This is a genomic window from Stomatohabitans albus, assembly GCF_036336025.1.
Lineage (GTDB): Bacteria > Actinomycetota > Nitriliruptoria > Euzebyales > Euzebyaceae > Stomatohabitans > Stomatohabitans albus.
This window is the reverse complement of sequence record NZ_JAYKKE010000002.1, coordinates 461,373-519,043: the sequence shown is the minus strand read 5'-3', so window position 1 is coordinate 519,043 and position 57,671 is coordinate 461,373. Positions and strand designations below refer to the sequence as shown.

47 protein-coding genes, 1 tRNA gene and 1 pseudogene (2 of these 49 cut by a window edge) are annotated in these 57,671 nt (G+C 50.6%); 34 read left to right on the top strand and 15 right to left on the bottom strand.

Annotated elements, in window-relative coordinates; all coding sequences use genetic code 11:
• Positions 1 to 66, bottom strand: the beginning of a protein-coding gene (locus VCU37_RS07310) for an FAD-dependent oxidoreductase (protein WP_336249976.1). It extends 1,161 nt beyond the left edge of the window; 66 of the gene's 1,227 nt are visible here — the first part of the coding sequence; the start codon lies at positions 64 to 66; the stop codon falls past the left edge of the window.
• 116 nt (positions 67 to 182) lie between these two features.
• Here VCU37_RS07310 and VCU37_RS07305 point away from each other — a divergent pair.
• The 6 genes from VCU37_RS07305 (at position 183) to lgt (ending at position 5,095) form a co-directional block, all read left to right on the top strand.
• Positions 183 to 256 (top strand) — tRNA-Leu (locus VCU37_RS07305).
• A gap of 719 nt (positions 257 to 975) precedes the next feature.
• Positions 976 to 1,572, top strand: a complete 597-nt coding sequence (locus VCU37_RS07300; protein ID WP_336249975.1) for an ANTAR domain-containing response regulator — start codon at positions 976 to 978, stop codon at positions 1,570 to 1,572.
• A gap of 3 nt (positions 1,573 to 1,575) precedes the next feature.
• Positions 1,576 to 2,439: a basic amino acid ABC transporter substrate-binding protein gene (locus VCU37_RS07295; protein ID WP_336249974.1), complete on the top strand. Its 864-nt coding sequence runs from the start codon at positions 1,576 to 1,578 to the stop codon at positions 2,437 to 2,439.
• A gap of 20 nt (positions 2,440 to 2,459) precedes the next feature.
• Positions 2,460 to 3,236 (top strand): amino acid ABC transporter permease, encoded by a 777-nt coding sequence (locus tag VCU37_RS07290; RefSeq protein ID WP_336249973.1) that lies wholly within the window; start codon positions 2,460 to 2,462, stop codon positions 3,234 to 3,236.
• Entirely contained in the window at positions 3,236 to 4,021 is a 786-nt protein-coding gene (locus VCU37_RS07285; RefSeq protein WP_336249972.1) for an amino acid ABC transporter ATP-binding protein, read from the top strand. Before VCU37_RS07290 ends, VCU37_RS07285 begins: the two co-directional genes overlap by 1 nt.
• Before the next feature lie 21 nt (positions 4,022 to 4,042).
• Positions 4,043 to 5,095 carry a prolipoprotein diacylglyceryl transferase gene (gene lgt, locus VCU37_RS07280; RefSeq protein WP_336249971.1) on the top strand — a complete coding sequence of 351 codons (1,053 nt, stop codon included), beginning with the start codon at positions 4,043 to 4,045 and terminating at the stop codon, positions 5,093 to 5,095.
• 98 nt (positions 5,096 to 5,193) lie between these two features.
• Here lgt and VCU37_RS07275 read toward each other — a convergent pair whose 3' ends face one another.
• Together VCU37_RS07275 and VCU37_RS09350 are read right to left on the bottom strand one after the other, a co-directional pair.
• Positions 5,194 to 5,955 carry a TlpA family protein disulfide reductase gene (locus VCU37_RS07275; RefSeq protein ID WP_336249970.1) on the bottom strand — a complete coding sequence of 254 codons (762 nt, stop codon included), beginning with the start codon at positions 5,953 to 5,955 and terminating at the stop codon, positions 5,194 to 5,196.
• A complete protein-coding gene (locus VCU37_RS09350; RefSeq protein ID WP_418896427.1) occupies positions 5,948 to 6,472 on the bottom strand; it encodes a disulfide bond formation protein B in 525 nt (174 codons plus the stop codon). Before VCU37_RS09350 ends, VCU37_RS07275 begins: the two co-directional genes overlap by 8 nt.
• Positions 6,473 to 6,615: 143 nt before the next feature.
• Here VCU37_RS09350 and hemB point away from each other — a divergent pair, with 143 nt between their 5' ends.
• Complete coding sequence (gene hemB / locus VCU37_RS07270; RefSeq protein ID WP_336249969.1) at positions 6,616 to 7,605, top strand: porphobilinogen synthase; 990 nt, start codon at positions 6,616 to 6,618, stop codon at positions 7,603 to 7,605.
• Positions 7,606 to 7,652: 47 nt separating this feature from the next.
• Here hemB and VCU37_RS07265 read toward each other — a convergent pair whose 3' ends face one another.
• Entirely contained in the window at positions 7,653 to 7,958 is a 306-nt protein-coding gene (locus tag VCU37_RS07265; protein ID WP_336249968.1) for a S26 family signal peptidase, read from the bottom strand.
• Positions 7,959 to 8,040: 82 nt separating this feature from the next.
• On the opposite strand from VCU37_RS07265, the gene sodN reads away from it, so the two are divergent.
• Together sodN and VCU37_RS07255 are read left to right on the top strand one after the other, a co-directional pair.
• Complete coding sequence (gene sodN / locus VCU37_RS07260) at positions 8,041 to 8,451, top strand: superoxide dismutase, Ni (RefSeq protein ID WP_336249967.1); 411 nt, start codon at positions 8,041 to 8,043, stop codon at positions 8,449 to 8,451.
• Between the two features lie 30 nt (positions 8,452 to 8,481).
• Positions 8,482 to 9,312: a MaoC/PaaZ C-terminal domain-containing protein gene (locus VCU37_RS07255; protein WP_336249966.1), complete on the top strand. Its 831-nt coding sequence runs from the start codon at positions 8,482 to 8,484 to the stop codon at positions 9,310 to 9,312.
• A gap of 9 nt (positions 9,313 to 9,321) precedes the next feature.
• Here VCU37_RS07255 and VCU37_RS07250 read toward each other — a convergent pair whose 3' ends face one another.
• The 4 genes from VCU37_RS07250 to VCU37_RS07235 all read right to left on the bottom strand — a co-directional run bounded on the left by VCU37_RS07250 (position 9,322) and on the right by VCU37_RS07235 (position 14,620).
• Complete coding sequence (locus tag VCU37_RS07250; protein ID WP_336249965.1) at positions 9,322 to 10,563, bottom strand: hypothetical protein; 1,242 nt, start codon at positions 10,561 to 10,563, stop codon at positions 9,322 to 9,324.
• Between the two features lie 14 nt (positions 10,564 to 10,577).
• Positions 10,578 to 11,354 carry a hypothetical protein gene (locus VCU37_RS07245; protein WP_336249964.1) on the bottom strand — a complete coding sequence of 259 codons (777 nt, stop codon included), beginning with the start codon at positions 11,352 to 11,354 and terminating at the stop codon, positions 10,578 to 10,580.
• 701 nt (positions 11,355 to 12,055) lie between these two features.
• Positions 12,056 to 12,610 (bottom strand): YqgE/AlgH family protein, encoded by a 555-nt coding sequence (locus tag VCU37_RS07240; protein ID WP_336250070.1) that lies wholly within the window; start codon positions 12,608 to 12,610, stop codon positions 12,056 to 12,058.
• An 84-nt stretch (positions 12,611 to 12,694) separates the two neighbouring features.
• Positions 12,695 to 14,620, bottom strand: a complete 1,926-nt coding sequence (locus VCU37_RS07235) for a cell wall-binding repeat-containing protein (RefSeq protein WP_336249963.1) — start codon at positions 14,618 to 14,620, stop codon at positions 12,695 to 12,697.
• Positions 14,621 to 14,883: 263 nt separating this feature from the next.
• On the opposite strand from VCU37_RS07235, the gene polA reads away from it, so the two are divergent.
• The 5 genes and pseudogenes from polA to coaE all read left to right on the top strand — a co-directional run bounded on the left by polA (position 14,884) and on the right by coaE (position 21,322).
• Positions 14,884 to 17,589, top strand: coding sequence for a DNA polymerase I (gene polA / locus VCU37_RS07230; protein WP_336249962.1), 2,706 nt, complete (start codon positions 14,884 to 14,886; stop codon positions 17,587 to 17,589).
• Positions 17,589 to 18,008, top strand: a complete 420-nt coding sequence (locus tag VCU37_RS07225; RefSeq protein ID WP_336249961.1) for a rhodanese-like domain-containing protein — start codon at positions 17,589 to 17,591, stop codon at positions 18,006 to 18,008. Before polA ends, VCU37_RS07225 begins: the two co-directional genes overlap by 1 nt.
• 18 nt (positions 18,009 to 18,026) lie before the next feature.
• Positions 18,027 to 19,226 carry a trans-sulfuration enzyme family protein gene (locus VCU37_RS07220; protein WP_336249960.1) on the top strand — a complete coding sequence of 400 codons (1,200 nt, stop codon included), beginning with the start codon at positions 18,027 to 18,029 and terminating at the stop codon, positions 19,224 to 19,226.
• Between the two features lie 220 nt (positions 19,227 to 19,446).
• Positions 19,447 to 20,505, top strand: a pseudogene (gene rpsA, locus VCU37_RS07215) (30S ribosomal protein S1); the annotation flags it as partial.
• 226 nt (positions 20,506 to 20,731) lie between these two features.
• Entirely contained in the window at positions 20,732 to 21,322 is a 591-nt protein-coding gene (gene coaE / locus VCU37_RS07210) for a dephospho-CoA kinase (protein WP_336249959.1), read from the top strand.
• 20 nt (positions 21,323 to 21,342) lie between these two features.
• Here coaE and VCU37_RS07205 read toward each other — a convergent pair whose 3' ends face one another.
• The 5 genes from VCU37_RS07205 to VCU37_RS07185 form a co-directional block, all read right to left on the bottom strand.
• Complete coding sequence (locus tag VCU37_RS07205; RefSeq protein ID WP_336249958.1) at positions 21,343 to 22,395, bottom strand: hypothetical protein; 1,053 nt, start codon at positions 22,393 to 22,395, stop codon at positions 21,343 to 21,345.
• A 68-nt stretch (positions 22,396 to 22,463) separates the two neighbouring features.
• Complete coding sequence (locus VCU37_RS07200) at positions 22,464 to 24,551, bottom strand: methyl-accepting chemotaxis protein (protein WP_336249957.1); 2,088 nt, start codon at positions 24,549 to 24,551, stop codon at positions 22,464 to 22,466.
• A gap of 78 nt (positions 24,552 to 24,629) precedes the next feature.
• Positions 24,630 to 27,236, bottom strand: a complete 2,607-nt coding sequence (locus VCU37_RS07195) for a GAF domain-containing protein (RefSeq protein WP_336249956.1) — start codon at positions 27,234 to 27,236, stop codon at positions 24,630 to 24,632.
• Between the two features lie 42 nt (positions 27,237 to 27,278).
• Positions 27,279 to 27,731: a chemotaxis protein CheW gene (locus tag VCU37_RS07190; protein WP_336249955.1), complete on the bottom strand. Its 453-nt coding sequence runs from the start codon at positions 27,729 to 27,731 to the stop codon at positions 27,279 to 27,281.
• 8 nt (positions 27,732 to 27,739) lie between these two features.
• Complete coding sequence (locus VCU37_RS07185) at positions 27,740 to 30,124, bottom strand: chemotaxis protein CheW (RefSeq protein ID WP_336250069.1); 2,385 nt, start codon at positions 30,122 to 30,124, stop codon at positions 27,740 to 27,742.
• A gap of 120 nt (positions 30,125 to 30,244) precedes the next feature.
• On the opposite strand from VCU37_RS07185, the gene uvrB reads away from it, so the two are divergent.
• The 10 genes from uvrB (at position 30,245) to VCU37_RS07135 (ending at position 39,908) form a co-directional block, all read left to right on the top strand.
• Positions 30,245 to 32,281: an excinuclease ABC subunit UvrB gene (gene uvrB / locus VCU37_RS07180; RefSeq protein ID WP_336249954.1), complete on the top strand. Its 2,037-nt coding sequence runs from the start codon at positions 30,245 to 30,247 to the stop codon at positions 32,279 to 32,281.
• Positions 32,278 to 33,309: a hypothetical protein gene (locus VCU37_RS07175; RefSeq protein WP_336249953.1), complete on the top strand. Its 1,032-nt coding sequence runs from the start codon at positions 32,278 to 32,280 to the stop codon at positions 33,307 to 33,309. The genes uvrB and VCU37_RS07175 overlap by 4 nt, the downstream gene beginning before the upstream one ends.
• A gap of 268 nt (positions 33,310 to 33,577) precedes the next feature.
• Positions 33,578 to 34,624 (top strand): metal ABC transporter solute-binding protein, Zn/Mn family, encoded by a 1,047-nt coding sequence (locus tag VCU37_RS07170; RefSeq protein WP_336249952.1) that lies wholly within the window; start codon positions 33,578 to 33,580, stop codon positions 34,622 to 34,624.
• 2 nt (positions 34,625 to 34,626) lie between these two features.
• Entirely contained in the window at positions 34,627 to 35,394 is a 768-nt protein-coding gene (locus VCU37_RS07165; protein ID WP_336249951.1) for a metal ABC transporter ATP-binding protein, read from the top strand.
• Complete coding sequence (locus VCU37_RS07160; protein WP_336249950.1) at positions 35,394 to 36,380, top strand: metal ABC transporter permease; 987 nt, start codon at positions 35,394 to 35,396, stop codon at positions 36,378 to 36,380. The genes VCU37_RS07165 and VCU37_RS07160 overlap by 1 nt, the downstream gene beginning before the upstream one ends.
• A 2-nt stretch (positions 36,381 to 36,382) precedes the next feature.
• Positions 36,383 to 37,285 carry a metal ABC transporter permease gene (locus VCU37_RS07155; protein WP_336249949.1) on the top strand — a complete coding sequence of 301 codons (903 nt, stop codon included), beginning with the start codon at positions 36,383 to 36,385 and terminating at the stop codon, positions 37,283 to 37,285.
• Positions 37,286 to 37,364: 79 nt separating this feature from the next.
• Complete coding sequence (locus tag VCU37_RS07150) at positions 37,365 to 37,955, top strand: MptD family putative ECF transporter S component (RefSeq protein WP_336249948.1); 591 nt, start codon at positions 37,365 to 37,367, stop codon at positions 37,953 to 37,955.
• Positions 37,952 to 38,674 carry an energy-coupling factor transporter transmembrane component T gene (locus VCU37_RS07145; protein WP_336249947.1) on the top strand — a complete coding sequence of 241 codons (723 nt, stop codon included), beginning with the start codon at positions 37,952 to 37,954 and terminating at the stop codon, positions 38,672 to 38,674. The genes VCU37_RS07150 and VCU37_RS07145 overlap by 4 nt, the downstream gene beginning before the upstream one ends.
• 14 nt (positions 38,675 to 38,688) lie before the next feature.
• Entirely contained in the window at positions 38,689 to 39,276 is a 588-nt protein-coding gene (locus tag VCU37_RS07140; protein ID WP_336249946.1) for an MptD family putative ECF transporter S component, read from the top strand.
• A 35-nt stretch (positions 39,277 to 39,311) separates the two neighbouring features.
• Positions 39,312 to 39,908: an MptD family putative ECF transporter S component gene (locus tag VCU37_RS07135; RefSeq protein WP_336249945.1), complete on the top strand. Its 597-nt coding sequence runs from the start codon at positions 39,312 to 39,314 to the stop codon at positions 39,906 to 39,908.
• A 38-nt stretch (positions 39,909 to 39,946) separates the two neighbouring features.
• On the opposite strand, the gene VCU37_RS07130 is transcribed toward VCU37_RS07135, so the two are convergent.
• Positions 39,947 to 40,555, bottom strand: a complete 609-nt coding sequence (locus tag VCU37_RS07130) for a TetR/AcrR family transcriptional regulator (RefSeq protein WP_336249944.1) — start codon at positions 40,553 to 40,555, stop codon at positions 39,947 to 39,949.
• A gap of 112 nt (positions 40,556 to 40,667) precedes the next feature.
• Between VCU37_RS07130 and VCU37_RS07125 the strand changes: the two genes are divergently transcribed.
• From VCU37_RS07125 to VCU37_RS07110, 4 genes are all read left to right on the top strand, one after another.
• Positions 40,668 to 42,938, top strand: coding sequence for an NAD(P)-binding protein (locus VCU37_RS07125; protein ID WP_336249943.1), 2,271 nt, complete (start codon positions 40,668 to 40,670; stop codon positions 42,936 to 42,938).
• Between the two features lie 175 nt (positions 42,939 to 43,113).
• The gene (locus VCU37_RS07120) at positions 43,114 to 44,634 is read left to right on the top strand and encodes an ABC transporter ATP-binding protein (RefSeq protein ID WP_336249942.1); all 1,521 of its coding nucleotides are present in this window, start codon (positions 43,114 to 43,116) and stop codon (positions 44,632 to 44,634) included.
• A gap of 17 nt (positions 44,635 to 44,651) precedes the next feature.
• Positions 44,652 to 46,496, top strand: a complete 1,845-nt coding sequence (locus VCU37_RS07115; protein ID WP_336249941.1) for an ABC transporter ATP-binding protein — start codon at positions 44,652 to 44,654, stop codon at positions 46,494 to 46,496.
• A 12-nt stretch (positions 46,497 to 46,508) separates the two neighbouring features.
• On the top strand, positions 46,509 to 48,272 hold the full coding sequence (locus tag VCU37_RS07110) for an ABC transporter ATP-binding protein (protein WP_336249940.1): 1,764 nt from the start codon (positions 46,509 to 46,511) through the stop codon (positions 48,270 to 48,272).
• 67 nt (positions 48,273 to 48,339) lie between these two features.
• On the opposite strand, the gene VCU37_RS07105 is transcribed toward VCU37_RS07110, so the two are convergent.
• Entirely contained in the window at positions 48,340 to 48,828 is a 489-nt protein-coding gene (locus VCU37_RS07105) for a flavodoxin family protein (protein ID WP_336249939.1), read from the bottom strand.
• A 140-nt stretch (positions 48,829 to 48,968) separates the two neighbouring features.
• Here VCU37_RS07105 and dnaE point away from each other — a divergent pair, with 140 nt between their 5' ends.
• The 6 genes from dnaE to VCU37_RS07075 all read left to right on the top strand — a co-directional run.
• Positions 48,969 to 52,505: a DNA polymerase III subunit alpha gene (dnaE, locus tag VCU37_RS07100; RefSeq protein ID WP_336249938.1), complete on the top strand. Its 3,537-nt coding sequence runs from the start codon at positions 48,969 to 48,971 to the stop codon at positions 52,503 to 52,505.
• 90 nt (positions 52,506 to 52,595) lie between these two features.
• Entirely contained in the window at positions 52,596 to 53,183 is a 588-nt protein-coding gene (locus tag VCU37_RS07095) for a 2-oxoacid:acceptor oxidoreductase family protein (protein ID WP_336249937.1), read from the top strand.
• Entirely contained in the window at positions 53,167 to 54,447 is a 1,281-nt protein-coding gene (porA, locus tag VCU37_RS07090; RefSeq protein ID WP_336249936.1) for a pyruvate ferredoxin oxidoreductase, read from the top strand. The genes VCU37_RS07095 and porA overlap by 17 nt, the downstream gene beginning before the upstream one ends.
• A 9-nt stretch (positions 54,448 to 54,456) precedes the next feature.
• Positions 54,457 to 55,620 carry a thiamine pyrophosphate-dependent enzyme gene (locus VCU37_RS07085; protein WP_336249935.1) on the top strand — a complete coding sequence of 388 codons (1,164 nt, stop codon included), beginning with the start codon at positions 54,457 to 54,459 and terminating at the stop codon, positions 55,618 to 55,620.
• A gap of 11 nt (positions 55,621 to 55,631) precedes the next feature.
• Positions 55,632 to 57,275 carry an NAD(P)-binding protein gene (locus VCU37_RS07080; protein ID WP_336249934.1) on the top strand — a complete coding sequence of 548 codons (1,644 nt, stop codon included), beginning with the start codon at positions 55,632 to 55,634 and terminating at the stop codon, positions 57,273 to 57,275.
• A gap of 201 nt (positions 57,276 to 57,476) precedes the next feature.
• On the top strand, positions 57,477 to 57,671 hold the start of the coding sequence (locus VCU37_RS07075; RefSeq protein ID WP_336249933.1) for a DUF6882 domain-containing protein. The gene runs 471 nt beyond the window's last position; the window shows 195 of its 666 coding nt (coding positions 1-195); the start codon lies at positions 57,477 to 57,479; the stop codon falls past the right edge of the window.

Here is a 57,671-nt window from a genome sequence, read left to right as displayed (position 1 = left end):
CGTCAACGTTGCAGCGCATGAAAGACCGGCTGCGCCAGCACCAATGATTGCGATTCGATTACTCATCTGCGCTCCTAAGCCGAAGGTATTGTGCTACCGAGCTTAAAGTACCTGGCGAGGCGAGGATGAGGAGAAGAAAACGCTGCCCATTCTGTATTCCTGCGCTACAATCTGACGACCTCGCCCCTGTAGCCCAATTGGTAGAGGCATACGACTCAAACTCGTACCAGTGTGGGTTCGAGTCCCACCGGGGGTACTACCAAAAATGACTTGCATCCAACCCTGGGAGCAAGTCATTTTTTTGTTATCCCCATACCCTTCTGTTTTCCCGTTGTCCTTGCCTTCAGATAGGCATCTATGTCAAGCGGAGTAATTTGGCCCACCTGTTTACGAACATTAAAACAATTTGTAAGAGATGGTCGATTGGTAGGTTATTGTAAGATTTATAACTTAGTTTTATAGGTAATGGGTGAGTGTCTATTTAATATAATAGTTATCGACTAATCTAGTTTAAAGTATTCCTGTATTTTTGGATATGGCCATCAATTCGGTGTGACTGAATTATAAGCCAGTGTCATATGAAGCCCAGCCGCAGCGTGCAGTGTCGGTAGATTTGGCGGCTCAGGGCTAGATTCTTGTATAGCGACGGATGATTGTGTCGTTGCATTCAAGCATCATGGCTGGATCGAGGTGAGGGTGTTCTGAGTCTCAGTGACTGAGGCGCTGATCTAGATCGTATGAGTCTCATTCATAAAATAGGGGTGTAGACGTATCCTACAAATGTATTTGGGATATACGGAGTGGGTAATAACACTATGTATGTATCTCCCATAGTGATTATCTCAAAAATTAGTAACCATATTATTCTTAATGTATGTTGAATATACAAGCATTGTGTTCTCACATGCTTAGACGTATGCCGGTTGGAGGATAGAGTAGACGCTGTTCAGTACTGTCACGATCGGAGCTAAACCTATGGATGCCCCGGAATCTGCCCCATCAATCCGGGTGTTGATTGCAGAGGATGAAGCCCTAATCCGTATGGACCTTGAGGAAATGCTCACCGAGGAAGGCTTTGATGTTATTGCCACGGTGAGTAATGGTGAAGAAGCGGTGCAGTCTGCGCGCGCACTTCATCCCGATGTGTGCATGTTAGACATCAAAATGCCCGTTAAGGACGGGCTCACCGCGGCAGAGGAATTGATGGATGAGGTCGCGATCGTTTTTCTGACCGCATTCAGCCAGCGAGAATTGATTGAGCGAGCCGGTAAGGCAGGAGCCCAAGCGTATCTTGTTAAACCCTTTAATCGTTCGGATTTACTTCCCGCATTGGAGATAGCTGTTCAGCGTTTTAGGGATATGCAGGGACTCAACGCGCAAGTCCAAGATCTGGAGAACAAACTCACCGCACGAAAGCTCATCGAACGGGCCAAAGGGCATCTCATGCAAATGACTGATATGGGTGAAGAAGAGGCCTTTGCATTTATTCGAACACAAGCGATGAATAAACGTTGCACCATGCAAGACATTGCTGAGAACATTTTAACGATACACCCAAACGGCGATAGGTAGGACATGATGATAAAGGCAACAACGTACCTGGTGGCATTCACAACACTGGCACTGGTTGCAAGTGCATGCAGTGGAGGTTCCAATGGAGCATCAGAAGGTACTGCAACTCCTTCAGGGTCGAGTTCGGGAGATACCACCGCTTGTTTAGACGGTGCACCCTCACTTGAAGAAATGAAGATTAAAGACGGTCTGTTTGTGGCCAGTTCACTTGACTTTGAACCATTTGAGTTTGTCGAAGATGGTAAACCAAGTGGGTTTGATATTGACTTGGTGAACGCCATTGCTAAAAAGCTCTGTGCACCAGAACCACAGATCACGAATATTGGTTTTGACACGGTTATTCCGCAAGTTCAAAGTGGCCAACAAACCTTGGGTGTAAGTGCCATTACCATTACTGATGAGCGTAAAGAAACGGTTGCCTTCTCTAAACCGTATTTTAATGCCGACCAAAGCCTCTTAGTCGCGAGTGACTCAACATTGAAGGGAGTCAATGATTTGACCGCCGATCTCCGGGTGGGCGTAGCGGCAGGCACGACGGGTGAACTGTGGGCAAAAGAACATGTCACCGATGCTTCTATCCAATCATTCCCAACAACAGGTGCCGCATTTCAAGCATTAACCGCGGGTCAGATCGATGCGGTTATCAATGATAAGACCGTGACCGCTGAACAAGAAGCCTTGGGCAACGGCAAGATTGTCGAAACGATTGATACGGGTGAATCCTACGGTATCGCCGTTCAAAAGGGCAATGACGCCCTCGTCACCGGAATCGATATGGCTATTGACGCGCTTAAAGAGTCGGGGGAGTACGACACGATTTACTCTACGTATTTCAAAGGCGCTGCCTCTGAGTCACCGTCTGAATAACCCCACCGACTAGAGGACCTATGGCCGATCTATCACCGTTACTTGCCCAAGGTGGCAACGAACCAAGCCTTATCAATAGTTTTTTTAACCCGACCGAGTTCGCCAATGTCATTGGTCCGCTCTTGACTGAAGGGATGCGGATTACCCTTATCGTGTCATTCGGCGCGTTCTGTCTGGGCATACTGGGTGGCTTGGTGCTCGGGCTTTTGGGGATAAGCCGCCATTGGTTTTTCCGTTGGCCGGCCCGTTTGTATGTTGACTTATTTCGTGGATTGCCCGCGGTTGTAACGATCAGCCTGGTCGGTCTTGGGGTACCGCTCGCGCTCTCTCCCATCGGGGGTGCCCCGTGGGGACGTAACCAAATGATTGCTGCGATCATTGCGTTGGGATTGGTGTGTATGGCGTATTGTGCGGAGATTTTTCGGGCTGGTATCCAGGCCGTTGATGCTGGCCAGAGTGAGGCTGCGCGGTCACTTGGCATGAGTGCTGGGCAGACGATGCGCCTGATTGTTATTCCCCAAGCGTTCCGCAAGATTATTCCGCCACTCACCAATGAGTTCATCGCAATCACGAAAGATTCAAGTTTGATTTTCGTGCTTGGACTTGCGATTGGTGGACGAGATTTGTACCGAGTGGGGAGCGAGTTCGCCCAACAGTCCGGGAACTACTCAGCGGTGGTCGCTGCCGGGCTGTGCTACCTGCTCATCACCATCCCGATGACCCGTATTGCAAACTGGCTCGAAGTACGAATGAATCCCGATATGACCCCGCTGGAAAAGCATAAAAGGGCAGCTTAATGGACTCTGAATCTCCTCAATCACCTGATCAGCCCTTAACCGTGGCAGACAACGCGGTACCTCGTGTAAACCTAAAAGATCTGCATAAAACCTACGGGCATAACGAAGTCCTAAAGGGCGTTGACTTAGCTGTTCATCCCGGTCAAGTGGTGTGCATTATCGGGCCATCAGGGAGTGGTAAATCAACGCTACTGCGCTGTTGCAACCTGCTTGAACATCCCACCAAGGGCAGTGTAGAGATTGATGGTATTGACTTGACTGATCCATCGGTGGATGTTGATGCCTTGCGCACCCGAGTAGGAATGGTGTTTCAACACTTCAACTTATTTGAGCATATGACGGTGTTGGATAATGTGACTATCGCACCTCGGACGGTTCGAAAAACCGATAGAACAACAGCTGAAGCAAACGCTCAACAGATTTTGGGACGGGTGGGACTGGCTGACCATGCCCATAAATATCCCCGTGCACTATCTGGCGGCCAAAAACAGCGTGTGGCGATAGCTCGCGCCTTGGCGATGGACCCAGAAGTCATGCTCTTTGATGAAGTAACGAGTGCGTTGGACCCCGAGCTGGTCAAAGAAGTACTTGATGTGATCACCGACCTCGCCAAAGAGGGGATGACGATGATCCTGGTCACCCACGAAATGGGATTTGCGCGTGAAGTTGCCGACCGGTTGGTGTTTATGGATGGCGGGGTTGTTGTCGAAGACGGTGACCCTGAGGCACTGATGAATAACCCTTCATCTGACCGTCTTCAAGAATTTCTGTCCAAAGTGCTCTAACAAACAGGCAGACTGGCGGGCATGACTATTGCCCAGTTAGCACAGATTCCGGCCCCACCTATTTCTGAATTCCACTTAGGGCCGCTCACCGTGCATATGTACGGATTGATTATTGCGACCGGTGTCATCATTGCTGCCACATGGATGCGTAAACGGTATGTTGCAGCCGGTGGTGACGGCGAGTTCGCCGACAATATCGCCTTTTGGGGTATCTTGGCCGGCTTCCTCGGTGGCCGCATTGGCTATGTCATCGTGCGTATGACTGCCTTAAATGCCCAGGGTGAGATTGTAAAGGGGTATTACCTTGAACACCCTGAGAAGATTCTCGCCGTCTGGGAAGGTGGTCTGGCCATCTTTGGCGGATTGATTCTCGGTGGCCTCACCGTGTATTACCTCATTAAACGGGCCAATAAAAGTCCTGGATTGTTGTTTGATGCGTTGGCCCCAGCCTTACCGGTTGCGCAAGCCATGGGACGGTGGGGAAACTATTTCAATCAAGAGTTATATGGCGGCCCTACCGATCTACCATGGAAACTCTTTATTGAACCACCCTTCCGTCGCCCTGGGTACGAACAGTTTGAGTATTTCCATCCCACGTTCTTATATGAAAGCCTCGGAAACATCATCATCAGCTTGACCCTGCTTCGCCTCGAAAAAACAGGGAAAGTACCGCGCGGTGGACTGATCTGGTGCTATGGCATCGGCTATGGGATATTGCGGTTTTGCATGGAACTGCTTCGCACCGATACGTCCTTCCGTATCCTCGGGTTGAGTAGAAACGCCTGGGTCGCGATGATCACGGCAGCGGTCAGTATTGCCGTCTTGGTTTGGTTACAACGTCGTCGCAGCGCCCAAGACGAACGTTCTACCTCCGATGTGACTCAGCCAGCACACGATGAGAACAATGTGTCTGATGATCGTGAAGAGCCTGCGCTATCGGATCACGGTGAATCAGTATCACCAGGTGAACCCCATGCGGAAACATCGCCGGCATCTTCGCCTAAAGGAGATGACGTGCACGTGGGTACAACCGATCAAGAAGCTGAACAACCGCCTACGCCACAAGACGGTTAAGGGCGGAATCCAAGAAAACGCCGACAAAACAATGCTGCCTCACCGATTGTGCTCGGTGAGGCAGCATTGTTACGCAGTGCTATCGAAGCACGGTAGGGCTACTTAGCTGCAGCCAAGGTCTTATCGGCAAACTCCTTAAAGATGTCGCCACCAATTGCACCAGCAACACGACCAACGACCTTTCCATCGGCATCAGTGAAGATCCAAGTGGGGAAGCTCGCAATACCGACTGCTTTACCACCGGGGTGCGTATTGTCGGTCAGCGGGGCGTCATAGACCGCTAACCCCGGCCACTGCTCATTTTTAAGCCAGTCAGTTGGCGGCCAGTTTGGACGCCGAGGATTATTCTCGGTCACTAATGCAATGAGTTCAATACCCTCGGGGATTTGCCCATTCTTCACCCAGTCCTTGGCTTCCTTCACTTCTCTTTGGCAATGAGGGCACCAGTGGGCGATGACCGCAATGGCCTGCGGCTTGCCTGAACCCTTGCCAATGATGTGTTCTTGGCCGTCAAAATCCGTACCTTTGATGGTGGGGACGGTTTTTCCTACGGCGTTATCATTTGTAAAGAGCGAATTGGCGTCGTCATTTTCTGAAGGTGGATCGGGCATGGGGAGTTCTTCCCCCTCAACCGAAACCGGTAACATCCCAAGGGTGACATCACTACTCTTGGTCATCAAGTAGTAAGCGCCAGCCAGCACGACGGCAACCGCCGCGATAATCGCAATAACAACCAGTGTTGTTTTCTTCTGCTCGGCTTTCTTCGCTTCTGCCTGTGCTGCTTGAGCTGCAGCTTTTCGTGCGCGTTGCCGCTCACGTTTAGACTGAGCTGACTCAGTCTCCTTCAGGTCTTCACTCATGTGTGGTCTCCATTCGATCAACTGGGGTCCTTGCTGCCCATGCGCAGGCAAGGAAAAATAGGAAGGCTATTGCTGACATCATGGGTAGTGTCAGGAAATTAAGTGCGATAACGTCGATTGCGGAGCATGGATTATTCGGATCGCAAACGATTAATGTGCTTGCCTCAGGGACAGATTGCACATAAATATTGATTAAAGAAAAACACAGGCCAATCACACTTAGTGTCGTAACATTCGTAAAGAGATTGGATGTGTTTTTCTTATACAGAGCTACCGCTGAAAGCGGAACAAGAGGGTAGATAAAAATACGCTGCCACCAACACAATTCGCATGGAAGTAGCTTAAGGACGTTGCTCATGTACAGTGAGCCCACGAGACAACCGAAGCTGACAGCGAATATTAATAGGTTCAGGTGGAACCGCGATAGGGGAATTGTTTTCGTTGCTACTACAACTCCCGCGATAGCGGTAAGGAGTGTCGCAATCCCCGTAAAATCCACAATGATTGTGTCCAACATATGACCACCTTAGCCTGCTCGTCGCCCTCGCTTATTCATTCTGTGCAGATCGGCGGCCCTTTATCTCGCATAAGACGAGAAAACGTCAAGCAAATGCATATTTATTACCAAGGCTGTGATATTTCCCCCTAAGGTTGAGCGGTATGAACGACGCATTACATCTTCCTCAACGCCCCCGTCGTAACCGTGTGAGTGCCGCTATTCGTTCGATGGCGCGAGAGACGATATTGCACCCAGGGGACTTTATTCAACCAGTTTTTGTTCATGATGGAACAACAGATGAACCTGTCGATTCGATGCCTGGACAACAGCGATGGTCTCTGGATGGCCTAGTAACCTTTGCGCGAACCTTGGCGGATGCCGGGGTGAGTGGCATTGATCTTTTTGGGCGTATTCCGTCCCATTTGAAAACGCCCATGGGCGAAGAAGCAACGAATCCAGATGGATTAATTCCCCAGGCCATTGCTGCGGTAAAGGCTGCCGTTCCAGAACTGGCCGTGATGACGGACGTCGCCTTGGACCCTTACACGACTACAGGCCAAGATGGGCTTGTCATTGGTGGGGAAGTGGTGAATGACCCAACGGTTGCGGTGCTGGTTCAACAAGCCCTCACCCATGCCCGAGCAGGAGCTGACCTTATCGGGCCAAGTGACATGATGGATGGGCGTGTAGGGGAGATTCGTTCAGCCCTGGATGCCGAAGGATTTACCAATGTTGGCATCATGAGTTACACCGCAAAGTATGCAAGTGCCTATTACGGCCCATTCCGTGGTGCGCTTGATAGTGCGCCAGCAGGTGGTATGGGCAAAGAGACGTACCAGATGGACCCAGCTAATAGTCGTGAAGCCCTCCGAGAACTGGACCTAGACGTGGCCGAAGGTGCCGACATGGTGATGGTAAAACCAGCCGGACCATGCCTGGACATTATTGCTCGCCTAGCTGACTATTCACCCGTGCCGGTGACGGCGTATCAGGTTAGTGGCGAATACCTGATGATTGAGGCTGCCGCACAGTCTGGGTGGATTGACCGCGACGCGGTAATGATGGAGAGTCTGCTGGGTATCAAACGGGCCGGGGCATCAGCCATTCTCACCTATTACGCCCTCGACGCGGCTCGACGATTGCAAGGGTAATGGCTGTAACAAACGAGAGGTAGTCCAGTCTGGTCGCATGGGATTTGCTAGGCGGAGAAAAGCCAGCGTTCTCGGTCCGGTGGTGCGTAGCGGTAAATGACTCGCCCACAGAGTTGGGAACGCGGAATCCACCCCAGTTCCCGACTGTCGGTTGATCGGCTCCGGTTATCACCAACAAGCCAAAACCCACGGCCACTCATTCGTTCGATGCGTTTAACTGATACACCATGCTCAAATCGTGCAACGACGATATGGCCAACACGATATAGCCACCACGGTAGACATAATACCCGGTCACCGGCCTGAAGGGTCGGTTCCATAGAGCTACCTCGGATTACATAACGGAGTTGCATCGTGTTCGCATTTGCCCAAAAGCGGTGACGAAAAAGTCCTGAGCAAGTAGGGATAGAAGTACTTACGTTAAAGGAGAGTACCGTGTTAAGTCGTCTACTAACTGCGATTGATTCAATCAACACACCAGAAACCGCCGATGCTCATTGTGATTTGTTCTGTGGTGTGTATGACCCTGCTCAGGCCCGTATCGAAGCCGAAGCCGTTCGTAACTGTGCCGTGAAATACCACGAAAGTGACGACGAGGTTTTCCGCACCCGTTGCATCATGATCAAGGAAGAACGTGCCGAATTGGTCAAGCACCACTTGTGGGTGTTGTGGACTGACTACTTCAAGCCGCCACACCTTGAACAGTTCCCCCAGCTGCACGACCTTATTTGGCGAGCCACCAAGAAAGCTGGTGATGCGAAGAAGAGCATGGACCCCAAGGTAGGCGAAGAACTCCTTGAACTGATCGAAGAAGTTTCCAAGATCTTTTGGGAAACTAAGAAGTAAAACGCTTCAATGATTGGCTAAGGTCGGGGCATGTTTGAACCTGACGTGTTGATGGACGCTCAGATTGAGCGTCCATTTGCTTATGATGATCATGCCGTACGGCTCTATCACCTTGGGATAGGCGCAAAAGCTACTGACTTGCACTGGGTATGGGAAGAACGCCTGCGCGTATTGCCTACCTTTGCAGTCGTTCCTGGTTTTGTACCCATCGAGGACTGTGTGCAGCTGCCGGGGTTTGGGATTGATTTGGCGGCGTTGGTACATGAACGCCAGGCCATTTGGGTTCACGGTTCGTTGCCTACCCGAGCCGCCGGGGTGGCTCGCATGAGGGTGCGTGCGATTGAAGATCGTCGTGTGGGGGCATCAGTTACGTTTGCCAATACGCTCACTACAGATGATGGGCGTACCCTTGCGACCACCGAAATGACGACCTTTATTAACGGGGTCGGGGGATGCGGTAACCACGGAGATGTGCAAAAAGCCCGCCCGGCGCGGATGCGTGGCGATGCTGACTTGCGAGTAGAGGTACCCACGAGTCCGGACATGGCGGCGCTCTACCGTTTGAACGGGGATACGAACCCGTTACATATCGATCCCGACCTGGCTCACCGGGCTGGTTTCGAGCGCCCTATTTTGCACGGACTCGCCAGCTTGGGGTTGGTTACCCGAACGGTTGTTGATGGCCTTCTCGACGGCGACCCTGCACCCGTTTCAGGGGTGCAATGCCGGTTTGCTAATCCGGTGTTGCCTGGACAGACTGTGACGGTTGAAGCCCAACACGCTGATGATAACCAAATCTTGATGCGGGCACTGGTTGATGGGCAAACGGTGTTGAAAGAAGCGGTGCTTACCCTGGTGTAGTTCGAAGCGTTAGCTGGGGATAGGGGGTTGGCTGTTGATCCAGTCGATGACGGCGTTGGTGTCGCCGATGACGAAGTCAAAGAGCGGGATTTTTGATCCGTATTCTTTGGTGGGAATTTCGAGGGTGGCGGATGCGATTTCGCTCCAGTCGGTGGGGTCGAGGACGATGCCGATGATTTTGTCGGGGTCGTGTTTACTTTGGCCGACGGCGAAGAATGTATCGTCTTTGAATTGGCCGTAGAAACTGAGGGCGTTTTCGTGTGGTCGATGAAAGTAGCGTGAAAGCTCCAGCTCAGTGGTTACCTCGTCTCCTTCTTTGGGGAAGTTGAATATACGACCATCAAAATTCACAGCAAGAAGATCATTACCGCGCATAAAAGACTGGTTTGGTGAAAGGTAAACCACAAACTTATCAAAGTATGGATAAGATTTTATATCATTTTCGAAAGTGTCAGTAGCTAAATTAATTCTAGACCGAATAAATTTATCATTCTCATTGCTTCTATATACTAAATCTATATAATCCTTTCCACATACATGGAATTTTACCGCATTGAAATTAGATAACTGTATCTTTTTATATTCCTCAAATTGATAGTCGTCCCAATTGTATTTATAGAATTTATTTTCATATATATTATTTTTTGATGGAAGGTATTCGATGAAATAAATATTATCGTTGCAAGTAAAAGTGTATCCTTGTAATAGTGTTGCATTTTCGATAGTTTTATCGGGTGTGATAGCTATATTGGAGTAATAGAAGCCTGAGCCTGGATTGTCTTCCTTTGAACCCATATTTGCGGTGCCATAGAATCTTTGATTGGATAGCATGGTTGAATAAATAGAGTACGGGGCACTAAATTTAGATTTAGAAAGTTTATATTTCTTATTAAAGTATGTATAGTAGGTGTCATTGTCGTATATGATAAAATCTCCAGAATTGTTTAGCGCAGTTGATGCATTTCCAACACCAGATGTTTTAATTTTTATGGTTTTGTTGTTTTTGTCGATGAAGGTTGTGTTCTCGCGGCAGTCTTTGACACTGCAGTAAAGAATGGCAGGTGAGAACCAATCATGGAATCCTGAATCTTTGGTTTGAGGAATAAAACCAATTATTGCATTATCGAAATCTGATTCTATAGTAACATCATTATTATTACTAACTATATTATAGGATACTATTCCTATAGTGAGTAGTGTGAGTGCTCCTATAGTAATGGAAAATGCTTTGATGTTTGATTTGAATTCCATGATTGGATTGATTTCTAGTAGGATGTTGTTCTACGGTTGTGAACAATCTCTTGCGGCATGATCCTTCTATCTGTTTTTACTGCTGGATTGCCTGGATCTCGGTCAAGGTCAAGATAGTTGATAAAAGCAGACCATACCAGTTGGGAACAATTGAAACTGTACCTTCGATTTAAATACGAAGTCCCGTCGACGTGTTTGTTGTCCCAGAATTTGAAGTTGTACGGCCGTTTATTCCGCTGCCAAATATCAGCTCTGGCAAGGGCGTCATTAATAGGTGCGGTCCAACATTGCCGGGGATTCCCCATATTAATATACAGTCGATTCATACCCGCTATATCCCAACTGGGAACCCGAATTGATTGTTGATAGACCCCATCTCTCTGCTTGTTATATGCAGCCTCAACAACCTGGTTATTTCTAACATACAAACCAACATGGCCAATATTTTTCATGTTGGCAATGCCAAATCTAGTGTAGTAAATATCCCCTGGTGATCCTGGGAGAAGGGAGTTATTGCCACCACCGTTCTTTGCACCATCTAGATTGTCAGGTGTGAGACTGCGAACGAACTGCTCATAGGGAATACCTTCTTCTTGACTGAGTTCAACAAATGCTTGTCGGACTTCATCTTCGCCTGATCCAGTTGCACGAGCGTATGCAGTCACGATCGTATCTGGGCTGCTTGAAGAATCGAGATTTTCAATGGCATTGTCTTCAGCAAATGACCAGGTAGGCAACATACTAAGCAAACTCAAAGTAGTGACAATACTGAATTTCTTCCATGTGTTCATATTGCTCTCCTTGATAGTAAAGCTACGTCCAGCTGAACTGCTCGGTTCTACATAAAGAGGCTCACGTGAGTGATGCAAATGATAGGCATGGTAAAAAAAAATGAATCAACTAGGTATTCCTGACCATTTGGCCAATCGAAGTACCAGTTTAACTATGAACAAACCACTATGAGTGAAATAAATACCTGGTCAGACTGGGCTCGTGCGGAACCTTCAAGAGTTCCCTACGGTTCCTGTATTCTGTATTAATTCACACATAGTATTCTTGGAAATACGGGTAGTTAGATGAGGTAGGGTGACGCAACCTTGTTCTAACGTAAATCTCGCATTCATCGTTAAACATATGCATTGGTCAGTCGCAGGAATGTATCCGAAATTACTCGTGCGATGGTTTGTCAACTGAACGTCGCTTGGATAAATGGTTCCAGTTAAAGCTCAGCTTGCCGAAGATGGGCAGGTATTGCTGGGTGCGTTGGTTTAGAGACAAACCGTATTACCAGAAGCGGTGCTCGCCCTCGCTTCACAAAAGCCGTTATCAAAGAGATGTGGTTGCCTTTGCTCGGGTAATAGTCGGACTACTGAGTCGGTAAGAGTGGCTAGCCAGATATTGTGGTTCAACCCAAGGCACTGCACATGAATAGTGCGGAGCATCGGCATGGTTGTGTAGTAATTGGTTCCGGTTCCCGGTTGTTGATATGCGCCTAATTGAATTGGGGCGTTGTAGTCGCTGAACGTAACATGCCGCCTTGGCGAGAAAGCACACGACGCCACAATCCGTCTGGGTCGCCGGTGAACGGGTCATCGGGGAGTGAATCCACCACAATCCATGATCCTTCACTTAATTCGCCCTCAAGCTGCCCAGGTTCCCAACCAGCGTGCCCAAAGAATAACCGTCGTCGTACGTACTCTTCGCTATTGAGTGCATCCAGGTTTGTCGTCACGTTTAAATGCCAGTTCTCACCATCAGGTTTACCGATTAACACGATGGGATATTCAGGGGCAACTGGGCCACCTATAAAGGGAACTGACGGTGCTGCAACTCCTAGCCCCTGGTCAACCTCGTAATCGGCCCACGCTAGGAACGCTTCCTCTTCGTTGGCTGCCGCATGATTTAACACGACACCCATCGCGCCTTCATTGTCATGCTCAATTAAGAACACGACGGTTTCAGCAAAATTGGGGTCCACCAGATGTGGGGAGGCCACCAAAAGCTGGCCCCGTGTTGCTGGGCCTATTGGGAACGGCTGATCAAACATGTCCACTAAGGCACCAACTTAAACGTAACAAAGGGAACCCGCTTATCTCATCACGGGTTCCCTGGTGCCACGTACGATGTGGAATTACAAGCCAAGCTCTTTCGCGGCTGCTTTGCAAGCGCCCTCTTGGGCAACACACACGAGTGCTGGGCCTTCTTTAGTCGCTTTCACGGTTGCGAGATAGGCCTTTGTATCGGCAGGTAAGGAGTCGCCATCGGCAAGGAGTACCGGAGCGTTAAGGTCTGCCGCAATACCGGCCACCTGGAAAGCACCTTTCCACGATTCAGCATTCTTCGCATCGACTACAACCACTCGAGTGGGGTCCTTCACCCGATTAGCGAGTGCAAGAGCGGTCTTGACGCGATCGACACCGGCGATTCGATTCACCGACATGCCAACGCGAGTTTTGAGCGTTGTTTCAACATCGGGGCTCACAGCTTGAGGACCGCCGATGATGATGCCTTGTTTATAGCCGCTATTAAATTGCAACCAGTCCAGATAGTTAGCCGGTAGTGACGCGGTTGGACTGAGTAATGTGGGACGATGTTCACGAGCTGCGGCGGCCCCCAACGCCAAGGCATCAGCCGTCTCTGAACCAGAAACCCCCTCGGTGCCATATGCCCGAGAAATAAACGCTTCAGTCACATCTGGGTGGCTTGGTACTCGGCTATGCGCAATGAGCCCAGCGGTTTCTATACGTGATGGACCGGCAATACGTTGCACATCAAAGCCCGAAGAGATGAGCTGAGCCTGCAACAACGTAGACATCACCTTTTCACCACCGAGCAGGGTTACGCGATGCGGACGCAGACGCTGGAGCTCAGCAAGGGTGCGCTGTTCGAGTTCCTTGCCGTTGGTCAGCATCATGATCTGGTTATCTTGTAAGACACCACCGGCTAAGGCATCAGCGGCTGAATCTTTGCTGGCAAGCACAACACCGGAAATCTGACGTTCGTGTTCAGGACGCAGCGATGAACGTAAACGCGACAAATGGATGCCGAGATCCGTTGGGTCAAACGAACCAGAGGGAATAGGCAACGATACGACGGAGGATTGCGCACTCACCCCAGACTCTTTAATGCCTTGTGCAAGGGGGACACGTTTGCCAATGGTTTGTTGAATCCACGGTTGGAGTACCGAGACGGCAGCGTAATTCGTGGGTGCGTGACCACAATCCTTCCCCTGTAACTTGTCAAGCCAGCTCACATCTGCCGTGTGACTGACAATGCCATACTGCACCTTTGTGCCATCTGGCTTTACCACCACTAGGGGCCCACCAGAGTCACCATAACAAGAGGCTGGGTTGGTTTTGTTTAAATCTTGAGACGGCTCCTCTGCGCAAATCATTGAGTCGGTGTTGTCACACACATCAATGGCATTAAATGGAATCTCAGCCTGACGAATTTCACGCTTAGGGTCTTGCTCATATTTTTTAGTTTCAGGATTCCACTTCACGCTCCCTGAGCCAGCGACAATGCCCTTCCCATTGCGAGGAAGGGAATCGGCAACACCGGCGAGAGTCATCGGTACCACATTCTTGGCTGGGGCTTCGAGACGCAGTAACGCCACATCCCACGTCGCTGGACTCAACCCATTAACGGTGCCAGTCGATCCTAAAGGACCGTCATCATGAACCAATGCATACCGTGGGTGTGAAAGCATCTGTACAACCTTGTGATTCGTTTCCCCACGTTTTGAGTTACCAGGAAGACGAATACGAATCCAGTCCGCTTCGACGATTGATTCAGTGCAGTGTGCGGCGGTCATCACCCAATTGTCAGCAATGAGGGTGCCACCGCAATTATGTTCAAACGGCAGCTCATTATTAAGTGCCTTTCGAACACTCTCTTGCATTTTTTTGATTTCTTCTTTTAGCTCAGGAGACTCTTCCATTCCTTCTTCAATGACAAATCCTTTAGCATATTCATAGTCATTAGCAAATCGATTGGCATCTTGAACACCAAGATCTTTAATCTCCCAAAGAACTGCTTTGTTAACATCAATATCCATTGTTACGAATGGAGACCACTCATCTGCATTTGTAACAGTACCATTTACAACAGAAAAATTACCAGTACTATTTGATGGTATCGATGGGGAAGCGAACGCAATTGTAGGTAAGGCCATAATGGCAAGACCAAGTAGTAAGGATCGCACGTTCCTAACTCCTTTTTTATATAGTGACGGGGGAAATAGGGCGATAATAGCAAGCATCCCTGACGTTCATCGGCCAGATTTCAGTCCTTCCCCTGACGGTTGACTATCCTGGCTCTATGCACACTTCCCGCCACATCATCCTGATCGACTCATATTCATTGATATTTCGGGCATTCTACGCAACCGACCCTGCTCGATTCTCGAGTCCGGATGGTATGCCGACGAATGCAATCTTTGGTTACACACGTATGCTCTTGAACCTTTTTCGGGATAGAAACCCCGATCTGATCGTTGCGGTCTTTGATGAGGGCATTCCCAAGATTCGGCTTGAGCAGATTCCTGAATATAAAGCTAACCGTGATGAAACACCTGATGATTTAAAGGTTCAAATACCTTGGGTTAAAAAAGTTATTGAAGCGTTTGGTATTCCGATTGTTAGTTCACCTGGTTTTGAAGCCGATGATGTTATTGGTACGTATTCAACATTAGCGTCGGCACAAGGTGATCGAGTTGAAGTAATCACTGGAGACAGGGATTTATTTCAGTTAGCAGATGATAACGTTACGATTTGCTATACGCGAAAAGGGCTTTCTGACATGCCAGAAATGACCCCTAAAAAAATTGAAGAAGAGTATGGAGTTTCACCGGCACTTTATCCTCTATTAGCTGCAATTCGTGGAGATGCATCTGATAACATTAAAGGTGTCCCACTCATTGGTCCAAAGATTGCCGCTCAGTACATTAATTCTTTTGGTGATTTAGATGGGATTCGAGCCAATCTCGATACGTTGACTGGTAAACGTGGCGAGAATATGCGCGCGCATATCGACGATATTGAACGCGGGTTAGCGGTCACGACGATTATCCGAGATGTCCCGATCACGCAAACAATTGATGACTTGAAGATGGGTGAAGTAAGCCCTGACGATGTCAATACCGTGTTTGATGCATTGGCATTTCGGACCCTCAAAACGGATGCCACAACGATTTTCGGACTAGATGGCGAACAGACGAACCCAGAGGTGGAAGCACCGCCCATCCTGACGATGGATCCTCAGATCTGCGCCCCTGGTGATATCGCACGATACCTTGAGGCGCTCACCCCGAGCGATAGCGTCAGTTTGTATGGCCGTATCGCAGGTGTACTGCCAGACCTTCGGGTAGATGTCATCGGGATCGCAATCGGCGGGCACAACCCGGTTGCGATTGCAGTCAGTCAACTCAATGACGAGGACCGCATCAGTATCCAACAGGTGTTTTCACATCCTCATCTCATCACTCATAACCATAAAACCGTATGTCACACCTTCCGTGCCATGGGATGGGTGGTGCCAGATTTTCCTTGGGTCGACACTCTCATTTGCGGGCACACCCTTCGTCCAGACGACAAACCAGACGAAAAAACGGTACCGGGGTTAGCTCACCAATGGCTTGACTTGGAATTAGAAAAAGAAGTACCTGGTCAGATTGTTGGAGAGGCCCAACTGAACCTTGATGATGCCATTGAGGAAGATGAGATTCGTTGTGCTGGTGTCTATGCCGCTGTGCTCGCTGGACTAGCGCCACTCATGCGAGCTGATATTGATGCTCAAGCACTCAACAATGTATTGGATGAATTGGAGTATCCACTTATTGCTCCTCTGGTCAGGATGGAACAAACAGGTATCACGGTCGATCGTGATGTGCTCAACGCCTTGAGTGTCAGTCTCAACACGCAGGTGGAAGCAGCAAAAACGACGGCCCATGACATCGTTGGTGAACCGATCAATTTGGATAGTCCGAAAGCACTATCTGAATTACTCTTTGACCGACTTGGCCTTCCGAAAACAAAGAAAACGGCACGCGGCTATTCAACGAATGCCGGTGCCCTTGAAAAGCTCATTGATGCCCACCCCATCATTCCAGCCATTTTGGAGTATCGCGCCGTCGCAAAATTACGCTCGACCTATGTTGACCCTCTCCCACTGGCCATTCAATCGGATGGGCGGATTCACTCAGAGTTTGACCAAACGACGGCTGCGACGGGGCGGTTAGCGAGTCGAAATCCCAACTTGCAGAATATCCCAATCCGCTCCGAGGTTGGTCGCATGATTCGTCGTGCCTTTATCCCAGGGAAAGGGTATGACCACATTCTGGTTGCTGACTATTCACAGCTTGAATTGCGTTTAATTGCCCATCTCTCAGGTGATGAAGGACTCATTTCTGCATTTCGTGCCGGCCACGATATCCACGCGGCAACTGCTGCAACGGTCTTCAGCATTCCCATCGATACGGTCTCCAATGCTCAGCGTTCAAAAATCAAGGGAATGGTCTACGGGCTCGCCTACGGGCTCAGTGCCTGGGGGTTAGCAGGACAACTCAATATTCCCCAAACAGAAGCCAAAGAGCTACAAGATGCATTCTTTGAAGCCTTCCCGAAGGTGAAGGTGTTTCTACGTCAGGGCGTCGACGAGGCACGAGAAACCGGATGGACTGAAACCATGTGTGGGCGGCGGCGCTACCTACCTGACCTGTCCAGCAATAACCGTATGGCAAGAGAAAATGCCGAACGTATGGCGTTAAACGCCCCTATCCAAGGGTCTGCCGCTGACCTTATGAAACTCGCCATGATCAAGGCCTACGCCCTCCTAGATACGGCGCAACTTGATGCGCAGATTCTCTTACAAGTACATGATGAGCTTGTCGTTGAGGTTACTGATGCTCACCTGACACCCATGCGTGAACTATTGGTGGAAGCGATGACTACAGTGATGACCCTTGATGTGCCATTGACTGTCGACACGGCACATGGCCCCAACTGGGCAGACGCGGAGAAACATTGATGACGACCTCTGTAACGTATATTGCGCCTTCTGAAGCCCTTCAAATGATGCATGACGACCCAGATGCATTGATGGTCGACGTCCGTACCTTTGCAGAGTCTGTCTGGGTTGGTGTGCCTGATTTAAGCTCAGTGACCAGCCGCGATATTCCACTCATTCCGTGGGAACTTGTGCCAGGACGATCGAACCCGCAGTTTTTTGACCATATTGAGGCAGAAGCGCCCAACCGAGACCATGCTCTCATCGTATTCAGCCGGTCGGGGAAACGAAGTGGTCAGGCCGCAGCCGCACTGGTTGCTCACGGCTACACGAATGTGTATGACATGGCTGATGGTTTTGATGGAGAACGTAATGGTGACGGTCGCCGCTCCACAATTAATGGGTGGCGGGCGTCAGGATTACCGTGGTTTCAACAATAACCGAATCTGGGAGTAACTATGGCGCATGACATCGGCCGAACAGACCTTGGTGATCATTCTGGTTTTACAACCCGGGCTGTTCGGGCTGGACAACAGCGATCACAATTCCACGAAACAAGCGAATACCTGGCGCTTACAAGTGGATACACCTTTGCCACTGCTGCAGAAAACGCAGGGACCTTCGCCGGTGAGGTGGAACACTACAACTATTCACGGGTGGACAACCCAACCACTACGATGTTATGTGATCGGTTGGCTGCACTGGATGGGGCGGAAGCGGCATGGCCGGTTGCTAGCGGGATGGCCGCCATCTTTTATACGGTGCTTGCCCTAACGCGGTCTGGGTCTCGTATTGTGAGCAGTCGAGAGTTATTCGGATCAACGGTTGGGCTATTCACCTTGATGGAAGAGCGCTTTGGTGTACACGTGGACTATGTGGCTGCCACGGATATGCGCGAGTGGGAACGTGCACTCTCGACACCAGCGGCACTTGTGTTTTGTGAAACCCCCTCAAACCCAGTGATGCGCCTTGTTGACCTTGCTGGTGTGAGTGCCCTTGCCCATCAGGCAGGTGCATTGATGGTAGTGGATAACACCTTCGCAACTCCGGTACTCCAGCAGCCATTACGATTTGGTGCTGACGTCATCACCTATTCGACGACGAAGCTCATGGATGGCCAGGGCCGGACCGTTGGGGGCGCCATATTGGGCACCGAGTCGTTCATCATTGACCAGGTCAAACCATGGACGCGCTGCACTGGTCCAACGATGAGTCCGTTTACGGCGTGGACCGTACTCAAAGGCCTTGAAACACTCCCGTTGCGTGTTCAAGCCCAGTCGAACAGCGCCCGCCAGATTGCTCAAGCCTTGGAGCAACATCCCAACGTAGAGCAAGTGTTGCACCCAGATTTACCGAGCCACCCGCAATACGACCTGGCGCAGCAGCAAATGGAAGGAGGCGGTCAAATGTTGTCCATTGTGGTATCCGGTGGTACACAGGGCGCACACGCCTTCTTGGATCGGCTCAGCCTCATTGATATTTCAAACAATCTTGGTGACACCAAAAGTTTGGCAGTGCACTGTGCCACTACCACACATCACAGCTTGACTCCCGAAGAACGTGAAGTGGCCGGGATACCAGATGGTTTAGTTCGGTTGTCGATTGGCCTCGAAGATGTGCATGACCTTTTGGACGATATAACCCAAGCACTGGCCTAGGAAAATGCAGGTAAACGTGCTAGGAACGGGTACATTAGACGTTCCGCTCTGTACAGGGTGGAACTTGTCCCAGGACAGGCGCCGTCTGTCCGTGATTTGTCAGATTTGACTGGAAATAAATTCAATGACCGAACAGCAGTACACCCTCGCCACCGCCGTTGACGAAGAACGAGCAAGAGGTGAGGCAATTCTTCTCGAAGAATTCGGCACGATGGCTGAATTCGAAGCTGCCCTCGATAGCACCGTAAAGAACTTCGATGATGGCGACATCGTTGAGGGCGTCGTAGTCAAGGTTGACCCCGAAGAAGTGCTGCTTGACATTGGATTCAAGTCTGAGGGTGTTATCCCAAGCCGTGAGCTGTCCATCAAACATGACATTGACCCCAATGAGGTTGTTGCCGTCGGTGACGTCATTGAGGCGCTGGTCCTTCAGAAAGAAGATAAAGAGGGCCGCCTTATCCTCTCCAAGAAGCGTGCCCAGTACGAACGCGCTTGGGGTCAGATTGAAGACATCCACAAGCGTGAATCAACGGTGTCTGGCACAGTCATTGAAGTGGTCAAGGGTGGCCTCATCCTTGACATTGGCTTGCGTGGCTTCCTTCCAGCCAGTCTCGTAGAAATGCGTCGTGTTCGTGATCTACACCCCTATGTCGGGCAAGAGCTTGAATGCAAGGTCATTGAACTGGACAAGAACCGCAACAATGTAGTCCTGAGCCGTCGTAAGTTCCTTGAAGAAACCCAGAGCGAGTTCCGTCGCGAATTCCTGGAAACCCTTCAGAGCGGGGAAATTCGCAAGGGTACGGTTTCCTCTTGCGTCAACTTCGGTGCCTTCGTGGACCTTGGCGGCGTAGACGGTCTTGTGCACGTCTCTGAACTGTCTTGGAAGCATGTTGATCACCCTTCAGAGGTCGTCGAACTTGGCCAGGAAGTTGAGGTCCAGGTGCTTGACGTGGACTTGGACCGTGAACGGGTATCCCTGTCACTCAAGGCCACCCAAGAAGATCCCTGGCAGCAGTTTGCTCGCCAGCACTACGTGGGTGAAGTTGTCGAAGGTGTTGTTACCAAGCTCGTACCGTTCGGTGCCTTTGTTAAGGTTGAGGACGGTATCGAGGGTCTCATTCACATCAGTGAATTGGCTGATGCGCACATCGAGCGCCCAGAACAAGTTGCCAAGGTTGGTGACCAGCGTCACGTGAAGATCATTGATATTGATGACGTGCGTCGTCGCATCTCCTTGAGCTTGAAGCAAGCGGTTAAGGCCGGCTTTGGTGAAGAACCAGAAATTACACCACTACCTGGCCAGGAGAACGCGGCCCCAGCGCCCCGTGAGGAAGAGTTCAAGGCTGAAACCGATAGTTCATCTGCCTTCGGTTCTGCCTTCAGCCAAGCCTTTGCCCGCGCTGGTGGTGACGATGCCGATAACAATGGTGGCCTGACCCCAGAGGAAGTTATCGCTCAGATTCAAGCTCAAGCTGCTGCTGCTAAGCATCAGGAATAACACGTAGATGTACCAGGTTGGGTTAACTGGCGGGATCGCTGCTGGAAAATCCACTGTCGTACAACGGTTGCATCGCGTCCACGGCCTACGGGTCGTGGACGCCGATCATTTAGCCCGTCAAGTGGTTGCGCCCGGCACCGATGGACTCGCCCAAGTCGTTCAAGCCTTTGGCCCTGAGGTTGTGGCTGCTGACGGCACGATGAACCGACAGGTGGTAGGGGAGAAGATCTTTAACAATCCAGAGGCACGATCAATGTTGGAGGGGATCATCCATCCTCGCATCCAAGCTGCTCGGGACAGGATTATTGCCAGCGCAAGTGAGCGGGTGTTGATTCATGACATTCCACTGTTAATCGAAACGCAGATGCAAGACCAGTTTGATGAGATCGTCGTCGTGCACTGTCCAGCGGTGATTCGTGTGCAGCGTCTCATCAATGATCGAGGGATGCGTGCCCAAGAAGCATGGCAACGGATAAACGCTCAGATCAGTGACGATGAACGGTTACAAGCGGCTGACACAGTGATTGATAACACCAAAGGCATTGCTGAACTCAATGCACAAACCGATGCACTAGCCAAACGACTATTGCAGTACTGAACGTGGTGTCTTGGGCAAACCTATGGTGTATTGGTGACGTACGCTTTAACAACGAGATAGAGGTGATCGGCCAAACTTTCCATAATGCCCAAGGTTGCGTTGTCTCGGTCATCTGGATGGAGCGGCAAGAATAGTGTGATGGCCGCAAACGGACAGCCAATGTGATCAGTCACCAAGAGGGCAACAATGCTGCGAACACCTTGTTCATAGATGTCAACCTCATTGAACCATTCATGTTCACTATCAAGATGATCAACAATCATCCGCCCTGTTTTAATAGCCATTTGTGTGGTGACGTCAGGTACTGAGGTGCCAACCCCCACAAGATCCTCAAGCAGTCCTTGTTCATGCTCCAAGCTGAATCGACCATCTTCATCAGGCATCCACAAACGATAATGAAGGGCACCGATCGTGCCGCAGTATTCATACAGTGCCTGGGCAAGAACCTGCGCTGGATTAGTATTGGGCTTGGCTTTGGTCAGAATGTCTGACAGGGCTTGGGAATAAATCGCCATATTGCGCCATCGTCCCAAGGTCTTGCGCGACGCCACGTACTGTTCAAGCAGATTGATTCCCACGGCAAGTTGATCCGTGACTGTGGGATGAAACTTTTTGCGATCTAAGAGTTCAATGGCCCCGATGTGCCGGTCATTGAACCGAATAGCACCCCAAAGTCCGTGCGTCATTCCATCTTTGACCGACTGACGAACCCAGGAGTTATGTGTTTGAAAATGCGCTAGATCAGTGGTGAATGGTGTGTCTGTAGCAATGGCCTTAAGAACGGGATTATGTTCGTCGGCGATAAAGGTTTGATCCATCGCGGCACGCATAGACGCACCGGAGCGTCCTAATGTTTGATAGGGCCGGTACACCTCGCGATATCGATCTTGGAACCAAAGTGATCCACCGGGGATATCCCAGGTATAGGTCAAGACTTCGCCGACCCAATAGGCTGCCGTTTCAATACTTTTGGCAGACATTATCGTGGCACCTAATAATCCCATATAGCGGTAGCCGTCTAACCGGGGATCGGTAATGAGTTCAAAGGTGATTGGTGAGGGTCGTGGTGACATGGGATTCCTCTCTCATCTGATGACGCCGAGGCATCCGAATGGGGTAGTCGGATGCCTCGGCACACACCCTAGACGGTGAAGGCGCTGGAGATGGATTCGAGTTCTGCGGCCATGCGGGCGAGTTCGTCTGCGGCGCTCTTGGTGTCGTTGGCGCCGCTGGTGGTTGAGCTGGCGGCGGCAGAGACGTTGGTGATGGCGGTTGCGATTTGTTCGGCGCCGGTGGAGGCGTCGTCCACGCTGTTGGTGATGCCTGCGGTGACGGCGGCTTGTTCTTCGACGCTAGCGGCGATGGATGCGCTGAGGTCGTTGATTTGGCCGATGATGAGGCTGATTTGTTCGATGGCGGCGACGGCGCCTTGGGTGTCTTCTTGGATGGTGGTGATTTTGGTTTGGATGTCCTCGGTTGCCGTAGCCGTTTCTTTGGCGAGTTCTTTGACTTCGTTGGCGACGACGGCGAAGCCTTTGCCGGCTTCTCCGGCGCGGGCGGCTTCGATGGTGGCGTTGAGGGCGAGGAGGTTGGTTTGGGCAGCGATACCGGAGATGACTTTGATGACTTGACCGATTTCGATGCTGGAGTCACCGAGTTTGCCGACTTTGATGTTGGTGTCGTTGGTGACGCGGACGGCTTCGGTGGTGACTTGGGCGGCTTGGCTGGCATTGGCGGCGATTTCTTTGATCGCGTCGTTCATTTCAGCGGCGCCGCGTGCGACGTCGGCGATGCCGTTGTTGACGCCTTCGGCAGCTTGGGCCGCGTCTTGGGCTTCGGTGGCGGTGTCTTCGGCGGTGGTGCCCATTTGGGTGGAGACGGCTTGGAGTTCTTCCGCGGCGCTGGCCAGGGCGGCGGTGTTGTTGCGTACGTGGCTCATTGAGGTACGTAAGGAGGCCAGGAAATGCCCCAAACTCTCCGCAAAGTTTGCGAGGTCGTCGTCACCATCAATATTGACTTCAACGGTAAGGTCACCTTCTGCTGCAGCATCCACAACCTTCACCAACTCAGCAAACCGCGCAGCCGTCCGTTCAGCCATTTTCTTTTCACGGCGTTCACGGACAGCCTTTTCTCGTTCTTCACGGCGATGATCCAATGCGGTATTCATTGGTTCAGCAATACGGTGAATGGCACTTGATAATAGATTGTTATGATCATCTACCGCAGGTTCGGATAGAAACTCGAGAACACCGAGGGGGCCTTCACTTGTTATCACTGGAATGGCAACAATCGTCCGGAAACCATGCTGAATGGAGACTTCGTCACGAGCTTCCTCTACCCCTTTGAAGGGACGGAAACGGGTTTTACCGTCAACAATTGTTGAATAGAACCATTTATCTTTGGCGGGTACGACGGCGTCTGCATCGAACTGGGCAAACAGATCACGCTTTTCACCCCAAATGATGGAGGAGGTGAGTTGAGTTTGATTTCCTTCAAAGCTCTGGTCATAGCTCCAGAACACCCCATAGGTATACCCCAACCCTTCGCCGATAGTGCGCTGAACATGTGAGATCAAGTCAGCTTCAGACGAAAAGCTATTTTCATACAACTCTTTACGGAGTTGAGTCGCAATGTGATTGGTCTTATTCGTTGCTTCGGCCTGGTCCTTGCGTGACTGGATATCCAAGCATTCATTCACAATCTCCATGAATGACCGCAGGTTTGCAATGTCTTGTTCCGTAACGGTGTATGACTTTGTGGTGTAGAGATCAATCACACCGTCCACAACACCATAGCGTAAGAACGGAACAGCAATGGCCTCAGACAAACCATGTGCAACGGCACTTTGGTCACAGGGGCTTAACTGTGTCTTTGCGATGTCAGAAAGATGTTGAATCTTCCCTGTTTGCCAGGCTGTACCAGACATGCCATTGCCCTTTTCATCACGTCCCGATTTAACGGTATTGACGAATTGGGTATCCACATTATTGGCACCAAAATCATCGAGAAACTCCAGCAACCGGAAGTTTTCATCACAATTCCAGATAATGCCATAATCCCAATCTAGTAATGTTATGAATTCACTTAATACAAGACGAAGGACTTCTTCGTATGATTCACAACGATTAATACCCCGAAGGAGATTGAACTTTTGTTCAATATTGAAATTGTTGAATATTTCATCGGTGGATGTTGAAGAAGGGGAGAGGGAGTCAATTGACATGGTCATGAGAGGTTCCTGGAAAATGGAGAGGTATTGGTCAAGGGCTAGCAGTGAATTGGCGGGGCCGAAACCCCGCCAGTTGAGTTAGACGGTGAAGGCGCTGGAGATGGATTCGAGTTCTGCGGCCATGCGGGCGAGTTCGTCTGCGGCGCTCTTGGTGTCGTTGGCGCCGCTGGTGGTTGAGCTGGCGGCGGCAGAGACGTTGGTGATGGCGGTTGCGATTTGTTCGGCGCCGGTGGAGGCGTCGTCCACGCTGTTGGTGATGCCTGCGGTGACGGCGGCTTGTTCTTCGACGCTAGCGGCGATGGATGCGCTGAGGTCGTTGATTTGGCCGATGATGAGGCTGATTTGTTCGATGGCGGCGACGGCGCCTTGGGTGTCTTCTTGGATGGTGGTGATTTTGGTTTGGATGTCCTCGGTTGCCGTAGCCGTTTCTTTGGCGAGTTCTTTGACTTCGTTGGCGACGACGGCGAAGCCTTTGCCGGCTTCTCCGGCGCGGGCGGCTTCGATGGTGGCGTTGAGGGCGAGGAGGTTGGTTTGGGCAGCGATACCGGAGATGACTTTGATGACTTGACCGATTTCGATGCTGGAGTCACCGAGTTTGCCGACTTTGATGTTGGTGTCGTTGGTGACGCGGACGGCTTCGGTGGTGACTTGGGCGGCTTGGCTGGCATTGGCGGCGATTTCTTTGATCGCGTCGTTCATTTCAGCGGCGCCGCGTGCGACGTCGGCGATGCCGTTGTTGACGCCTTCGGCAGCTTGGGCCGCGTCTTGGGCTTCGGTGGCGGTGTCTTCGGCGGTGGTGCCCATTTGGGTGGAGACGGCTTGGAGTTCTTCCGCGGCGCTGGCCAGGGCGGCGGTGTTGTTGCGTACGTGGCTCATTGAGGTACGTAAGGAGGCCAGGAAATGCCCCAAACTCTCCGCAAAGTGACCGAGGTCGTCGTCACCATCAATATTGACTTCAACGGTAAGGTCACCTTCTGCTGCAGCATCCACAACCTTCACCAACTCAGCAAACCGCGCAGCCGTTTCACTTGCCTTGTCTTTCGTCCGTTGAATCTCGCGGATTGCACTAACTGCCAAACTGATTGGGTTCGCTAACGAATTCAGCGCCTGCATACGAGTTTCGTTGTGATCAACAACGTATGACGAGACATAGAACTCCATAATGGCGATCGGTGCATCGTCAACAAAGATAGGCAAGTACAAGGCTGATCGTGCTCCAAGACGGTAGGCCTCGTTATGGGATGGATCTGAGGAGGTATCAAGGTGGGATCCAGCCACGGTCTTACCGCTCCGAATAGCTTCTCCCGCAAGGTGGGTCGAGGCTTGGTACACGGCACCTGCATCAAGTGAGCCTAGCTTGGGCTGATCAGCACCAAAACTGCCCAGATTTGAGATCGTGTTCTCGACCGGATCGAAACGCCACAATGTGCCATAGCCATAGCCCATGGAGGTAGTAATGATGTCTGTACACGTTTGAAGAATGGTGGTCTCATCATCACGGCTATGCCCTAAGAAGGTTTGCAACGCTGCGGATGTTTGGGCAATTGAGGCTAAGCGCTTATTCTGATTCGCATCATTGATACGATCCAACGCATCAATCATGATGGCATCAATTTTGCCAAATAATGCCTCATATTTAGGGGTCATAACAAAGGCATTCTTCGCGTAGAACTCAATACCGCCTACCACGTGATCTGAAAGAGTTGCACGTATGAATAAACCACTGTTCATTCCTGCAGCATGAGCTGATTGGGCGCGAGTATCACCTACAATGTTGGCAATAACCGGCTCAAAAATAATGTCACTTGAGCTCCATGCCCGCCCTAGCGTTCCGTCCTTTGGCCCAATGGTCGTTGACTCATTTAGCCGGTTAAAGTCAGAACTAATAAAACCAATAGATTCTTGAAGCTCTAGAACATTATGATCAGGATTGGCCAACCATAGTGCTGCATAGTCAAATCCAAAGATCTCATTAACCGTGCGAATACCCTCCATAAGCGCCTGTTCAATGGAACAAATACCTGATAGACGCTGCTGCAATATGGTGATTCGTTCTTCAGTCTCTAAGGTATTGGTGAGTTCCTGAGCTGTAATAAGGCGCGTGATGTTCTGAGAAATCAGCTCACTGATACCCGTCAAGGTCATCATGCGTTCTTCAGACAATTCGAGGACGCGTGTCGCAAAAAAGTCCATCGTTCCGATGACCTGATGGTCATGGAAAAGGGGAATCGCAACGCCACTTTTAACCCCACTTTTTTGAGCTGCAGGTACCCGTACACAGTCGGTGATTTCAGCCAAGTCAGACACAAAAACAGGTTCACTACGTGCCCAGGCTCGACCCACAAGCCCAACACCTTTAGCGAAGGTAGCACTTCGCGTCACTTCAGCGAACTCTGGAGATACCGAACCTGACTCGACGCTAAATTCGAGTGCCGTCTTATCATCATCCAATTTCCAATACGAGGCATAGTCCCACCCGAACTGTTCACGAACCGTGCTCAATGCCATCGAAATAGCTTCTTCAACACTTGCAGATTCCGCTACTTGGCTAAGGACCATGCGAAGGACCTGGGTATTTTCGATTGCTTTTTGTAATCGGATTGCTTCAGGAGAATCGTCTAATTCAGCAGCGGTTGCGGGCTGATCGGTACCAAATCGTGCAGGTTCAGAAGTCGTGGTGCTCATGTGATTCCTTTACAAAAATGAAAATCGTTGTGTATATCGGCGTCAAAGGGCGAGAGTTTCTTCAATATCCAGAACTAGTAACAATTTGTCTGGGAGTTTGTAAACACATTCGGTCAATTTGGCGGTGAGTGGGTCCAACGTTGCCGGTGGAGATTCCATGGCATCTTCTTCAACGTGGACAACATCACCGATCTGGTCAACCTGTAGGCTTACGGCAGCATCTTCTCGATGGACAACGACATTCAAAGGGTGTTCATCTGTCCATTCATCAGGATTTCGCTCTGGAAGGTTGAGGCGTTTTCTGAGGTCGATAGCGGTCACAATCTGACCACGAAGATTGATGAGGCCACTGACTGCTGCAGGTGCAAGCGGCACACGACTGAGTTGTTGATGACGAATAACTTCTTGAACCGACAACACATCGATCCCGAAATACAAGTTATCCACATAGAACGTGCAGAGTTGTCGGGTTTCTGAGGTAGTAAAAACGGCCATATCTATTCCTATGCGCTTGCTGATGACTGGAGAAGGTCAGGTGCCTCAACTGCGATGACTGCGTCAACATCAAGGACATCGGTGACAATGCCATTAATAACGGCCGAACCGCGTACTCCTAGAATGTCGCTCGGTCGTTCGATGTCCAGGACCTCATTGACGACATCACTAATGGCATCAACAATGAAACCTATTTGGTTGTCATCGCGCTCATAGACAATCACTTGTACGGTCTCGAGTTGACGGTTTGCGCCTAATCCAAGCGTTTCACCTAACCAAACAAGGGGCAAGATGTGTCCACGATATTGGACGACTGGTTTACCGGAAGCGTATTCGATTCTCGAAGCATCAATCTCTTCTAAACGAGCGACCTGTCGCAGCGGTACCGCCATCCGACCCATCAACGCATGGGGGTCGTCACCTAACCGGAAGAGTAGTAATGGTTCGGCTTCTTTATCAGTTGAAGTGGGTTCTTCAACTTCCCCTAATGCATCGCTCTTACTATTGATGCCTGCTTGCTGGGCAACACCGAGGACATCAAGAATGAGGGCAACGACACCATCACCCATCACCATTGCACCGGCATAGACCGGGATTTCCTTAAGTACTTCACCCAGTGGTTTAACTACGATTTCCGCAGTGTCGTTAACCGTTTCAACCACGAGCCCAAAGTTGGTGTTTTCGGCTTGAAGGACGACGATATTGACGCTGCCATCTTCATTCCCTGACTGTTGAGGTGCGTCGCTTGATGTACCCAAAAGCTCGTCAAGGTAGACCAGGGGGAGGAGTCGGCCGCGTAAGCGATAAACCGGAGTGCCGTTAATCATCTCAATGTCTTTAGACGCTTCTTCAAGACGTACTAATTCAACGAGAGATACTTGAGGAATGGCGTATCGTTCGCCCTGAGATTCAACCATCAGAGCGGGAATAATGGCCAGAGTCAGTGGAATCTTGATGCGCATCGTGGAGCCCTTATTGAGCTCACTGATCACTTCAATAGATCCACCAATGCTCTCAATGGAGGTACGAACCACGTCCATGCCCACACCGCGACCGGATACGTTGGTTACTTTTTCAGCGGTAGAGAACCCTGGATGGAAAATAAGGTTAATGAGTTCACGATCTGAACGTAACTGAGCCTCACTAGCACTCAGCACATTTTTTTCGATTGCAATCCGCTTGATCCGTTGAGGATCAATTCCAGCACCATCATCCTCAATCTCGATATTAACCTGGCCACCTTCATGAAAGGCGCGCAGTTTCAGTGTTCCTGAAATGGGTTTACCTAGGAATGAACGGATTTCTGGGTGTTCGATGCCATGGTCAACCGAATTGCGAACCATGTGGGTCAAGGGGTCTTTAATCGCCTCGATAATCGTTTTATCAAGTTCGGTCTCTCGACCTTCCATCACAATGTCCACTTGTTTGCCCAAGTCACGGGCGATGTCACGGACCACACGTGGGAACTTAGAAAAGACGTTACCGATTGGCTGCATACGGGTTTTCATTACCCCCTCTTGCAGCTCAGTCGTGATCAGGTTTAACCGCTGAGAAGTATCTTGAAGGGATGCGTCTTGGGTATCAAGTTGATACTGCAAAATCTGGTTACGAGCCAGCACAAGCTCGCCAACCAGGTTCATGAGATCGTCAAGTAAATCAACATCAACACGGATAGATGAATCTGCCGCAGATCGACTTATTTTTTGCTCTTGTTGAGGAGCAGGCTCTTCAACCTTCTCGCTGACCGGAGGGGTCATCATAAATAATGACGGATCAATCGCCTGTTGGTCCAATGGCTTGCGACCCGCAGCGTCTAATGTCGTCCCCGCATCAGATGATGAATCAGCAGTGCCATCAGGTGCCACGTCGGTGCCATCAGGAGATGTGGATTGGAGAGCAGACGCAGTATTATCCGTATCCACTGGTGCCGGTTCTGTGGAAGATTCAGCTGGGGGAGTAACGGGCGCAGGCGTAGGCGCTGATGGTGTCGCTGGGGCTTTCGATGGTGCGGCTTCATCATCAGTTACAGCACGGGTAAGCTCTTCGACCAAACGTTCGTAGTTACCGTTGCCTTCACCCTGTGTTTGTTCGATGGAGGTGATGATTTCACGAATGGCATCAACCATATGCAAAAGTACGGTTGTACGGTTTGCGGTTAATACGAGTTCACCATCACGGAGCTTGCTCAACAGGTTTTCACCTACGTGAGCGACTCGCTCCAGTTTATTAAAGCCTAGAAAACCGCTTGTTCCTTTAATGGTATGAACATCTCTAAAGATGTTGGCCAGAATATCCACATTGTGTGGATCGCTTTCAAGGCTTACAAAAAGGCTGTCTAGACGGTCGAGGTTTTCAACCGTTTCAACAATGAACTCATCAATAATTTCTTGCATCTCGTCCAAGGCATGTCCTTAGGAATACGCGCGTGTAGTCGTTGCGCTACTCCATCGGCCCTGGGGTTGAAAACTTGATAAAAACGATCACTAACTTGCAAGGGCGGGCATACTGAGAACATGGCATTACGACGTGAAGGCCGCTTTGAATTGGTCAGCGAGTTCGCTCCGGCAGGTGATCAACCTCAAGCTATCCAGACGGTAGTTGAAGCACTGAATCGGGGTGAGTCCGATGTCACGATGCTCGGGGTAACCGGCTCTGGAAAGACCTACACAATGGCCAACATCGTGCAAGCTGTCCAGCGACCCACCCTTGTTTTGGCGCACAATAAAACCCTTGCTGCCCAGCTTGTCAATGAGTTCCGTGAGTTCTTCCCCAATAATGCGGTTGAGTATTTTGTGTCCTATTACGATTACTATCAACCTGAAGCCTATGTGGTGAGTAGCGACACATTCATAGAAAAGGATTCTTCGGTTAATGATGAGATAGAACGTTTGCGCCATCAAGCCACAATGGGACTTATGACGCGCAACGATGTTCTAATCGTTGCCTCCGTTAGCTGTATTTATGGGTTGGGATCTCCTGAACTCTATGAGCAATACCATCTGATGGTGCATACCGGCATGCAACTGGAAATAGAAACGGCGATGCGTCGGTTAGTGGAGTTGCAATATTCCCGCAATGACATCGCCCATGTGCGTGGAACCTTCCGGGTGCGTGGAGACACGTTAGATGTCATTAGTGCTGAAGGTGAAACAACCTGGCGGCTTGAGTTTTTTGGAGATGAAGTTGAACGGATTCTTAAGGTCAACCCACTAACAGGGGAGATTCTTGGAGAGTTCGACCAGGTTAATATTTTCCCCAACACGCACTATCTCTCTGCTGGGGAGAGCCTTATCCGTGCAATACATGGGATAGAAGAAGAGCTCGAAGATCGCTTAGGGTTCTTTGAACGAGAACAAAAATTGTTAGAGGCCCAACGGTTGCGGATGCGAACCAACCATGATTTAGAGATGCTTCGTGAAATTGGGATGTGTAAAGGTATCGAGAATTATTCTCGTCATCTTGATGGACGCAAACCAGGGGAGACACCCTTTACATTACTTGACTATTTTCCAGATGATTTTCTCGTCATCATTGACGAAAGCCACGTAACTAATCCTCAAATTGGTGGGCAGCAAGCCGGTGATAGGAGCCGGAAGGATACGTTGGTCGAACACGGTTTCCGTCTTCCATCAGCAATAGATAATCGACCCTTATCGTTCGATGAGTTTAGACATAAGGTGAATCAAGTTGTCCATGTAAGCGCAACACCTGGACCCTTTGAATTAGAAGTGTCAGACACCGTTGCCGAACTTGTAATTCGCCCAACAGGTTTAGTTGATCCTGCCGTCGAGGTTCGCCCGACAACAGGACAAATTGATGACCTCATCGAAGAAATCCGCCTCCGTACAGCTGCTAATGAACGGGTTTTAGTCACGACATTGACTAAAAAAATGGCTGAAGATCTTACGGACTATCTTGCCAAAGCCGGCATCAAGGTACGGTACTTACACTCTGACATTGACACGGTTGAACGGATTGAGATATTGCGTGAATTACGTACCGGCGTCTTTGATGTGCTTGTCGGTATTAACTTATTACGTGAGGGACTTGACCTTCCAGAGGTGTCATTAGTTGCCATTTTGGATGCGGATAAGGAAGGATTTTTGCGGTCAACGACATCCCTGATCCAAACCATTGGACGTGCGGCTCGCAACGCACATGGCGCGGTCATTATGTATGCGGACAAGATAACGGATTCAATGCGGGCAGCTCTTGATGAAACTGAACGCCGTCGTACCTTGCAGATGGCCTATAACGAAGCGAATGACATCACTCCTACAACCATTCAAAAGCGGGTGGGTGACATCATTGCACAAACTCGGGCTGAACAAGCTGGGGAGGTATATGTTGCTATTGACGCCAGCAATGCCACGCCTCGTACTAGTATCGGAAATAAAGGTGCCGCTGAAATCCAGCAGATGATTGATGGATTAACTGATGAAATGAATGCTGCTGCATCTGAATTAAAGTTTGAGTTGGCTGCCAAACTGAGAGATGAAATTGGTGAGCTCAGATCAAACCTTCGCGCTGTACTGGAAGCTCAATCGTGACCCCTTTATCTAATACATGCTTAGTCGCTGCTATCGGTATGGTGGCACTTGCTGCTTGTACAGCGCCAACAACCCAACAGATTGCCCCCAAAGAAACGGGTACTCCGTTCCCCAACGATCCCCAGGCATGGCTTGCCCCGCTTGAGTATGAGCGTGCGTTATTGGAGACGTATTTTGACCAACGCTCATCCGCCTTTGACCGTGGAACGGATGATGGCGTGGCATTTCTTGTTGAACATAACTTGGCCGGTCTAGGTGCTACTCCTGAGTCTTGTAAGAACCGTTGGTTTGGCCAAAACCCAGAAGAACATGTCCGTGAGTTGATTACGCCCCAATGGGAAACCCTTCGCCGTGACCCGGCGTGGATGATGTCTGTGGGGCCGCGGGCAGGTCAGATTCTTGGTGATGACATCTTTGTGATAGTCGTGCAGCAAGAATTGACAGGAGACTATTTTTTGTCATCTTCGCACCAGACGAGAATGCATTTTCAAGTTTTAGGGAATAGCGTTCGCAACCTAGTGCTATGTGAACCTATTAAAACCGTGGATATTGTTTCACCTGGACAAGACCCCATATTGGAAGATATTCCGGATGTTCCCCAACAGGGTGTTCCCACCTACACACCCTACCCGCCTGGTGCCCTGCCACCGTACCCACAACAACCACCTCAGCTTCCGCCCCTTCAACCTCCTGTCCAACAGCCCAGTCGGCCATCGGCACCCATCGTCTTGCCGCCGATTCAAGCGACTGGACGGCCAATTGTGCGGCCGACATCGCCTCAGCAACCCAGTCAGGCTCCATCACCATCACCCTCATCGCCACCAACGCCCACGACGCGCCCCAGTACTCGTCCGTCTGAGTCATCACCAAGCAACCCGAATCCAAGTCCAACGGGAACCGGAGTACCCAGTCCGAGGCCAACGACGCCATCTACGAATCCAACTACAAAGCCGAGTAGTGACCCCAAGCCGCTTCCTGAAGCTCCTAGCCCTGGCAGCGGAGGTGGAGCCGATACCGATGGTACGTAGGGTGTGTGAATGCCTAGTTTCTATCGTTAACTGGTCGGGCGACCCTGTGCGTGAAACACGGCAATAGGTTGCGCTGAGTAGCCGGATTCCAAAAAAATCTTATTTTTTTAATATGCGCAAAATCGCATGCAATTAGGCCTTTTGGCCTCAATTCGTCAGTTTTATATGCCTGAACAGCCAAGGTGCTAACGGGGTCCTTCGAAGATTTGCTTGTATTCTCCTGGGGGGTAAGGTTTACTTAACCGCGGTTGTCCGCGTAGGAAAGTAAATGATTGAAAGGATTCCTCCCTTGATCCCCGTAGGAAAAAAACTACTGAACCTTGCTGCTGCTGCCACCTTGGCACTGAGCTTGGCTGCCTGTGCCCAAAGTGGCCAGTCAAGCACGTCAAGTGAGTCAGCTGATTCATCTGAAACCGCTGCAGCTACAACCGAAAGTGCCTCGAGCGAGAGCACCGCAGCAACAACCAGTGAGAGCGGCGCACTGAATGTTGTTGCGACGACCGGGTACCTCGGCGATGCAGTGCGTCAAATTGCGCCCGATGCCGATGTGACGGTCCTTGTTGGCCCCGGTGGTGACCCACACACGCAAGAACTTACGACTCAGGACACTGAAAAGTTAAACAGTGCTGACGTCGTCGTGTGGACGAGCCACGACATGGAACACAAGATGCGTGATCAGCTTGACAAACTTGGTGAAAAGCAAGTCGCTGCAGCTGAAGCCATTCCGGAAACAGACCTGTTGCCCTGGGAAGAGGACGGCAAGGTTGAAGGCTTTGACCCGCACGTCTGGAACTCACCTGATAACTGGAAGATTGTAGTTGATGCGACAGCCAAGAAATTAGGCGAAATCGACACGGCAAACGCCTCGACATACGAAGCCAATGCTAAGGCGTACAACGAAAAGATTGATATGGCGAAAGAGGAAGCCGGCAAGGTCTTAGAGGCTATTCCGGCTGAGCGTCGTATTTTGATCACTGGTCACGATGCATTCAACTACTTCGGTAAGACCTACAACATCGAAATTCACGCTACCGACTTCGTGTCTTCTGAATCTGAAATCTCTGCGGCTGACCTCGATGAGTTGGCAGGTCTAATTGCTGAGAAGAAAATTCCTGTCATCTTCCAGGACAATCTTAAGAACCCAGACGCGATCAACCACTTGAAGGAAGCTGTGCGTGCCAAGGGTGGCGAAGTTGAGGTCTCCGACAAGGAACTCTTTGCCGACTCACTTGGTGAGGAATCTCCGCTCAATACGTACCTGGGCGTCTTTGAATACAACGCCAAAACCATTGCCGACGCATTAGGACAAAGCTAATCATGTTACAAGAAAGCACCTGCCCATGTGCCGCGAACAACCTGACGGTTGCCTACCGGGATCGGGTGGTGCTCCATGACGTCTCCATCGAGGTTCCCAGCGGTGCCGTAATGGGCATCTTGGGGCCAAATGGAGCGGGAAAGTCGACCTTGCTGAAGGCCATTATGGGGCTAGTGCCCTGCCTTGATGGTCAGTCAATCTTTTTTGGTTCATCCTTGAACCAATCTCGGAGGCGTGTGGGCTATATGCCTCAGGCTGCGGAAGTTGACTGGGACTTTCCAACAACCGTCCTGGACGTTGTCACCATGGGGACCTACGGGTCCCTAGGGTGGTGGCGTCGGCCCGGGCAAAAGGAACGCCAGCGTGCCATTGATGCCCTCGATCAGGTTGGTATCGCTGACCTTGCTGACCGCCAAATTTCAGAACTCTCTGGCGGCCAGAAACAACGTACCTTCGTGGCACGAATACTGGCTCAGGATCCTGACTTGTTCTTTATGGATGAACCCTTTGCTGGTGTCGACGTGGTGAGTGAACGGGCAATCCGCAAGGTGCTCACCCAACTTCGTGAGGCTGGGAAAACAATTGTCATTGTTCACCATGACCTCTCAACGGTTCGAGAGTTCTGTACACACGTGACACTCCTGAACCAAGGGCGTGTGGTCGCATCCGGGCCACTCGAGACCGCCTTTACAACTGAGATTGTTCAAGAGGCGTATGGCTTTAAACCAGACATGATTACGTCTACCCCAACCCCTGATGAAGGGTCATAATGTTTGAAGTCCCCATTACTGATTTTATTTTTAACTACACCTTTAGGACCATGTTGATTGGGTCCATGATGATTGGGGTGTTCTCTGGTGTACTCGGGAGTTTTTTGTACCTCCGTCACCAATCACTCGTCTCAGACGTCATTGGTCACTCTGCGATTTTGGGTGTAACGGGGTCATTTGTCTTTGCGACATTAGTTCTCCAGGTCAATGGCCGTTCGATGTTGACGTTGACCATTGGTGCGGTGATTGCTTCAACTCTCGCAGTCCTGTTAGCAAACTGGATTGCAGCCGATTCGCGTATTGGCATTGATGCTGCGATGGCTATTTGCCTAGCCTTATTCTTCGGTGGCGGCATGATTATCATGCGGTTCATTATTCGATCGAATCTGCCAAAGCGTGGTGGTATCACCGACTACGTCTTTGGTAATGCAGCCACCCTTGTGAATGACGACTTAGTCACTATTGCAGTATTTGGGATATTGGCACTCAGCGTTACTGCATTTGCGTGGAAAGAGTTCAAACTCTTTTCCTTTGATCCTATCCAGGCAGAAATGATGGGGTTTAAAGCCTCAATTATTAGCCCACTAATGCTGACAACCATCACAGTTGCTGTGGTCATTGGGGTGAAGGCGGTCGGGCTGATTCTAATGATTGCCTTTGCGATTATGCCTGCGGTTGCTGCTCGTCAATGGACGAATCATTTGTTTTCGATGGTGTCGCTCTCGGGTGCGATTGGTGCCATCAGCGCCGCCATTGGTTGCTATCTTTCAGTCAATCTCGGTAGCGTACCAACAGGACCCGTCATTGTGGTTGTCCTTTCAGTCGCGGTCATTGGTTCCTTCCTCTTCGCACCGCGGGGTCTTGTGGCTCGCCGATCCAATCTCGGCAAGGCTGTTCAAGCAAGTCAAGATGAATCAGCCACCATGGCTGATGAACCCGATTCGTCAGTGAATGAAGTACCAATCGTCGTACTTCAGGGGGAGTAGATATGGGATTTATCACGGCTGTCGCCTTACTCGCCATCGTCAGTGGACTCACATGCGCCCTGCCAGGCACATTCTTGGTCCTCCGTCATCAATCAATGCTTGTTGAAGCGATGTCTCATACCGTGCTGCCTGGCATTGTTATTGGGGTATTGATTAGTGGATCAACCTATTCACCGATCATGATTGTGACTGCCACATCTATGGGAATCATTGTGGTGCTCGGTGCACACTGGATCCAAAAAACTGGACTCGTTGTAGGCGATGCGAACCAGGGCTTGATTTTCCCGGTGCTCTTTGCCATTGGCGTCTTGATCCTATCGACCACACTTTCTCAAGTTCATATCAGTGAAGAAACGGTACTAGCTGGTGATATCAATTTGATGGCACTTGAACCAGAGCGCATCATTCTTAACGGGATAGATATAGGCCCACGGATGATGTGGATTATGCTGAGTGTCTTTTTGAGCGGCGCAGCGCTCATGGCGATTGCCTATCCCGTACTCAAAATCTCAACCTTCGATCCGGTCTTGGCAGAATCCATGGGTTTACCCGTCAAGATCGTTGATTTCGTATTGATGATTTGGACAAGCCTCACTGTTGTAGTTGCGTTTAATACGGTGGGCGCCATCTTGGTTGTGGCATTAATGATTGTGCCACCAGCAACTGCACTCTTAGTTGCGAAAACACTGCCACACATGCTTGCCATTTCACTCGGCCTTGCGTCAATAACAGCGTTGATAGGGTTTTATATTGCACTGCAATTTGACCTTGGTACCGCCTCAACCATGGCGACTTTTAACGGAATTGTTTTTCTGGCCTTCTTTATATTCTTGAAGCGTAGGCGACAAAATGTAATTGATGAGGGCCACCACGAACCAAAGGGCATGGCAGTCCATGCTCACTAGTTCAGCAGCAGCCAGGTCCGCCTGGCTGTTTTTTTTAATATTCACATACTGATTAATAGATAGTCAGGAAAGGTGCTCCATGAAAAGTCAATCAATCTCACCGAAATACCTTATTAACATGGGTGTATTTAGTGCTATCTATCTTACTGTATTACTTACGGTGGGAATGATTAGTACGTTTGGACCTATTTTTATGCTTGTTGGATGGGTATTATGTATTTTAATTAACGGTGTAGTTGTTATGCTGTATTTGAAGCGGACACCTATTACCGGAACATTTACTGCTTTAGGTTTATTTGTGGGTGGTCTCTATGTGATTATGGGATCGTTTTGGTTTGTTATTATTGGCATGGTTATCTTAGGAATACTCTGTGATGCTATTGTGTGGTTTGGTAGTCCAGAGTCTAATAAGAATAAAATATTCGCTTATGGCGTATTTTCAATGTGGTATATTAATGCATTATTCCCAATCTTTTTTAATAGTGAGAATTACTTTAAAGAAATAGCAAGATACACCAATAATCAGGCGTATGCCGATCAAATGCAACAGATATTTACACCGGCATCAATCGTTGTTATCGCCATTGTTTTGTTTGTTGTTGGTTGTATCGGTGGCTGGTTAGGAACCAATATTCTGTCCAAACACTTTGTTAAAGCCGGTATCGCATGATTACGCCAACCCAAACAGGTTGGTGCCAGCTCGACCCCCGAACCAAGCTTGTCGCTCTGCTCGTTGTTAATGTGTTGGCCTTCGGGCGTGGGAGTTTGCTTGCGCCGGCTATGGCCTACGTATTTGTATGCATTCTGCTCACCAACGCGATGCGGTGGCAAACCTGGATCGGCTATGTCGTTATCATTCCACTCTGTGGTTTTTTGGGTATTGCCGCACCAAGCATCTGGGGCCATTGGGCTGTTGTCCTAATTGGGATGGTCTGTTATTGGACATGGCGATTTGGAATCAGTATCGGAATGGCCTACTACGTGGTGCGCACCACAAAAGTCTCGGCCTTCATCGCGGCGCTTCGTTCCTGGCGGGTTCCGCAGGTCGTTATTGTTCCCGTTACCGTTATGCTGCGGTTTATTCCAACCGTTTTACGCGAACTTCACGCCATTGTTGACGCGATGCGGTTGCGTGGTGTTATCGGAAGCGGGTGGCAAATGGTGGTGCACCCTATCCAAACCGCTGAATATGTTGTTGTGCCACTACTGGCGACGACCACGCGTATCAGTGATGACCTCACGGCCTCAGGTATGCTTCGCGGCCTCGGTCGGCCTGGCGAACGTACAAGTGTTACGCCGGTTGGTATGGGTCTATCCGATGTCATCGCCCTTTGTGGTGTTGTTGGCCTAGCGCTATTACATATGCTCAATATTCCCCTCGTGTTTTGAAGGATGGAGGATCAATGCCTGTCGATCTCAGCACAAAGAACCTCATTAATATCGGGGTCTTCACTGCAATTTATTTTGTCATTTCATTCGCATCTGGAATGCTCGGCATTATAGGGCCGCAATTTATCCTTGTTGGTATGGTTATCGGCGGATTGATTAATGCAGTAGTCATGATGCTCTACCTTGTCCGCACACCAACCATAGGGGCACTAACAATTACAGGTTTTGTTATTGGTGTTCTATTCTTTTTTACTGGCCATACATGGATTAGCATCATCGTAAATACTATTTTTGGGTTTTTAGGTGACCTCATTTGTGCTTCAGGTCAGTTTAAATCACGTTGGAAAAACATTCTTGGATATGCTGTCTTTACGCTATCGGGTATTAGTCCACTCATACCAATATTTATCAACAGTGATGAATATTTCGCGTTAGTAGCTGAGCAAATGAATAACCAGGCGTATGCTGATCAAATGCGTGCTATTTTTCAGCCCACATCAATGGTTCTGATGCTTGTAGCAGTATTCTGCATCAGTGTAGTTGGTGGATATATCGGCACAAAGGTACTCGATAAACACTTTGTACGCGCGGGAATCGTCTAGACGCTATCCATCTTCGTTTACTGAGGAAATGGTATATGGCTACCCGATATTTTAATCCTAAATACCTCGTCCATGTAGGGGTATTTAGTGCCATCTATATTGTGGTCTTTCTCACTACAGCCGCACTCGGTATCTTTGGCCCACCATTTCTATTTCTCGGTTGGGCCATTGGCACGGTGTTAAACGGCACCGTCTTAATGCTGTTCCGGCTGCGTGCGCCTTGCTTTGGCGCCATGACGCTTTTGGGGTTACTCGAAGGGTTGATTGCCGTAGGAAGCGGGTACCCCTGGTACGTTGCCCCATTAACGGCCCTTCTCGGAGCCGGTGCGGATGCTATTGCCCAGCGAGGTGGTTTTACGAACCGTACGCTCAATATGATCGGCTACGGGGTATTCGCACCTTGGATAGCCCTTCCGTTTCTTCCCATTTTGGTTAATAGCCAAGCCTATTTCGATATGTTGTATGCGAAGGCTCGCAATAAAGCATTTGTTGCGCAACTCGAACACTATCTCAACGGCACAACCGTAATCCTCTGGATGGGAACGCTCGTGCTAGTCGGGCTGGTTGGTGCGTGGTTGGGAAACCGGATCATTGCCAAGCACTTTGTCAAAGCGGGGCTTGTCGATACCTAGACCATGCACTGGGCTGCGCTATCAACCTGGTTGCACCATCATCGGAGGAGAATGTCAATACATCGTGTATTGATCCTCTCCGCATACGCAATACGCGCTGATTCACTCGGCATTTCTGTGCCCAGCAGACCGCTCGTGAGCAAACTGGCAAGGCCGTGGACGTGCGACCATAACACCGTTTCTTGCTCGTGGTCTGCGTGATCGCTATCGATAAGGCGAACAAGATCACGAAGTGCAGTTCGTGCACGATCACCGTGGCGTTGTACATCGGGATAGTGGCTGTGGTCAATCATGTCATTACGAAACATAACTTGAAAGACACCAGGGTTACGTATCGCAAACGTCACATAGGCATTCGCTGATGCAATGGCTGCACTATGAGCACCCAGGCTAGACACCTGGGTGTTGGCATATTCCAGCGCATCTGCCAGCTCACTAAATCCTTCAGCGACAACAGCTGCAAGAATGGCCTCTCGATTGGGGAAGTAGTGGTATGGCGCTTGATGGGTACATCCGGTTCGTCGTGCCACTTCACGCATACTCAGCGCCGCGGGTCCACGTTCAGTGAGGAGTGCTCGACTCGTATTGAGCAACCGAGTGCGTAAATCATCGGTTCCCTCGGCCTGCACTGATTCTCCCGTTGTCATACCGCCAGCCTAGCCATCTTTGGAAAGGCCAAATCCTCCCTCTCAGATACTTGACAGTGTCTAGCTGTGTTATTAGGCTAGACACTGTCAAGTAGATGGGATGGGGATAGTAATGGGTACGTACGATGCAATTGTGATTGGGTCTGGGATAGGGGGATTGACTGCCGCTGGGTTACTTGCTCGTGTTGCAAAGAAACGGGTATTGGTACTCGAACGCCACATCGAACCAGGTGGATTGACTCACTGTTTTCGCCGGAATGGGGCCAGCTGGGATGTTGGCATTCATTACATCGGTCAGATGGATCCAGAGAGTCCATCTCGCCAATATTTGGATTTACTCACCGGAGGTGCACTCCAATGGAATCGAATGCCAGACGGGTTTGAGCGGTTCATCTATCCCGACATGGAATTTGTCGTGCCGTCCGATCCGATGGAGTACCAAGCGCAGCTCATGGCGCAGTTTCCTGACGAAGGTGGTGCGATACGTCGATATTTCCGTGACATCAAATGGGTAACACGCTGGATAACATTGCGAATGGCCAGTGGAATGACCCCACCATGGATTGCTCCTATCCTCATCGGATTGGGAACGCTAACTAATCGGATGCCACTGCAAACTACTAAACAATATTTAGAGCGCCGATTTTGTTCCCCCCAGTTGCGCGCTCTACTTGCGAGTCAGTGGGGCGATTATGGTCTCCCACCAAGTAAAAGTGCATTCGCTATTCATGCGTTGATCGTCAACCACTACTTACAGGGTGGCTGGTTTCCTCGTGGTGGAAGTGCCCAAATTGCCAGAATGATTGAACGCCAGATTGAACATCAGGGTGGGGCTGTCAGAGTAGGTCAACATGTCTCGCGTATCCTCATCGAACAAGGGCGCGCTGTTGGGGTGCATGTTCATGACATAAGAGGGGGCAACACTGGAGATTGCATATATCGGGCGCCATTGATTATTTCTGACGCTGGTGCCCGAGTTACGTTTGAATCGTTGTTGCCCAAGACGGGGAAGATTGGTCGGCGTACCGCAAAACTTCGTAAGGCAATCGCCGCAATTGGGCATGGAACATCGGTGGTAACTGTTTATCTTCAGTTAACACGCCATATCCACTCAATTGGATTGAATGGAGAAAACCTCTGGATATATACAGGCTTAGATCATGACGCTATGGCGAATAAGGCCGCAGCAGCATTGGTGTCTGGCCAGCCATCTTCAGCATTTGTTTCATTTCCCTCGGTGAAGGCTGGTGAACAGAAGCATCATACCGCAGAGATTATTGCCTTCATTGACGCCAACGCTTTCGAACCGTGGAAGCGTCAGCCCAAAGGTCAACGAGATACTGAGTATCTTGCGTTAAAGACACGGATTGGGGCGGGATTGATTGATCTCGTTGATCAAGCAGTTCCAGGATTTGGCGCGCTTGTTGATCGTTTCGAAGTGGCGACACCGCTAACCATTGAACATTACACCGCACATCCACAAGGAGCGTTCTACGGATTGCCTGCAACGCCAAGGCGTTATCAGGCCAAACCTTTGGGGCCACGTACGCCCATCCCTGGCCTGTTATTGTCCGGCCAAGACGCTGGTGAACTTGGCATTATGGGCGCAGTAATGGGTGGTGTTGCAGCCGCTAGTCATGCTTTGGGACCGCGTGGATTTAGCCGAATTAATCGGGCATTAGGTACACCAACTCACCAAATGCCAGATCGCTCGTCCTTACTGCCACCGGATAAATACCGTGTCACCATCACTCAAAAGGATCGGCTTACACCAAGCATCTGGCAGCTCACTTTGGCAGTAGATGGAGAAGTTCAGGCATGGAAGGCTGGGCAATTTGCTCGCCTCCGTGTCCATCCCTATGTATGGCGTGACTATTCAATTGTGTCCCTTGATGGAAACGAACTCAAACTGCTTGTGAGTACCCGAACGGGAGGCCATGGGTCGCAGTTTATTGAGCAGATAGCGGCTGGTGTGTCTACGACTGCGGAACTTCCATTAGGTCACTATCAATTTATTGATGACGATACACGCCCCATTTTCATTGCTACTGGAACAGGCATTGCACCATTTATTCCGATGTTTCGTCAGCTGGATGATAGTGGTCAACTAAAAGATGCCACACTGCTCTTTGGGAGTCGCGGTAGTGAAGATGATCTTCTTCTTCAATTGGACATACCGCTACCTGGAAGATGCATCCGGTGTTATAGCCGTCAGTCTGATGCCAATGCGAGGGCGGGGCGAGTGACAGATGTGCTTCACGAGTACCTGGATGATATCGACGATTCATCCTTTTATATCTGTGGATCAGCAGCTATGGTCAACGACAGTGCCGCCTATCTCCGGTCACATGGGGCGCACCACCTCTATGTCGAAGCCTTCTAAGGGTCATGTAGTCACAGAAACACTCCTACTTATGGCCACCAATCCCTACTTGTTCTCAAACTTAAGTTCTCCTAAATTATGTGTTGAACGGTTGTAGTAGCTGTTCAGAGGTACAACCCATGGACCCATGGTTGATACCTGGTGTTTGGCATAAGTGTTGAGTTGAGAAGGTTGCATGAACGACCCATCGGTACGTATTGAACATGCCCAGTTCTCCTATCAAGGAGGACATGAGGCGTCTGGTGGGTTTGATTCAACGACATCGTCTGTTGAACAGTCCCATACCGTGACGGCGCTGCGCGATATATCCCTCCGGTGTGAGCCTGGCACCATTACGCTCATTTGTGGCGCATCGGGAAGTGGCAAATCAACGGTTTTGCGCTTGATTAATGGGCTTGTTCCTCACGTCAACGAAGGTACGTTGACGGGTACGGTACAGGTAATGGGTGAGTCTGTACCTGATGCGCCAATAGAGGCCCTTGGTACCCATTCAGAAACGGTATTCCAGAATCCACGTACGCAGTTTTTTACCTCAGAAGTACTTTCTGAATTAGCGTTTCGGGGTGAAAACTGGGGGAAAGCGCCCGAGACCATTCTCAACCAAGCCATGATTGCCGCAAAACAAGTTGGCATCGAGGACCTCCTTGACCAGGAATTAATGAACTTGTCAGGCGGTCAGCTTCAGAAGGTCGCGTGTGCGCAAGCGCTTACCCCACAACCACCCGTACTGATTTTTGACGAGCCGACGTCAAATCTCTCACCTGAAGCAATTGATCAGATGGGTGAATTGCTTCATACCCTCAAAGCGGCTGGTCATACGATTATTGTGGCCGAACATCGTCTCTACTTTCTGCGTGATCTGGCTGACCATGTTGTGGTTATGGCGGATGGTGCTATCGCCCACGAATATGACGGCCCCACATTCTTTAACCTTTCAGAAGATGACCGTCAAGCACTCGGCCTCCGTACACTTGTTGATCCTCGAACCCCATTGGGGCCATCAGTGCATGACGGTACGGATAAGCGTGAACATGACGATGGCTTAGTACTTGACCAGGTCCGATTTTCCTATGGAGATAAACGGATACTCGATATTGACCATGCAGCGTTCCGATCCCACACGATCACCGCGATTACCGGTGATAACGGTGTAGGCAAAAGCACCCTAGCCCGTGTGCTGTGTGGCCTTGCCAGACCAGCTCGTGGTGGTGTTATCAAACTCAAGCACAAGCGGGTGCGTTCTCGCCAGCGGCTGAGTGAAACTACTGTTGTTATGCAAGATGTGCATCGTCAGCTTTTTGGTGAATCGGTATTAACCGAGGTGATGATTGGACAAACTGGGGAGGATGCAACAACCCGAGCTAGGGACGTTTTGCGCGCGCTCGGCTTGGCCGGTACTGAGGAGCGGCATCCCCTGGCATTGTCTGGTGGACAAAAACAGCGACTTGTTGTTGCGGCCGCTGTCGTTGCAGACAAGTCGGTGTACATCTTTGATGAACCAACCTCTGGGGTTGACTACCGCCATTTGAATGGGATAAGCGCGCAGATGCGCGAACTTGCTGACCGTGGGGCGGTTGTATTGGTAATTACCCACGATCCAGAACTCATTGCCACCTGTGCGGATCAGATCGTACGCATGGAGTCGCTTGACACGATTGGTACGGGTCAACCTCAACTCTCATTCCATCTTCCCTGATTGAAAGGAGGCTGCTCATGACAAGCAGTACAACGGAATCCCAATCAGTATCTACACAAGCTAATAACTACAACCTTGGTGGGTCACCCCCTGTGCGAGTAGATCCGGCAGAGATGGATAATAAAGCCAAGGACAAGGCGGGGCGTAAAGCTTTAAATGCACTCACGGGCCCAATTCGTATTGAGTTGGGTATTGGACGGGTGATGGCATTTATATCGGCGATCCTTGCCATCGCCCCTTATGTTGCACTTGTTGAAATCGGGTCGATTCTCTTCACCGCCCAACAAACCGGTGGGCCGATTGACGGCGATGCACTTTGGGGCAACGTCTGGCTTCTGTTGGGCAGTTTCTTACTTCGCATCGTGATCTATGTATTCGCCCTCAGCCTCACGCACTTTGCTGATGTGAAGTTCAGGTCATACCTGCGCACCCTGATGCTTGACCGGCTTGGTCGTGCCCCGCTTGCCTGGTTCACGGCAATTAATTCTGGACGGGTACGTAAAGCTATCCAAGATGATGCCGCCCAAATTCACACCCTCATTGCGCACGCACCCGTAGAAATGACGAGTGCGATTGTCCAACCAATCGCCCTATTGGTGTATGCCTTTTATATTGATTGGCGGTTGGGTATCGTGGCCATTCTCAACATCCCAGTCTTTGTGGCGGCGTATGCCTACATGATGCGTGATATGGGTGAAAAAACAGCCGAAATGGACACCCGCTTGGCCAAAGTATCGGCCACCATGGTTGAGTTTGTGTCGGGTATCTCTGTAGTGAAAGCCTTTGGTCATGTTGGAAGGGCGCACGCTCAGTATCAAACGGCGGCAGATGAGTTTGGAGCGTTTTATCTCGCCTGGTGCGAACCGATGCTCAAAGGGAATGCCATCGCAATTACGTTTATATCCATACCAGCGATGCTCCTGGTCAACCTTGGTTGTGGGGCACTCCTGGTGAACGCCGGCTATGTCAACCCAGTACAGGTCTTAGCAACCACCCTCATTGCCCTATTACTCCCAATGGCGGTCATGACGGTGGGCATGAGTACCTGGGCGTATCAAATGGCGGGCGGTGCCGCACTACGGATTCAAGAAACCCTTGACACCCCGATTCTTGAGCCACCGAGCGTGCCACAAACACCATCATCCTATGATGTAGCATTCCACGATGTCAGTTTTGCCTATGGTGACACCGTTGCCCTCGAACACATTGATTTAGAACTTAAAGCTGGCACCGTAACTGCCCTCATTGGTCCGTCTGGATCAGGCAAAAGTACGTTGGCAACGCTCGTTGCCCGCTTTGCAGACCCCGACGCCGGTTCGGTGACGATTGGGGGCGTAGATATTCGTGACATCGACCCAGATCACTTGTATCGCTACGTCGCCTTTGTTCTTCAAGACCCGCAACTCATTCAAGCCACGATTTATGACAACATCGTGATGGGACGGCCCCACGCGACCAAGGAAGAAGTGGAATCTGCTGCACGTGCGGCATATATCCATGATGAAATAGCCGCGTTCCCGAAAGGCTATGAAACGGTCATTGGTCAAGATGCCAATGTGTCAGGTGGACAAGCACAACGCATCGCCATTGCGCGGGCACTCCTCATTGATGCCCCCATTCTCATCTTGGATGAGGCGACGGCTGCGACCGATCCAGATTCCGAAGCTGAGATTCAACAAGCATTGAATGCACTGGTCAAAGACCGCACGGTCCTAGTTATCGCCCATCGGCTCAGCGCTATCACTGGTGCTGACCAGATTGTGGTCTTGGAGCGTGGTCGCATTGTGGCCCAAGGGGCACACGAACGGATTTTAGATAATCCGCACTATCAAACCCTATTGGCGATGAATGGTATGGCATAGGGAGACGGCGCTATGAATACATTTCTTGCAGATCGAACATTTCTTCTTCGCTTCAAACGGCTACTCTCAGCTAGAGGATTAGCCTACTTTGACCGTGGTGTGCGCCTTGCGACTCTCAATGGGGTGATCCGAGGCCTTGCCTTGCTAACCATCCTCCCCGCACTCACGACATTGATTGATGGTGGTACTGCGTGGGGCTTACCGTTTTGGGGTTGGATTGCCGCTATTGCCATACTCACCGTACTGGCTGCAATTGTTGAATATAACTTAGCGATTGCAGGGTTCAGGGGTGCTTTAGATCTCGCTACCAATGTGCACAACACCTTGGGGAGGCAAATCGCCAAGATTCCATTGGGCTGGTTCACTGCTGAGAGCGCCGGGGTCTTTTCACGGTTGGTATCTAAGGAACTCCTGATGCTCGGTGAGACGGCTGCGCACTTCATGTTGCCACTCGTTCAAAATGCAGTGGTCATCGTCATGCTAATTGTGGGATCGTTTATTTGGAACTGGCTCCTTGGGATTGCCTTTGTCGTATCTATCCCAGTACTGATTGGGTTCATGGCTTTTGCCCAGTGGTGTCATGGCAAGGGTAAGGAGATTTCAGAACCAACCGAAGAAGAACTTGCCGCTCGACTCATTGAATTTGCCACCTCCCAGGGCACGATTCGCGCTTGTGGATTGGGTACCGACTATCCCCAGCTCCGTCAAGCCGTCGATGATAATCAAAAAGCAGGCACGGTGAACTTGTGGTACTCCACTGCGGGGCTTGTCTCCACAGGCGTACTTACCCAGATCATTATCGTGACACTCGTGGTGCTCGCCACGTGGCTCACCCTTTCTGGCACGTTCAGTCCTGTGGAAGGCATTGCCTACATCGGGATGAGCCTTCGGTTCTACGATTTACTCATCGAAGTACAAATGCCACTCATCGGGCTTGAGGACCGCCGCCCAATATTCGATTTGATTGATGAGTTGTTCGACGCCCCAACCCTGCCACAGGTTGAGCACAGTGAGCCTTCAACGACACGTGGCAGTATCACGTTGAAAGATGTGCACTTCGGTTATCAACAACATGAGCCAGTCTTGAATGGGGTATCACTGATGGTTCCCCCCAAATCAATGACCGCCATTGTGGGGCCTTCAGGCTGTGGTAAGACCACGATTGCGCGGTTGATCTCACGGTTCTATGACGTTGATTCTGGCGCAATTGGTGTTGGTGGAGTCGATGTCCGTGACCAAACCACAGAAGACCTCATGGACCAGCTTTCCATGGTATTCCAAGATGTGTATCTCTTTGATGACACGCTTGAATCCAATATTCGTGTCGGGCGAGAAGATGCCAGTGATGAGGATGTCCTGTGGGCAGCTCGCCTTGCCGGGGTCGAAGAAATCGTGGAGCGCCTACCAGATGGCTATCAGACCCTTGTTGGTGAGGGTGGACGAAGCCTCTCTGGTGGTGAACGCCAGCGTGTTTCAGTTGCCCGAGCGTTGTTAAAACGCGCCCCAATCGTGTTATTCGATGAAGCAACGTCTGCCCTTGACGCTGAAAACGAAGCCAATATCGTCGCCTCAATGGAGGCACTACGCAACGATGCCACCCTTGTCGTGATTGCTCACAAACTGGACACGATTCGTGCGGCGGATCAAGTCATTGTAATGAATGCCAATGGCACGATTGCGCAAGTTGGCACCCACGACCAGCTTGTGCAAGAACCCGGCCCTTACCAAGGGTTCTGGGAACGGCGTAGCCAAGCTTCAGGATGGAAGCTTGTCTAAATCTCGATTCAATCGCATAGGTGCAGCCGGACAAGGCCGACTCCACCTATGCGATCAAGCGGTGAGGTTATTGGACGAGAGATGATGCCCAAGACTGTGCTTCCATAGTTTGGGTAGGTGCAAGTGGGCCAGCAGCAGAACGGACAATGAAGCTCTTGATTGCGATTTTATTCCCTCGTGCGTGTGCAGAGAGGACCTTTGCGATCTTCTTTGCTGCAGACCCATTTATCCAGCTTCGGCTGGTCACCGTGTCAAAGGCAGCAATAGCTGGAGTACCTGCGAAGGTAAGAGAAGTAAGCCATTCTCGAACCCCCTGCTCTTCCTCACTATGCTGCCCTTCAGAGGCTTTTAACCGGCTCTGCGGTGTTGACATACCTCGGTTATGGGTGGGAGCCCCAACGACGAGGACATCAATATCATCCGCGATCGTCAAGGGTGCATCACTAATCTCTTGAAGCGTTACAGCATGACCCAATTCAGTAAGGCTTGAAGAAATAACCTGGGCTATTTCGCGGGTATTACCAAAGAAAGATTCAACAACAATCAGGATATTCATCGCTTCCCCTATGGCTCTTGAGCATGGCCCATTGATAATGCCGTTGTTAGAAATAAGGGTAAGGGAGCAAGGTATGAAAGTCCAGATTGAACGCAACAATGCTAGCCTCGTGGCAGCTACGGTCGGGTAAGAGGAGTGCAATGGCTGCTGATTTTGTTCACCTCCATGTTCACAGTGAATACTCAATGCTTGATGGCGCAAGCCGGGTAGGTCAGCTTGTCAAGCATGTTGCTGACCAGGGGATGCCTGGGGTAGCCCTCACTGACCACGGCGTGATGTTCGGCATCGCTGAGTTCTTGGGTGCCGCGGGCAAGGTTGGAATTAATGGGATAGCAGGGTGTGAGCTTTATCTTGCACCTGAAAGCCGTTTTGACCGCACCACAACGGTGCCAGGGAAGACAGGGACCCCGTATTACCATCTGACGGCCCTCGCTGAGAATAACGTCGGCTATAAGAACTTGATGAAGTTATCCTCCCTGGCTTATAGCGAAGGGTATTGGCGTAAACCAAGGGTTGACCGCGAATTACTGGAACGCTATCGAGAAGGCATCATCATTTTGAGTGGGTGTCTGGGCGGTGAAGTGAACCAGATGCTGTTGAATAACAATGCGGCGGGCGCGAAAGCGTCTATGGCCTGGTACCGTGACGTGTTTGGCGACCGCTACTACGTAGAGCTTCAAGATCACGGCATACCAGAGCAAGACGAAACGAATCCACAGCTCATCGCGATGGCTAAGGATCTCCAGATTCCCCTTGTCGTTACGAACGATAGCCACTACACCTATCAGAGTGACTATGAAACGCATGACGGATTGTTGTGCATCCAAACCAACTCACTCAAGAGCGAGACGAATCGCTTTAAGTTTCATAACGATCAGTTCTATGTCAAGAGTGCTGAAGAGATGAAAGCACTATTCCCTGACTTACCGGAGACATGGAAGAATACGCTCGAAATCAATGAACGCTGTTCGGTGACTCTTGGCTATGGTGAACGGCACTTGCCAAAGTTTGAGTGTCCTGATGGGATGAGTGAGCGTGAGTTTCTTCGCCATAAAGTCACTATTGGTGCCCTTGAACGCTATGGCGATGAAACGGGCGCCACATCCTATGAACAGCTCAGGGAAGATGTACGCGAACGGCTCGAATTTGAGCTAGGGGTTATTGAGAATATGGGCTTTTCTGCCTACTTCTTGATTGTGAGTGACCTGATTGACTATGCCCGTAAGACCGGTATTCGGGTTGGGCCGGGTCGTGGGTCAGCGGCAGGGTGTGCCGTGTCCTATTGCACGGGTATCACGAACCTTGACCCGTTAGCTCACGGCTTGCTGTTTGAACGGTTCTTAAACCCGGAACGGGTGTCCATGCCAGATATTGATATGGACTTTGACGAACGTCGCCGTGGGGACATGATTACCTATACCGCCAATAAGTATGGGGCTGACCATGTCGCGCAGATCGTGACGTACCAGACGATTAAAGCGAAACAAGCCATTAAGGATGCGGCCCGGGTCCTCGGGTTGCCTTATGCCTTTGGGGACAAGCTCGTCAAGATGTTCCCAACTGGCGACATCAATATCGCGTTAAATGATGCGATTGAACAAAGTGGGGAACTCAAGGAAGAGGAAGCGAATAGTCCCGATGCACGTCGTGTACTCGGTCTCGCCCGCGGGTTAGAAGGTTTGCGTCGTCAGCATTCGATTCACGCCGCTGGTGTGGTGATTGCAGACGAACCGATCACCGATGTGGTCCCAACCCTGAAAGTCAAGGGTGAAGGCGAAACAGTCACCCAATATGACGGTGGCCAGATTGAAGCACTTGGCCTGCTCAAAATGGATTTCTTGGGCCTACGTAACCTGACGGTGATTAGCGATGCCGTTGCCCATATTGAGGCCACCACAGGGCAAGTCATCGATCTTGATGAGCTGGACCTCAAAGACCCCAAGACCTATGCGCTTTTAGCGCGTGGTGATACGGACGGCGTGTTTCAGTTGGAATCTGCCGGGTACAAGGCGCTGTGCCGGTCAATGAAACCTGACCGATTTGGCGATATCACCGCCCTGGGTGCGCTGTACCGCCCTGGTCCCATGAGCGCCGATCTGCACAATGAGTACGCCCGACGCAAAAACGGGCTGAGTCCGGTGACCTATGCCCATGATGATTTGAGTGAGATTCTGGGTGAAAGCTATGGCCTGTTGATCTATCAAGAACAGGTGCAGTTGATCGCCCAAAAGATTGCCGGGTTTTCCTTGGGTCAGGCTGACGGTATTCGTAAAGCCATCGGGAAAAAACTCCTCGACAAGATGGCTGAAATTAAGGATTCCTTCCTGGAAGGAACGGTTAATAATGGCTATGAGCTATCTCTCGGCGAACGACTTTGGAATGAAATTGAAGGCTTTGCAAAATACGCATTCAACAAATCCCACTCAGCAGCCTACGGAGTCGTAACCTATCAAACTGCCTGGTTGAAAGCTAATTATCCCGTTCAATACATGGCAGCATTATTGACAAGTGTTAAGAATAATAAAGATAAATTACCTGCTGCTTTATATTCCACGAAAACGATGGGTATAGAGGTACTGGTTCCTGATATAAATGAATCGTTAGTAAACTTTTCACCAGTCGGAGATGGATCAACGAAACAGATTCGTTTTGGATTGAGTGCAGTTCGAAATGTTGGTGAACATGTTTGCGAGCAAATTATTGAAGAACGTGAAGCTAACGGCCCATTTGTAGATATCTATGACTTTGTTTCTCGAGTTGATACCGGGGTATTAAATAAGCGCCTTGTTGAGAGTTTGGCTCGGGCTGGAGCATTCGAATCCTTAGGGCATCCCCGCAAAGGTTTGGCGATGGTCATTGACCAGATTGTGGACGAGGCTTTGGCGACACGAAAGCGCGAGGATCAGGGGGAGTACAGCCTGTTTGACCTATTCGATGAAACGGCTGAAACGGCTGAAGATACACACGCCAATCGTGTGGATATTCCTCAGGTTGAATACGACCGAAATGACAAACTCGTGGCGGAAAAAGAGATGCTTGGGCTCTTTGTGTCCGATCATCCGCTCAAGGGGTACGAGCGGGTGTTAGAACCGCTTTCTACCGCGCCTATTCCCCAACTCATCGATGACGCCAGTCATCGGCGAGAACATGGGTCGAATGATCAAGCTAATGGACGAAATCGCTTTCAAGGAACGGAAGTGACGATTGCCGGATTATTGAGCGGAGTCACGAAGCGATTCACAAAGAAGGGTGACTCCTATGTGGTGGCCCAGATTGAGGACTTTGCCGGGCGCTTAGATATCACGTTCTTCCCGCAGGCCTACAATCGCTATGCCGACTTACTACACGATGACGCCATTGTGGTCATTAATGGGCGATTAAAAGATGAGGATCCACCACAAGTCATCGTAGATACGGTCACATCACCCGATTTAAGTGCGGTTGGGGCGGCACCGCTCACTATCCGATTACATCCTGGGCAGTGTGTACCTGAACTGCTTAATCGATTAAAAGAAATTTTAGAGTCATCGGCTGGTGCAACAAAAGTCTCTGTGATTATTGATGACCAAAAAGGAAGGGTAAGTAACCTTTATTTACCTGTTCAGTTACATATTGATCGAAGTACGGCCCTTGTGAGTGAACTTAAGGCCCTCTTGGGCCGTGAGGCAGTGGCCTAAGGTCCTCATTAATGGACTAGTCAACCGTTAAGGCAGTAAAAAACTGATTTAGAATGGTCTGTTTTGCCATTCACCTCGTACCTTGCATTTATGACAGAGGTACGTATCCACGGAAGAGGTGGGCAAGGGGTCGTAACTGCGGCTGACCTCTTGGCCTACGCCGCATTTAAAGATGGGCACCACGCCCAGGCGTTTCCCAGCTTTGGGTCTGAACGCATGGGTGCTCCGGTTGTGTCGTATTGCCGCATTGAAGAAACGGCCATCCGATCACGCGAACCTGTGATGGAGCCCGACATCATCATCGTTCAAGATCCAACACTATTGGCAATCATGAACCCGTTTTCGGGGTTGAGGCCGGGTGGCTATGCACTTGTCAATAGCGCTAAGCGTCTTCGTACCCTCGGACTCAGTGACCTTGTAGACGCCTTCCCCCCAGGACATATCCGGTCGATGCCAGCCACTGATATGGCAAAGGAATACGTCGGTCGTCCTGTTCCTAACGCAGTGTTGTTAGGCGGGATGGCTGCACTCACTAACTTGGTCCGACTGGAAAGCGTAAGTGCTGCTATCAGAGACAAGTTCCCGGGCAAGGTAGGCGAGGCGAACGTGAAGGCGGCTACCGCCGCATACGAACTTGTATTAAGCCAAAAGGAGCCGGCCAGTGTTGGAACAAATTGAAGGTAGTCAAGCAATTGCAAAAGGGGTAGCAGCCTGTCGACCTGAGGTGATCGCTGCCTACCCGATTAGTCCCCAAACCCACATCGTTGAAGCATTGAGCGCCATGGTGAAATCAGGCGACATGACCGGGTGTGAATACATCAATGTTGAATCTGAATTTGGGGCGATGAGTGCTTCTATTGGGGCAAGCGCCATGGGTGCACGCTCCTATACTGCTACGGCAAGCCAAGGATTATTATTCATGGTTGAAGCGGTGTATAACGCAGCCGGGCTTGGGCTACCGATCGTGATGACGGTAGCAAACCGCGCGTTAGGGGCTCCAATTAATATTTGGAATGACCATACTGATTCAATGAGTCAGCGTGACTCCGGGTGGTTACAGCTCTATGCCGAGGACAACCAAGAAGCGGTAGACCTGCATATTCAGGCGTTCCGTATCGCTGAGGAATTGTCCATTCCGATCATGGTTTGTATGGATGGGTTTATTTTGACCCATGCCGTAGAGCAGGTTGACATTCCCACAAAAGAAGAAGTTGACAACTTCTTACCTCCGTATGAGCCACGCCAAGTTCTCGACCCCGAGAATCCTGTATCTATCGGCGCCATGGTAGGGCCGGAGGCATTTACTGAGGTTCGCTATCTTGCCCACCATAAGCAGTTGAAAGCCCTTGAGCTCATTGAACAAACTAAAGAAGAGTTCAAATCGATCTTTGGACGTGAGTCTGGTGGCCTCATTCGCGAATACATGACTGAAGATGCCGACACGATTGTGGTTGCGCTTGGGTCAGTATTGGGAACAATCAAAGATGTTGTTGACCAGCGTCGTGCCAACGGCGAAAAGATCGGTGTGTTGGGCATCGTGAGCTTCCGCCCGTTCCCACAACGGCGAGTCCGTGAGGCGTTGGCCCATGCCAAGACCGTGATTGTGTTAGAGAAGGCGTTCAGTGTGGGTATTGGTGGCATCGTTTCATCCCATGTTCGCTCAGCGGTTCGCGGCATCGGTATGGACGTTTACGAACTGATAGCCGGGTTGGGGGGACGCAATATCACCAAGACGAGTTTGAATACCTACTTTGATGCCGTGGCAGCCCATGAAGCTGATGAACAAACCTTCTTGGACCTTGATCATGAGTTGATTGATCGTGAATTGGCACGAGAAGATCAAATGCGACGCTCAGGTCCTGTGGCAGAAAACTTGTTACGTCACGTCAATGAGCGCACCGAAATTGCTGTGGCCGCCGAATTAGCTAGCCACAGTGAATAGGAGGAACAGATGTCTTCACTACCCATTGCCAATGCAGTAGAAACACCGATTCCTGCGCGCAGCGAAGTTCGTTTTTACCAGGTTGGATCATTCGCCGTTGGTAATCGCCTTGCGAATGAAGAACACCGCAGTGTGCAGTCAGACCCCAACCGATATAACTCGTTAACGTCAGGGCACCGTGCATGCCAAGGTTGCGGTGAGGCGCTCGGGGCTCGCTATGCCCTAGATACCGCGATGGCGGCAACCGGTGGGAATACGGTTGCCATCAATGCCACTGGCTGCCTAGAAGTATTCTCAACCCCTTATCCTGAATCAGCGTGGACCTTGCCTTGGTTACACAGCCTGTTTGGTAATGCGCCAGCCGTTGCTAGTGGAGTTGCCGCAGCACTCAAAGCGAAGGGCCGGACAGATATTCGCGTGGTCGCCCAAGGTGGTGATGGTGGCACCGTTGACATCGGCATGGGCTGCTTGTCTGGCATGTTCGAACGTAATGACGATGTGCTCTACATCTGCTATGACAACGAGGCCTATATGAATACGGGTGTGCAGCGCTCGGGGGCAACACCACCAACGGCGCGGACGGCAACCACCCAGCCAGTAGGTGCACGTCCTGGCAATAACTTTGGCCAGGGTAAAGATATGGCTCGTATTGCGATGGCCCATGAGATTCCCTACGTCGCCACCGCCACCGTTGCTGACCTACGTGACTTGGAATACAAAGTTGAAAAGGCCATGAAGATTCGTGGCGCCCGCTATATCCACGTGTTGGTGACGTGCCCACTTGGGTGGGGATCTGCGGCTAAAGATACGATCAAAATTGCTCGTCTGGCCACACAGACCGGTATTTTCCCCGTGTACGAAGCAGAAGCCGGTGAAGTGACCTCAGTGGCCAAGATTCGCCGCCCCATTCCTGTCATGGAATATTTGAAGACTCAGCGCCGGTTTGCCCACGTGGTAAAGCAAGGCCCCGACGGAGAAGATGCCCGTCGTATTCAAGAAATGGCTGCACGCAATATGCGTCGCTACGGACTCGTTGACCCTGAGCTGTTGGACGACGACCTGCGTGACCTCTTTATGAATGCCAAGGCCGACCCTGAAGGGCGCTTTAGCGCCGCTTTTGCCGAAATGGTCCGTGACAGTGTTGGCGCCGTCAACACGCCGGCAGCGAATTAACGGAGACCGCGATGAGTACTGATCAAATTCAACCAAATGCACAGAACCCGTTTGCGATCACCCTGCAAGTCGGGTCATCACTGGCAAACGAAACCGGATCATGGCGTACCGAACGCCCCGTTTACGTTGATCTTCTTCCACCCTGTAATAAAGCCTGCCCAGCCGGTGAGAATATCCAAGAATGGTTATTCCATGCTGAAGAAGGTGATTATGAGGGCGCTTGGCGCCAAATCATGAAAGATAACCCGTTACCTGCCTGTATGGGACGGGTGTGTTATCACCCATGTCAAACTGCATGTAACCGGGTGCAAGTGGATGAAGCGGTCGGGATTAACGCCATTGAACGTTTCCTAGGCGACAAAGCCATTGAAGAAGGCTGGACTGTTGAAGGCCCCAAAACTGAAACAGGCCAAAAGGTACTAATTGTTGGTGCTGGTCCTTCCGGACTGAGCGCGGCGTATCACCTGCGCTTATTTGGTCACGATGTCACCGTGCGAGACGCCGGTCCAATGGCGGGTGGGATGATGCGGTTCGGTATTCCGGCTTATCGTCTACCTCGACATATCCTCGACGCCGAGATCAAACGCATCGAGAACCTTGGCGTCAAGTTCGAGTTTGATTCCAAGGTCACGAATATCAAGGAAGTCAAAAAGGACTTTGATGCCGTATTCTTGGCCGTTGGTGCCCATATTGGTCGCAACGCCCACATTCCTGCCGCAGGGGCGGCCAAGGTGATGGACGCGGTGAACGTGCTGCATGATATGGAAGCCGGAGAGAAACCGCTCCTGGGCCGACGCGTTGCCATCTATGGTGGCGGTAATACGGCCATTGATGCCGCGCGTACGGCGAAGCGTTTGGGTGCTGAAGAAGCCGTGATTATTTATCGTCGTACCCGCGACCGTATGCCGGCCCACGATTTTGAAGTGGCTGAGGCCGAAGAAGAAGGCATCATGATGCGCTGGCTCTCAACGATTAAGAACGTTGAGGATGAGAAGCTCGTGATCGAAAAAATGGAGTTAGATGAAACGGGCTTCCCCCAGCCAACGGGTGAGTACGAAACCCTTGAGGCTGATTCAGTGGTCCTGGCCCTCGGTCAAGACTCTGACTTGAGCCTGATTGAAAATGAACCAGAAATCATCATTAATAAGGGTGTCGTTGAGGTTAACGATGCCATGATGACGGGGATGGACGGGGTGTTTGCTGGTGGCGATATGGTACCGAGTGAACGTACGGTGACCGTAGCCATTGGGCACGGGAAGAAAGCGGCACGCTATATCAACGGTTGGTTAGTCGGTGACCCCTATCCAGGGGCACCCAAGCCCGGTGATGCCAGCTTGGACCGGATGACAACGTGGTACTACGCCGATGCGCCTCAGCAGGTACGCAAGAAGCTTGAAGCGGCACGTCGTTCATCCACCTTTGATGAGGTTGTCATCGGTCTAGACGAAGAAAGCGCCTTATTTGAGGCTCGCCGCTGCATGAGCTGTGGTAACTGCTTCGGCTGTGATAACTGCTTTGGGGTGTGCCCCGACAATGCCATCACCAAGTTGAAGCCTGGTTCATATGAGTTCAAGTATGACTACTGCAAGGGCTGTGGCATCTGCGCCGCAGAATGCCCGTGTGGCGCGATTTCAATGGTTCCAGAAGACATCTAAATGGCGTAGCTAATACGTCAACCACGGAGCCCGATACGGCTCGTGATGAGGGTGAGCCGATTGGCTCACCCTCATCTTGGTGCAAGGCTGGGTATGCCCACGGTCATGACGGTCCTATGGCTCCTCTTGCTCAGGTGATGACAGCGTGGTGCACGTATCACTAAGTTGGAGGTCTGTGTTGGCACCCGTAAAGGATTGTTCATGAGCCGTGTACTCGATTTGGCTGGTACCCACCTCCCTGCAACCTTGGCGAGGGGAGAACGTTTTGTTCGTCTGGTGGGAGATACCCCAGGGATACTCGACCTTGATGACGGGCGTATCCAATTTGGAGACAAGCAGTGGCCCATACAGATCGTTGGGACCACCGATACCGAGGCACATGCTTGGGTTTGGGCG

Excerpts from the sequence above, each read along its gene's own strand:
- coaE (WP_336249959.1), top strand. The coding sequence starts at position 20,732 with ATGTACCAGGTTGGGTTAACTGGCGGGATCGCTGCTGGAAAATCCACT.
- lgt (WP_336249971.1), top strand. The coding sequence starts at position 4,043 with ATGACTATTGCCCAGTTAGCACAGATTCCGGCCCCACCTATTTCTGAA.
- VCU37_RS07130 (WP_336249944.1), bottom strand. The coding sequence starts at position 40,555 with ATGACAACGGGAGAATCAGTGCAGGCCGAGGGAACCGATGATTTACGC.
- VCU37_RS07200 (WP_336249957.1), bottom strand. The coding sequence starts at position 24,551 with ATGACCATGTCAATTGACTCCCTCTCCCCTTCTTCAACATCCACCGAT.
- dnaE (WP_336249938.1), top strand. The coding sequence starts at position 48,969 with ATGGCTGCTGATTTTGTTCACCTCCATGTTCACAGTGAATACTCAATG.
- VCU37_RS07275 (WP_336249970.1), bottom strand. The coding sequence starts at position 5,955 with ATGAGTGAAGACCTGAAGGAGACTGAGTCAGCTCAGTCTAAACGTGAG.
- VCU37_RS07185 (WP_336250069.1), bottom strand. The coding sequence starts at position 30,124 with ATGCAAGAAATTATTGATGAGTTCATTGTTGAAACGGTTGAAAACCTC.
- VCU37_RS07235 (WP_336249963.1), bottom strand. The coding sequence starts at position 14,620 with ATGGATATTGATGTTAACAAAGCAGTTCTTTGGGAGATTAAAGATCTT.
- VCU37_RS07135 (WP_336249945.1), top strand. The coding sequence starts at position 39,312 with ATGGCTACCCGATATTTTAATCCTAAATACCTCGTCCATGTAGGGGTA.
- VCU37_RS07265 (WP_336249968.1), bottom strand. The coding sequence starts at position 7,958 with ATGCAACTCCGTTATGTAATCCGAGGTAGCTCTATGGAACCGACCCTT.
- VCU37_RS09350 (WP_418896427.1), bottom strand. The coding sequence starts at position 6,472 with ATGTTGGACACAATCATTGTGGATTTTACGGGGATTGCGACACTCCTT.
- VCU37_RS07205 (WP_336249958.1), bottom strand. The coding sequence starts at position 22,395 with ATGTCACCACGACCCTCACCAATCACCTTTGAACTCATTACCGATCCC.
- VCU37_RS07165 (WP_336249951.1), top strand. The coding sequence starts at position 34,627 with ATGTTACAAGAAAGCACCTGCCCATGTGCCGCGAACAACCTGACGGTT.
- VCU37_RS07155 (WP_336249949.1), top strand. The coding sequence starts at position 36,383 with ATGGGATTTATCACGGCTGTCGCCTTACTCGCCATCGTCAGTGGACTC.
- VCU37_RS07125 (WP_336249943.1), top strand. The coding sequence starts at position 40,668 with ATGGGTACGTACGATGCAATTGTGATTGGGTCTGGGATAGGGGGATTG.
- VCU37_RS07245 (WP_336249964.1), bottom strand. The coding sequence starts at position 11,354 with ATGAACACATGGAAGAAATTCAGTATTGTCACTACTTTGAGTTTGCTT.
- polA (WP_336249962.1), top strand. The coding sequence starts at position 14,884 with ATGCACACTTCCCGCCACATCATCCTGATCGACTCATATTCATTGATA.
- uvrB (WP_336249954.1), top strand. The coding sequence starts at position 30,245 with ATGGCATTACGACGTGAAGGCCGCTTTGAATTGGTCAGCGAGTTCGCT.
- VCU37_RS07085 (WP_336249935.1), top strand. The coding sequence starts at position 54,457 with ATGTCTTCACTACCCATTGCCAATGCAGTAGAAACACCGATTCCTGCG.
- VCU37_RS07105 (WP_336249939.1), bottom strand. The coding sequence starts at position 48,828 with ATGAATATCCTGATTGTTGTTGAATCTTTCTTTGGTAATACCCGCGAA.
- VCU37_RS07120 (WP_336249942.1), top strand. The coding sequence starts at position 43,114 with ATGAACGACCCATCGGTACGTATTGAACATGCCCAGTTCTCCTATCAA.
- hemB (WP_336249969.1), top strand. The coding sequence starts at position 6,616 with ATGAACGACGCATTACATCTTCCTCAACGCCCCCGTCGTAACCGTGTG.
- VCU37_RS07255 (WP_336249966.1), top strand. The coding sequence starts at position 8,482 with ATGTTTGAACCTGACGTGTTGATGGACGCTCAGATTGAGCGTCCATTT.
- VCU37_RS07290 (WP_336249973.1), top strand. The coding sequence starts at position 2,460 with ATGGCCGATCTATCACCGTTACTTGCCCAAGGTGGCAACGAACCAAGC.
- VCU37_RS07080 (WP_336249934.1), top strand. The coding sequence starts at position 55,632 with ATGAGTACTGATCAAATTCAACCAAATGCACAGAACCCGTTTGCGATC.
- VCU37_RS07145 (WP_336249947.1), top strand. The coding sequence starts at position 37,952 with ATGATTACGCCAACCCAAACAGGTTGGTGCCAGCTCGACCCCCGAACC.
- VCU37_RS07190 (WP_336249955.1), bottom strand. The coding sequence starts at position 27,731 with ATGGCCGTTTTTACTACCTCAGAAACCCGACAACTCTGCACGTTCTAT.
- VCU37_RS07095 (WP_336249937.1), top strand. The coding sequence starts at position 52,596 with ATGACAGAGGTACGTATCCACGGAAGAGGTGGGCAAGGGGTCGTAACT.
- VCU37_RS07300 (WP_336249975.1), top strand. The coding sequence starts at position 976 with ATGGATGCCCCGGAATCTGCCCCATCAATCCGGGTGTTGATTGCAGAG.
- VCU37_RS07220 (WP_336249960.1), top strand. The coding sequence starts at position 18,027 with ATGGCGCATGACATCGGCCGAACAGACCTTGGTGATCATTCTGGTTTT.
- VCU37_RS07170 (WP_336249952.1), top strand. The coding sequence starts at position 33,578 with ATGATTGAAAGGATTCCTCCCTTGATCCCCGTAGGAAAAAAACTACTG.
- VCU37_RS07250 (WP_336249965.1), bottom strand. The coding sequence starts at position 10,563 with ATGGAATTCAAATCAAACATCAAAGCATTTTCCATTACTATAGGAGCA.
- VCU37_RS07285 (WP_336249972.1), top strand. The coding sequence starts at position 3,236 with ATGGACTCTGAATCTCCTCAATCACCTGATCAGCCCTTAACCGTGGCA.
- VCU37_RS07225 (WP_336249961.1), top strand. The coding sequence starts at position 17,589 with ATGACGACCTCTGTAACGTATATTGCGCCTTCTGAAGCCCTTCAAATG.
- VCU37_RS07110 (WP_336249940.1), top strand. The coding sequence starts at position 46,509 with ATGAATACATTTCTTGCAGATCGAACATTTCTTCTTCGCTTCAAACGG.
- VCU37_RS07195 (WP_336249956.1), bottom strand. The coding sequence starts at position 27,236 with ATGAGCACCACGACTTCTGAACCTGCACGATTTGGTACCGATCAGCCC.
- VCU37_RS07240 (WP_336250070.1), bottom strand. The coding sequence starts at position 12,610 with ATGTTTGATCAGCCGTTCCCAATAGGCCCAGCAACACGGGGCCAGCTT.
- VCU37_RS07295 (WP_336249974.1), top strand. The coding sequence starts at position 1,576 with ATGATGATAAAGGCAACAACGTACCTGGTGGCATTCACAACACTGGCA.
- VCU37_RS07115 (WP_336249941.1), top strand. The coding sequence starts at position 44,652 with ATGACAAGCAGTACAACGGAATCCCAATCAGTATCTACACAAGCTAAT.
- VCU37_RS07150 (WP_336249948.1), top strand. The coding sequence starts at position 37,365 with ATGAAAAGTCAATCAATCTCACCGAAATACCTTATTAACATGGGTGTA.
- VCU37_RS07160 (WP_336249950.1), top strand. The coding sequence starts at position 35,394 with ATGTTTGAAGTCCCCATTACTGATTTTATTTTTAACTACACCTTTAGG.
- VCU37_RS07140 (WP_336249946.1), top strand. The coding sequence starts at position 38,689 with ATGCCTGTCGATCTCAGCACAAAGAACCTCATTAATATCGGGGTCTTC.